This window comes from Pseudomonas sp. NPDC099000, assembly GCF_044759925.1.
GTDB lineage: Bacteria > Pseudomonadota > Gammaproteobacteria > Pseudomonadales > Pseudomonadaceae > Aquipseudomonas.
The window spans coordinates 1-55,436 of sequence record NZ_JBIWAF010000020.1; the positions used below are offsets into that span (position 1 = coordinate 1).

At 59.4% G+C, this 55,436-nt stretch carries 54 protein-coding genes and 1 pseudogene (1 of these 55 running past the window's edge); 28 read left to right on the forward strand and 27 right to left on the reverse strand.

What is annotated here, in order from left to right; all coding sequences use genetic code 11:
- Positions 1–21: 21 nt before the first annotated feature.
- A pseudogene (locus ACIQV9_RS20695) lies at positions 22–90 on the reverse strand (hypothetical protein); the annotation flags it as partial.
- An 81-nt stretch (positions 91–171) separates the two neighbouring features.
- Here ACIQV9_RS20695 and tag point away from each other — a divergent pair.
- The 3 genes from tag to ACIQV9_RS20710 all read left to right on the forward strand — a co-directional run bounded on the left by tag (position 172) and on the right by ACIQV9_RS20710 (position 2,058).
- Complete coding sequence (gene tag / locus ACIQV9_RS20700) at positions 172–729, forward strand: DNA-3-methyladenine glycosylase I (protein ID WP_109626998.1); 558 nt, start codon at positions 172–174, stop codon at positions 727–729.
- 40 nt (positions 730–769) lie between these two features.
- The gene (locus ACIQV9_RS20705) at positions 770–1,657 is read left to right on the forward strand and encodes a lysophospholipid acyltransferase (protein WP_403105117.1); all 888 of its coding nucleotides are present in this window, start codon (positions 770–772) and stop codon (positions 1,655–1,657) included.
- Between the two features lie 161 nt (positions 1,658–1,818).
- Positions 1,819–2,058 carry a PilZ domain-containing protein gene (locus ACIQV9_RS20710; protein WP_094469847.1) on the forward strand — a complete coding sequence of 80 codons (240 nt, stop codon included), beginning with the start codon at positions 1,819–1,821 and terminating at the stop codon, positions 2,056–2,058.
- Here the strand turns inward: ACIQV9_RS20710 and ACIQV9_RS20715 are convergent, their stop codons facing one another.
- The 5 genes from ACIQV9_RS20715 to def all read right to left on the reverse strand — a co-directional run bounded on the left by ACIQV9_RS20715 (position 2,059) and on the right by def (position 6,734).
- Positions 2,059–2,373: a tetratricopeptide repeat protein gene (locus tag ACIQV9_RS20715; RefSeq protein ID WP_109627002.1), complete on the reverse strand. Its 315-nt coding sequence runs from the start codon at positions 2,371–2,373 to the stop codon at positions 2,059–2,061. It lies immediately after the preceding gene.
- A gap of 134 nt (positions 2,374–2,507) precedes the next feature.
- A complete protein-coding gene (gene trkA, locus ACIQV9_RS20720) occupies positions 2,508–3,881 on the reverse strand; it encodes a Trk system potassium transporter TrkA (protein ID WP_403105122.1) in 1,374 nt (457 codons plus the stop codon).
- Positions 3,882–3,903: 22 nt separating this feature from the next.
- On the reverse strand, positions 3,904–5,214 hold the full coding sequence (gene rsmB / locus ACIQV9_RS20725; RefSeq protein ID WP_403105125.1) for a 16S rRNA (cytosine(967)-C(5))-methyltransferase RsmB: 1,311 nt from the start codon (positions 5,212–5,214) through the stop codon (positions 3,904–3,906).
- The gene (fmt, locus tag ACIQV9_RS20730) at positions 5,211–6,170 is read right to left on the reverse strand and encodes a methionyl-tRNA formyltransferase (protein ID WP_403105128.1); all 960 of its coding nucleotides are present in this window, start codon (positions 6,168–6,170) and stop codon (positions 5,211–5,213) included. Before fmt ends, rsmB begins: the two co-directional genes overlap by 4 nt.
- A 57-nt stretch (positions 6,171–6,227) precedes the next feature.
- Complete coding sequence (def, locus tag ACIQV9_RS20735; protein WP_010465519.1) at positions 6,228–6,734, reverse strand: peptide deformylase; 507 nt, start codon at positions 6,732–6,734, stop codon at positions 6,228–6,230.
- Between the two features lie 170 nt (positions 6,735–6,904).
- On the opposite strand from def, the gene ACIQV9_RS20740 reads away from it, so the two are divergent.
- The 3 genes from ACIQV9_RS20740 (at position 6,905) to ACIQV9_RS20750 (ending at position 9,726) form a co-directional block, all read left to right on the forward strand.
- Positions 6,905–7,930 carry a LysM peptidoglycan-binding domain-containing protein gene (locus ACIQV9_RS20740; protein ID WP_403105132.1) on the forward strand — a complete coding sequence of 342 codons (1,026 nt, stop codon included), beginning with the start codon at positions 6,905–6,907 and terminating at the stop codon, positions 7,928–7,930.
- A gap of 80 nt (positions 7,931–8,010) precedes the next feature.
- Entirely contained in the window at positions 8,011–9,114 is a 1,104-nt protein-coding gene (dprA, locus tag ACIQV9_RS20745) for a DNA-processing protein DprA (protein WP_403105135.1), read from the forward strand.
- Between the two features lie 54 nt (positions 9,115–9,168).
- Complete coding sequence (locus ACIQV9_RS20750; RefSeq protein WP_403105138.1) at positions 9,169–9,726, forward strand: L-threonylcarbamoyladenylate synthase; 558 nt, start codon at positions 9,169–9,171, stop codon at positions 9,724–9,726.
- Between the two features lie 114 nt (positions 9,727–9,840).
- Here ACIQV9_RS20750 and ACIQV9_RS20755 read toward each other — a convergent pair whose 3' ends face one another.
- Positions 9,841–10,818: an NADPH:quinone reductase gene (locus ACIQV9_RS20755; RefSeq protein ID WP_403105171.1), complete on the reverse strand. Its 978-nt coding sequence runs from the start codon at positions 10,816–10,818 to the stop codon at positions 9,841–9,843.
- Positions 10,819–10,981: 163 nt separating this feature from the next.
- Between ACIQV9_RS20755 and hemF the strand changes: the two genes are divergently transcribed.
- The gene (hemF, locus tag ACIQV9_RS20760; protein WP_403105174.1) at positions 10,982–11,896 is read left to right on the forward strand and encodes an oxygen-dependent coproporphyrinogen oxidase; all 915 of its coding nucleotides are present in this window, start codon (positions 10,982–10,984) and stop codon (positions 11,894–11,896) included.
- 13 nt (positions 11,897–11,909) lie between these two features.
- Complete coding sequence (gene aroE, locus ACIQV9_RS20765) at positions 11,910–12,731, forward strand: shikimate dehydrogenase (RefSeq protein ID WP_403105177.1); 822 nt, start codon at positions 11,910–11,912, stop codon at positions 12,729–12,731.
- Positions 12,732–12,819: 88 nt separating this feature from the next.
- On the opposite strand, the gene ACIQV9_RS20770 is transcribed toward aroE, so the two are convergent.
- From ACIQV9_RS20770 to betC, 3 genes are all read right to left on the reverse strand, one after another.
- A complete protein-coding gene (locus ACIQV9_RS20770; protein WP_403105180.1) occupies positions 12,820–14,388 on the reverse strand; it encodes a SulP family inorganic anion transporter in 1,569 nt (522 codons plus the stop codon).
- Positions 14,389–14,558: 170 nt separating this feature from the next.
- Positions 14,559–15,479 (reverse strand): choline ABC transporter substrate-binding protein, encoded by a 921-nt coding sequence (gene choX / locus ACIQV9_RS20775; RefSeq protein ID WP_403105183.1) that lies wholly within the window; start codon positions 15,477–15,479, stop codon positions 14,559–14,561.
- Positions 15,480–15,495: 16 nt separating this feature from the next.
- Positions 15,496–17,010 carry a choline-sulfatase gene (gene betC / locus ACIQV9_RS20780; RefSeq protein WP_403105185.1) on the reverse strand — a complete coding sequence of 505 codons (1,515 nt, stop codon included), beginning with the start codon at positions 17,008–17,010 and terminating at the stop codon, positions 15,496–15,498.
- A 114-nt stretch (positions 17,011–17,124) separates the two neighbouring features.
- Here betC and ACIQV9_RS20785 point away from each other — a divergent pair, with 114 nt between their 5' ends.
- A complete protein-coding gene (locus tag ACIQV9_RS20785; RefSeq protein ID WP_403105187.1) occupies positions 17,125–18,075 on the forward strand; it encodes a choline sulfate utilization transcriptional regulator in 951 nt (316 codons plus the stop codon).
- Here ACIQV9_RS20785 and ACIQV9_RS20790 read toward each other — a convergent pair.
- Positions 18,062–18,739 (reverse strand): NAD(P)-dependent oxidoreductase, encoded by a 678-nt coding sequence (locus tag ACIQV9_RS20790; protein WP_403105190.1) that lies wholly within the window; start codon positions 18,737–18,739, stop codon positions 18,062–18,064. The two genes, ACIQV9_RS20785 and ACIQV9_RS20790, sit on opposite strands and share 14 nt — an antisense overlap.
- Before the next feature lie 78 nt (positions 18,740–18,817).
- On the opposite strand from ACIQV9_RS20790, the gene ACIQV9_RS20795 reads away from it, so the two are divergent.
- A complete protein-coding gene (locus ACIQV9_RS20795; protein ID WP_403105193.1) occupies positions 18,818–19,144 on the forward strand; it encodes a DOPA 4,5-dioxygenase family protein in 327 nt (108 codons plus the stop codon).
- On the opposite strand, the gene ACIQV9_RS20800 is transcribed toward ACIQV9_RS20795, so the two are convergent.
- Positions 19,145–19,546, reverse strand: a complete 402-nt coding sequence (locus ACIQV9_RS20800; RefSeq protein ID WP_403105196.1) for a GFA family protein — start codon at positions 19,544–19,546, stop codon at positions 19,145–19,147.
- A 419-nt stretch (positions 19,547–19,965) separates the two neighbouring features.
- On the opposite strand from ACIQV9_RS20800, the gene ACIQV9_RS20805 reads away from it, so the two are divergent.
- Both ACIQV9_RS20805 and ACIQV9_RS20810 read left to right on the forward strand, forming a co-directional pair.
- A complete protein-coding gene (locus ACIQV9_RS20805; RefSeq protein WP_403105199.1) occupies positions 19,966–21,273 on the forward strand; it encodes a CitMHS family transporter in 1,308 nt (435 codons plus the stop codon).
- An 85-nt stretch (positions 21,274–21,358) separates the two neighbouring features.
- Positions 21,359–22,126: a TerC family protein gene (locus tag ACIQV9_RS20810; protein WP_131059072.1), complete on the forward strand. Its 768-nt coding sequence runs from the start codon at positions 21,359–21,361 to the stop codon at positions 22,124–22,126.
- A 149-nt stretch (positions 22,127–22,275) separates the two neighbouring features.
- Here ACIQV9_RS20810 and ACIQV9_RS20815 read toward each other — a convergent pair whose 3' ends face one another.
- Entirely contained in the window at positions 22,276–22,557 is a 282-nt protein-coding gene (locus ACIQV9_RS20815; protein WP_403105202.1) for a DUF6124 family protein, read from the reverse strand.
- 439 nt (positions 22,558–22,996) lie between these two features.
- Here ACIQV9_RS20815 and ACIQV9_RS20820 point away from each other — a divergent pair, with 439 nt between their 5' ends.
- The 11 genes from ACIQV9_RS20820 to ACIQV9_RS20870 all read left to right on the forward strand — a co-directional run bounded on the left by ACIQV9_RS20820 (position 22,997) and on the right by ACIQV9_RS20870 (position 34,327).
- Entirely contained in the window at positions 22,997–23,521 is a 525-nt protein-coding gene (locus ACIQV9_RS20820) for a PAAR domain-containing protein (RefSeq protein WP_403105409.1), read from the forward strand.
- 19 nt (positions 23,522–23,540) lie between these two features.
- Entirely contained in the window at positions 23,541–24,698 is a 1,158-nt protein-coding gene (locus ACIQV9_RS20825) for a DUF2515 family protein (RefSeq protein WP_403105205.1), read from the forward strand.
- A complete protein-coding gene (locus ACIQV9_RS20830) occupies positions 24,698–25,330 on the forward strand; it encodes a hypothetical protein (RefSeq protein WP_403105207.1) in 633 nt (210 codons plus the stop codon). The genes ACIQV9_RS20825 and ACIQV9_RS20830 overlap by 1 nt, the downstream gene beginning before the upstream one ends.
- 29 nt (positions 25,331–25,359) lie before the next feature.
- Positions 25,360–25,986 (forward strand): hypothetical protein, encoded by a 627-nt coding sequence (locus tag ACIQV9_RS20835; RefSeq protein ID WP_403105209.1) that lies wholly within the window; start codon positions 25,360–25,362, stop codon positions 25,984–25,986.
- 284 nt (positions 25,987–26,270) lie between these two features.
- Positions 26,271–27,929 carry a Na/Pi cotransporter family protein gene (locus ACIQV9_RS20840; protein ID WP_403105211.1) on the forward strand — a complete coding sequence of 553 codons (1,659 nt, stop codon included), beginning with the start codon at positions 26,271–26,273 and terminating at the stop codon, positions 27,927–27,929.
- A gap of 194 nt (positions 27,930–28,123) precedes the next feature.
- Entirely contained in the window at positions 28,124–29,512 is a 1,389-nt protein-coding gene (locus tag ACIQV9_RS20845; RefSeq protein WP_403105214.1) for a M16 family metallopeptidase, read from the forward strand.
- A gap of 219 nt (positions 29,513–29,731) precedes the next feature.
- On the forward strand, positions 29,732–30,760 hold the full coding sequence (locus ACIQV9_RS20850) for a DUF5924 family protein (RefSeq protein ID WP_403105217.1): 1,029 nt from the start codon (positions 29,732–29,734) through the stop codon (positions 30,758–30,760).
- A gap of 55 nt (positions 30,761–30,815) precedes the next feature.
- The gene (locus ACIQV9_RS20855; RefSeq protein ID WP_403105220.1) at positions 30,816–31,964 is read left to right on the forward strand and encodes an MlaE family lipid ABC transporter permease subunit; all 1,149 of its coding nucleotides are present in this window, start codon (positions 30,816–30,818) and stop codon (positions 31,962–31,964) included.
- Complete coding sequence (locus ACIQV9_RS20860; RefSeq protein ID WP_219094742.1) at positions 31,961–32,764, forward strand: ABC transporter ATP-binding protein; 804 nt, start codon at positions 31,961–31,963, stop codon at positions 32,762–32,764. Before ACIQV9_RS20855 ends, ACIQV9_RS20860 begins: the two co-directional genes overlap by 4 nt.
- A gap of 1 nt (position 32,765) precedes the next feature.
- Positions 32,766–33,704 (forward strand): MlaD family protein, encoded by a 939-nt coding sequence (locus ACIQV9_RS20865; protein WP_403105223.1) that lies wholly within the window; start codon positions 32,766–32,768, stop codon positions 33,702–33,704.
- Positions 33,701–34,327: an ABC-type transport auxiliary lipoprotein family protein gene (locus ACIQV9_RS20870; protein WP_403105226.1), complete on the forward strand. Its 627-nt coding sequence runs from the start codon at positions 33,701–33,703 to the stop codon at positions 34,325–34,327. Before ACIQV9_RS20865 ends, ACIQV9_RS20870 begins: the two co-directional genes overlap by 4 nt.
- Positions 34,328–34,520: 193 nt before the next feature.
- Here ACIQV9_RS20870 and ACIQV9_RS20875 read toward each other — a convergent pair whose 3' ends face one another.
- The 5 genes from ACIQV9_RS20875 to ACIQV9_RS20895 form a co-directional block, all read right to left on the reverse strand.
- A complete protein-coding gene (locus ACIQV9_RS20875; protein WP_403105228.1) occupies positions 34,521–35,750 on the reverse strand; it encodes a nucleoside recognition domain-containing protein in 1,230 nt (409 codons plus the stop codon).
- 189 nt (positions 35,751–35,939) lie between these two features.
- A complete protein-coding gene (gltP, locus tag ACIQV9_RS20880; protein WP_109627055.1) occupies positions 35,940–37,271 on the reverse strand; it encodes a glutamate/aspartate:proton symporter GltP in 1,332 nt (443 codons plus the stop codon).
- Between the two features lie 698 nt (positions 37,272–37,969).
- Entirely contained in the window at positions 37,970–38,434 is a 465-nt protein-coding gene (locus tag ACIQV9_RS20885) for an inhibitor of vertebrate lysozyme family protein (RefSeq protein ID WP_403105232.1), read from the reverse strand.
- Between the two features lie 2 nt (positions 38,435–38,436).
- The gene (locus ACIQV9_RS20890; protein ID WP_003177151.1) at positions 38,437–38,601 is read right to left on the reverse strand and encodes a DUF1328 domain-containing protein; all 165 of its coding nucleotides are present in this window, start codon (positions 38,599–38,601) and stop codon (positions 38,437–38,439) included.
- An 82-nt stretch (positions 38,602–38,683) separates the two neighbouring features.
- A complete protein-coding gene (locus ACIQV9_RS20895) occupies positions 38,684–38,971 on the reverse strand; it encodes a hypothetical protein (RefSeq protein WP_403105236.1) in 288 nt (95 codons plus the stop codon).
- Between the two features lie 437 nt (positions 38,972–39,408).
- Between ACIQV9_RS20895 and algB the strand changes: the two genes are divergently transcribed.
- Together algB and ACIQV9_RS20905 are read left to right on the forward strand one after the other, a co-directional pair.
- Entirely contained in the window at positions 39,409–40,755 is a 1,347-nt protein-coding gene (gene algB / locus ACIQV9_RS20900) for a sigma-54-dependent response regulator transcription factor AlgB (protein WP_010465602.1), read from the forward strand.
- A gap of 7 nt (positions 40,756–40,762) precedes the next feature.
- Complete coding sequence (locus ACIQV9_RS20905) at positions 40,763–42,550, forward strand: ATP-binding protein (protein ID WP_403105240.1); 1,788 nt, start codon at positions 40,763–40,765, stop codon at positions 42,548–42,550.
- Positions 42,551–42,562: 12 nt separating this feature from the next.
- Here the strand turns inward: ACIQV9_RS20905 and ACIQV9_RS20910 are convergent, their stop codons facing one another.
- From ACIQV9_RS20910 to ACIQV9_RS20940, 7 genes are all read right to left on the reverse strand, one after another.
- Positions 42,563–44,176: an EAL domain-containing protein gene (locus ACIQV9_RS20910; protein ID WP_403105243.1), complete on the reverse strand. Its 1,614-nt coding sequence runs from the start codon at positions 44,174–44,176 to the stop codon at positions 42,563–42,565.
- Positions 44,177–44,251: 75 nt separating this feature from the next.
- Complete coding sequence (locus ACIQV9_RS20915) at positions 44,252–45,031, reverse strand: N-acetylmuramoyl-L-alanine amidase (RefSeq protein ID WP_403105246.1); 780 nt, start codon at positions 45,029–45,031, stop codon at positions 44,252–44,254.
- Positions 45,032–45,134: 103 nt separating this feature from the next.
- The gene (locus ACIQV9_RS20920; protein ID WP_403105249.1) at positions 45,135–47,123 is read right to left on the reverse strand and encodes a diguanylate cyclase; all 1,989 of its coding nucleotides are present in this window, start codon (positions 47,121–47,123) and stop codon (positions 45,135–45,137) included.
- On the reverse strand, positions 47,124–47,999 hold the full coding sequence (locus ACIQV9_RS20925; protein ID WP_010465613.1) for an endonuclease/exonuclease/phosphatase family protein: 876 nt from the start codon (positions 47,997–47,999) through the stop codon (positions 47,124–47,126).
- Between the two features lie 14 nt (positions 48,000–48,013).
- Positions 48,014–48,655 carry a thiol:disulfide interchange protein DsbA/DsbL gene (locus tag ACIQV9_RS20930; RefSeq protein ID WP_403105253.1) on the reverse strand — a complete coding sequence of 214 codons (642 nt, stop codon included), beginning with the start codon at positions 48,653–48,655 and terminating at the stop codon, positions 48,014–48,016.
- 200 nt (positions 48,656–48,855) lie between these two features.
- On the reverse strand, positions 48,856–49,467 hold the full coding sequence (locus tag ACIQV9_RS20935; RefSeq protein ID WP_403105256.1) for a c-type cytochrome: 612 nt from the start codon (positions 49,465–49,467) through the stop codon (positions 48,856–48,858).
- Between the two features lie 46 nt (positions 49,468–49,513).
- Entirely contained in the window at positions 49,514–49,804 is a 291-nt protein-coding gene (locus tag ACIQV9_RS20940) for a cytochrome c5 family protein (protein WP_008156007.1), read from the reverse strand.
- Between the two features lie 191 nt (positions 49,805–49,995).
- Here ACIQV9_RS20940 and yihA point away from each other — a divergent pair, with 191 nt between their 5' ends.
- Complete coding sequence (yihA, locus tag ACIQV9_RS20945; protein WP_109627074.1) at positions 49,996–50,640, forward strand: ribosome biogenesis GTP-binding protein YihA/YsxC; 645 nt, start codon at positions 49,996–49,998, stop codon at positions 50,638–50,640.
- A 284-nt stretch (positions 50,641–50,924) separates the two neighbouring features.
- On the opposite strand, the gene polA is transcribed toward yihA, so the two are convergent.
- The gene (gene polA, locus ACIQV9_RS20950; RefSeq protein WP_403105261.1) at positions 50,925–53,696 is read right to left on the reverse strand and encodes a DNA polymerase I; all 2,772 of its coding nucleotides are present in this window, start codon (positions 53,694–53,696) and stop codon (positions 50,925–50,927) included.
- A gap of 74 nt (positions 53,697–53,770) precedes the next feature.
- Between polA and ACIQV9_RS20955 the strand changes: the two genes are divergently transcribed.
- Together ACIQV9_RS20955 and ACIQV9_RS20960 are read left to right on the forward strand one after the other, a co-directional pair.
- Complete coding sequence (locus ACIQV9_RS20955) at positions 53,771–54,061, forward strand: DUF2782 domain-containing protein (RefSeq protein WP_076029142.1); 291 nt, start codon at positions 53,771–53,773, stop codon at positions 54,059–54,061.
- A gap of 58 nt (positions 54,062–54,119) precedes the next feature.
- A complete protein-coding gene (locus ACIQV9_RS20960) occupies positions 54,120–55,070 on the forward strand; it encodes a homoserine kinase (protein WP_219094754.1) in 951 nt (316 codons plus the stop codon).
- Between the two features lie 118 nt (positions 55,071–55,188).
- Here ACIQV9_RS20960 and ACIQV9_RS20965 read toward each other — a convergent pair whose 3' ends face one another.
- Positions 55,189–55,436, reverse strand: the final stretch of a protein-coding gene (locus ACIQV9_RS20965; protein ID WP_403105265.1) for a zinc ABC transporter substrate-binding protein. Its footprint extends 673 nt past the window's final position; only the last 248 of its 921 coding nucleotides appear in the window; its start codon lies off the right edge, out of view — the gene reads right to left on this strand; its stop codon occupies positions 55,189–55,191.

The following is a 55,436-nucleotide window of genomic DNA, read 5'->3' on the forward strand; positions in this document are numbered from 1 at the left end:
AAGTACCACACAACCTTGCTAGGCCCAGTATTGATGTAGTGCTATGATCAAGTCTTGGAAGGTACGCACGGCTGGCGTAGGCTGGCTCACGAAATTCACCTGTTTCTTGGGCTGCGATTTAAAGAGCGGGAGTATACCCGATTCGGTCCTGCGCACGCCCCCTGGAGCCTTATGCCACGCTGCTTTTGGTGTTCCGAAGATCCGCTGTACATGGCTTATCACGATCAGGAGTGGGGTACGCCGCTACGCGATGCGCAGGGTTTGTTCGAGTTGCTTTTGCTCGAAGGGTTCCAGGCCGGTCTTTCCTGGATCACCGTGCTGCGTAAACGTGAGCGATATCGCGAGGTATTGTTCGGCTTCGACGTACAACGGGTGGCGCAGATGAGCGACGCGGAAATCGATGAATTGATGCTCGATCCGGGCATTATTCGCAATCGTCTCAAACTCAATGCGGCCCGTCGCAACGCCCAGGCCTGGCTGGCGCTGGAGGATCCGGTGGAATTCCTCTGGTCCTTCGTCGGCGGCAAGCCTGTGATCAATCATTTCAAGGATCGCACCGAGGTGCCGGCGGTCACGCCGGTCGCGGTGGAGATGAGCAAAGGCCTGAAAAAGGCTGGCTTCACTTTTGTCGGTCCGACCATTTGCTACGCGCTGATGCAGGCCTCGGGCATGGTCATGGACCACACGCAAGACTGCGACCGCTACGCTCAGCTCGCCAACGGCGGTTAGAATGGCCGCCTCGCGCACAGCACAAGATCAGGAGTGACCTGTGGATAAGTTTAAAGGCGCCTTGCTGGTAGGCGCTCTGCGGCTGTTTGCCCTGCTCCCGTGGCGGGCAGTGCAAGCGGTGGGCTCGGCCATTGGCTGGGTGATGTGGAAAACCCCCAACCGTTCCCGCGATGTGGTGCGGATCAACCTGGCCAAATGCTTTCCGCAGATGGACCCGGCTGAACGCGAGCGTCTGGTGGGTCAGAGCCTGAAAGACATCGGCAAGTCCCTGACCGAAAGCGCCTGCGCCTGGATCTGGCCCGCCCAGCGTTCCATCGACCTGGTGCGTGAAGTCGAAGGCCTTGATGTGTTGAAGGACGCCCTCGCCTCCGGCAAAGGTGTGGTCGGCATCACCAGTCACCTGGGCAACTGGGAAGTGTTGAACCACTTCTATTGCAACCAGTGCAAACCAATCATCTTTTATCGTCCGCCAAAGCTGAAGGCTGTGGATGATTTGCTGCGCAAGCAACGGGTGCAATTGGGCAATCGGGTTGCCGCCTCCACCAAGGAAGGCATCCTCAGTGTTATCAAGGAAGTGCGCAAAGGTGGCGCAGTGGGCATTCCCGCTGACCCGGAACCGGCCGAATCCGCCGGAATTTTCGTGCCTTTCTTCGCCACCCAGGCGCTGACCAGCAAGTTCGTACCGAACATGCTCGCCGGCGGTAAAGCAGTTGGCGTGTTCCTGCATGCCCTGCGGCTGCCGGACGGTTCGGGTTACAAAGTCATCCTGGAAGCCGCGCCAGAGGCCATGTACAGCACCGATACCGAAACGTCCTGCGCGGCGATGAGCCAAGTGGTCGAGCGTTACGTGCGGGCCTATCCGAGCCAGTACATGTGGAGCATGAAGCGCTTCAAGAAGCGCCCACCGGGTGAAGAGCGTTGGTATTGAGTTGATTGGCATGATCTGTGGATAACTTGTAGGAGCGAGGCTTGCCCGCGAAAGCGATATAGCATCCAGCATCAATGTTGAATGTAATGATCTCTTCGCGGGCAAGCCTCGCTCCTACAGGGGTCAGGTTATCCACAACGGTTCATACAAGGGCGCAAAAGATGTCCGAACACCGCAAATCGTTTCGCATCAAGATCACTCACGAAAGCTTCGGCGAATGCCTCGGCCAGACGCGCAACCTCTCGACGACGGGCGTCTACGTCAAGCATCCGGGCTTGTCGTCGTTGCCTAAAGGCGCGGTGGTTTATGGACAGGTGCAGGACTTACCCACAGGTGCGCCGCGAGTGCGCATGGAAGTGGTACTTGTCGATGCCGATGGCATCGGCCTGCGCTACCTCTGATCAGTGCGCCTGACGCTCAAGCTTCTTCAAAAACACCGTCATCTCCTTCTCTGCCTGCTTGTCGCCATGGGCGCGGGCCGCTTCCAGGCCTTGCTCCCACGCCTGACGCGCAGCCGCAAAGTCTGCCAGCGCCAGATGGGCCTTGCCTAACAGCTTCCAGGCCGCCGAATATTTTGGATCAAATTCGACGCAACGCTGGAAATGTTCAGCGGCCTTGGCGTTTTCCCCAAGATCCAGATAGCCCTTGCCCAGGCCGAAGCGCAGCAATGAGTTATCCACACCCTTGGCGAGCATTTTTTCCAGGGATTCGAGCATCGTTCGCACCTCTTTAGACAGCGATCGTTCCCACGCTCCGCGTGGGAATGCCTCAATGGACGCTCAGCGTCCGCTTCGGCAGGGACGCGGAGCGTCCCGGGCTGCATTCCCACGCAGAGCGTGGGAACGATCAGTTAGAAGAAGCTAAGCCCAACATGGAACAGCTTCTCCACATCCCGAATATGCTTTTTGTCCACAAGGAACAGAATCACATGGTCGCCCGCCGCGATCACCGTTTTGTCATGGGCAATGATCACTTCTTCATCACGAATGATCGCGCCAATCGTCGTCCCCGGCGGCAAACCGATGTTCTCGATGGCCTTGCCAATCACCTTGCTCGACTTCGCATCGCCATGGGCAATCGCCTCGATGGCTTCCGCCGCCCCGCGGCGCAATGAGTGCACGCTGACAATATCGCCGCGCCGCACGTGGGCCAGCAGCGTGCCGATGGTCGCCAGTTGCGGACTGATGGCGATGTCGATATCGCCGCCCTGGATCAAATCCACATAAGCCGGGTTGTTGATGATGGTCATCACCTTCTTCGCGCCCAGGCGCTTGGCCAGCAGCGAGGACATGATGTTGGCTTCGTCATCGTTGGTCAGGGCCAGGAAGATATCTGCGTCGGCAATGTTCTCCTCCATCAGCAAGTCGCGGTCGGAAGCACTGCCCTGCAACACCACGGTGCTGTCGAGGGTGTCCGAGAGATGGCGGCAGCGGGCCGGGTTCATCTCGATGATCTTCACCTGATAACGGCTTTCGATCGCTTCGGCCAGACGCTCACCAATCTGCCCACCGCCGGCGATGACGATGCGTTTGTAGGTTTCATCCAGGCGGCGCATTTCACTCATCACCGCACGAATATTCGCCTTGGCGGCGATGAAAAACACTTCGTCATCCGCCTCGATCACCGTATCGCCCTGGGGCAGGATCGGCCGGTCACGGCGGAAAATCGCGGCGACGCGGGTTTCAACGTTGGGCATGTGTTCACGCAACTGGCGCAGTTGCTGGCCCACCAACGGTCCGCCGTAGTACGCCTTCACCGCCACCAGTTGCGCTTTGCCTTCGGCGAAGTCGATTACCTGCAACGCGCCCGGATGCTGGATCAGGCGCTTGATGTAATTGGTCACAACCTGTTCCGGGCTGATCAGCACGTCCACCGGAATCGCTTCGTTATCGAACAACTCGGAGCGCGTCAGGTACGCGGCTTCGCGGACCCGGGCGATCTTGGTCGGGGTGTGGAACAGGGTGTGGGCGACCTGACAGGCCACCATGTTGGTTTCGTCACTGTTGGTCACCGCCACCAGCATGTCGGCATCGTCCGCGCCGGCCTGACGCAGCACCGTCGGCAACGAGCCGCGGCCCTGCACGGTGCGGATGTCCAGCCGATCGCCGAGGTCGCGCAGACGCTCGCCGTCGGTGTCGACCACGGTAATGTCGTTGGCCTCGCTGGCCAGATGTTCTGCCAGCGAACCGCCGACCTGCCCTGCGCCGAGGATGATGATTTTCATCCAGTCACTCCCTTAAAACCGGTTAACCGCGCGCGGCGGCGATCTTGATCAGCTTTGCGTAGTAGAACCCGTCGTGGCCGCCTTCCTGGGCCAGCAACTGGCGACCGTGAGGTTGCTTGATGCCGGCCGCCGTGGCCAGGTCTAGTTCACGGGCGCCCGGCGTGCGAGCGAGGAAGGCTTCGATGACTTCAGTGTTCTCGGTCGGCAGCGTGGAGCAGGTGGCGTAAAGCAGAATCCCGCCGACCTCCAGAGTTATCCACATGGCATCCAGCAATTCGCCCTGAAGCACCGCCAGTGCAGCGATGTCGTCGGGTTGGCGAGTCAGCTTGATGTCGGGGTGACGTCGGATCACGCCGGTGGCCGAGCATGGCGCATCCAGCAAAATACGCTGGAAGGGTTTGCCGTCCCACCAGGTCGCCGTGTCGCGGCCATCGGCGGCGATCAGTTCGGCGCTCAGGCCCAGGCGTGCGAGGTTCTCGCGCACCCGCACCAGACGCTTGGCTTCCAGATCCACCGCCACGACGCCTGCCAATGCAGGCTCGGCTTCGAGGATGTGGCAGGTCTTGCCGCCCGGGGCGCAGCAGGCATCCAGTACCCGTTGGCCCGGCGCCAGGTCGAGCAAGTCGGCGGCCAATTGCGCGGCCTCGTCCTGCACGCTGATCCAGCCTTCGGCGAAACCCGGCAGGCTGCGCACGTCGGCGGCGGTTTCGAGGATGATGCCGTCCTGACTGTAAACGCACGGCGTGGCGGCGATGCCGGCCTCAGTCAGCAGCCCAAGGTAAGCATCGCGAGTGTGGTGGCGGCGGTTGACTCGCAGAATCATCGGCGGGTGCGCGTTGTTCGCCGCGCAAATGGCTTCCCACTGCTCGGGCCAGAACGCCTTGAGGGATTTTTGCAGCCAGCGCGGGTGGGCGGTGCGCACCACAGGGTCGTGTTCCAGCTCGGCCAGCAGCGCTTCGCTTTCACGCTGGGCGCGGCGCAGCACGGCGTTGAGCAAGGCCTTGGCCCAGGGTTTTTTCAGCTTGTCGGCGCAACCGACGGTTTCGCCGATGGCGGCGTGGGCCGGGACGCGGGTGTAGAGCAATTGATAGAGGCCGACCAGCAGCAGCGCCTCGACATCGGCGTCCGCAGCCTTGAACGGCTTCTGCAACAACTTGGCCGCCAGCGCCGACAAACGCGGTTGCCAGCGAGCCGTGCCGAAGGCCAGGTCTTGGGTGAAGCCGCGATCACGGTCTTCAACCTTGTCCATTTGTGTCGGCAGCGAACTGTTGAGTGAAGCTTTTCCGTTAAGAACAGCAGCGAGTGCCTTGGCGGCGGCCAGACGTGGATTCATTGAGTGTCCGCCGCTTGACCGAGCACGGTGCCGACGGCGAATTTCTCGCGACGGCTGTTGAACAAGTCGCTGAAGTTCAGCGCTTTGCCGCCGGGCAATTGCAAACGGGTCAGGCACAGAGCCTGCTCACCGCAAGCGACGATCAAGCCGTCCTTGCTGGCGCTGAGGATTTGCCCCGGTGCGCCCTGCCCTTCGGCGAGGCTCGCGGCCAGCACTTTCAGCGCTTCGCCGTTCAGTGTGCTGTGGGTGATCGGCCACGGGTTGAACGCGCGGACCAGGCGTTCCAGCTCAATCGCCGGACGGCTCCAATCGATGCGCGCTTCGTCTTTGTTCAATTTGTGAGCATAGGTGGCGAGGCTATCGTCCTGCACTTCGCCTTCCAGTGTTCCGGCGGCGAGGCCGGCAATCGCCTGGATCACGGCCGGCGGGCCCATTTCGGCGAGACGGTCGTGGAGGCTGCCGCCAGTGTCCTCAGCGGTGATCGGTGTGGTGACTTTCAGCAGCATCGGCCCGGTGTCGAGGCCCAGTTCCATGCGCATCACGGTCACACCGCTTTCGCTGTCGCCGGCTTCGACGGCACGCTGGATCGGAGCCGCTCCGCGCCAGCGTGGCAGCAACGAGGCGTGGCTGTTGATGCAACCCAGGCGCGGAATATCCAGCACCGCTTGCGGCAGGATCAAGCCATAGGCGACCACCACCAGCAAATCCGGCGTGAGCAAGGCAAGTTCAGCCTGGGCGTCTTCGTTGCGCAGCGTCGGCGGCTGCAACACCGGGATGTTGTTTTCCAATGCGAGTTGCTTGACCGGGCTTGGCATCAGCTTTTGCCCACGGCCCGCCGGACGGTCCGGCTGGGTGTAAACCGCGACGATCTCGTAAGGGCTGTCGAGCAGGGCCTTGAGGTGTTCGGCGGCGAATTCCGGGGTGCCGGCAAAGACGATGCGCAGTGGCTCAGTCATGGGAGCAATCTCTGAAAAGAAAAAGGCTTGCCGCAGCAAGCCTTTGAAAGAAGGGCATCAAGCGTTCTGGCGATGGAGCTTTTCCAGTTTCTTCTTGATTCGGTCGCGTTTGAGGTTCGACAGGTAGTCGACGAACAATTTGCCGTTGAGGTGGTCGCATTCGTGCTGGATGCACACGGCGAGCAGGCCTTCGGCAATCAGTTCGTAAGGCTTGCCGTCGCGGTCCAGGGCCTTGACCTTGACCTTCTGCGGGCGATCGACGTTTTCGTAGAAGCCCGGCACCGAGAGGCAGCCTTCCTGGTATTGCTCCATCTCGTCGGTCAACGGTTCGAACTCGGGGTTGATGAACACCCGTGGTTCGCTGCGGTCTTCGGAGAGGTCCATCACGACGATACGTTTGTGCACGTTGACCTGGGTCGCGGCGAGGCCGATGCCTGGCGCTTCATACATTGTTTCAAACATGTCATCGACCAACTGACGCACTTCGTCGTCCACTACGGCCACAGGTTTGGCGATAGTGCGCAGGCGAGAGTCGGGAAATTCGAGGATGTCTAAAATGGCCATAAGCTTAATTGCTGCACGTGTGAGGTAAAGTCGGGTCGATGGCCTGGCAGGTCCGAAGATGCAGGCTACCGTTGTGAAGCGTAGCTCCTTTTCTTTTGTCAAAGAGTCTGGAGCGAGCCACGAGGGCTCTGGCGTTTCACGCGAACGCACATAATAAAGGGATTCACCGCATGAGGAAATCACTACTCGCCTTGCTCCTTCTGGCCTCGGCCGGTTTGGCGCACGGGCAAGTGCAACTCAAGGAAGGTTTTCCACAGCAATACACCGTGGTGACGGGCGACACACTCTGGGACATTTCCGGAAAATTCCTCCGGGAGCCGTGGAAATGGCCGGAACTGTGGCAGGCCAATCCACAGATCGAAAACCCCAATCTCATCTATCCCGGCGACTCGCTCTCGCTGGTCTATGTCAACGGCCAGCCGCGCCTGACCCTCAATCGCGGGGCTTCGCGCGGCACCATCAAGCTCTCGCCACGGGAGCGCAGCTCGCCGGTGGCCGATGCGATCCCGAGCATTCCGCTGAAATCGATCAACAGCTTTCTGCTGAGCAACCGCATCGTCGACAAGGTCGAGGACTTCGACAAGGCGCCCTACATTGTCGCCGGCGATGCCGAACGCGTGCTCAGCGGCACCGGTGACCGCATCTTCGCCCGGGGCCATTTCGATCCGAACCAGCCGGTGTACGGGATCTTCCGTCAGGGCAAGGTCTACACCGATCCGCAGAGCCAGGAGTTTCTGGGGATCAACGCCGACGACATCGGCGGCGGCGAAATCGTTGCCACCGAAGGCGACGTCGCCACCTTGGCGCTGCAACGCACGACTCAGGAAGTGCGTCTCGGCGACCGTTTGTTCAGCGGTGAAGAGCGCTCAATCAATTCAACCTTCATGCCCAGTGCGCCAAAAAACCAGATCAATGGCCTGATCATCGATGTGCCGCGCGGGGTTACCCAGATTGGCGTGCTGGATGTCGTGACCCTGAACAAGGGTCAGCGCGATGGCCTGGCCGAAGGCAACGTGCTGGTGGTGATGAAAACCGGTGAAACCGTGCGCGACCGGATCACCGGTCAGCCGCTGAAAATCCCCGATGAGCGTGCCGGTTTGCTGATGGTGTTCCGCACTTACGACAAGCTCAGTTACGGGTTGGTCCTCAACGCATCGCGCTCGCTGGCGGTGATGGACAAGGTGCGAAATCCTTAAGCCTGCTCCACAAGTTACCAACAGAGTTATCCACAGCTTATTCCCGTTTGAACGGGGCTCATAACGATCAAGGATGATCCATGTCGCTGTCTGCCGTCACACCGGTTTCCCCTGCGGAACTGGAAGCTCGTTTACGTCTGCACCGTTTGCCGCAACTCGGCCCGGCGCGTTTCAAGAAATTGCTCGAAGCCTTCGGCTCGGCGTCCAAAGCCATCAGCGCGCCCGCCAGCGCCTGGCGTTCGCTGGGCTTGCCACTGGCGTGCGCCGAAGCACGCCGCGCCAACGAAGTGCGCGATGGCGCGGCGCACGCATTAGCCTGGCTAGAGCGTCCGGGCCAGCATTTGCTGATGTGGGACCAACCTGAGTATCCGGCGCTGTTGGCGGAAATCAGTGATGCGCCGCCGCTGTTATTCGTGGCAGGCGACCCCGACATTTTGGAAAAACCGCAATTGGCGATGGTCGGCAGTCGTCGCGCTTCGCGACCGGGCATGGATACCGCAGCGGCATTTTCGCGCAGTCTTGCCGGCGCCGGTTTCGTCATCACCAGCGGTCTGGCGCTGGGCATCGATGCTGCTGCGCATCAAGCCGCGCTGGACGTGGGCGGGCGAACGGTCGGGGTACTTGGCACGGGACTTGAAAAGTTTTATCCACAGCGCAATCGGCGGCTGGCGGATGCCATGATCGCGTCGGGCAGTGCGGTGCTTTCCGAGTTCCCGCTGGACGCCGCCCCCAGCGCCGGCAACTTCCCTCGGCGCAACCGGATCATCAGCGGTTTATCCCTTGGCGTGTTGGTGGTCGAGGCGAGTGTCGCCAGCGGTTCATTGATCACGGCGAGGCTGGCGGCGGAGCAAGGACGCGAGGTGTACGCGATTCCAGGGTCGATCCACCACCCTGGCGCCAAGGGTTGTCATCAATTGATCCGCGACGGGGCGATGCTGGTGGAAACCATCGAGCATATCCTCGAAGCCTTGCGCGGCTGGCAACGGATGCCCTTATCCACAGAAACGCTGCAGATACCCACTCACCCACTGCTCCTGTTACTTCACGCCGCGCCCCACACCAGTGAAGCGTTGTCGGTCAGCAGTGGCTGGGCCTTGTCCAAAGTGCTGGCAGCGCTGACGGAACTGGAAATGGAGGGCCAGGCCGTGTGCGAAAGCGGGCGCTGGTTTGCGCGGGTGAGCTAGGTTTTATAAGGAAGATCGGTAAACTGCGCAGAGCCTTATTCCGGAGAGTTTTTCATGGTCAACAGTTGGCGTGTGCAACAAGCCGCACAAGCCGTTCGCGCAGGGGCAGTGATTGCCTACCCCACCGAAGCGGTCTGGGGTCTGGGTTGCGATCCGTGGGACGAAGAGGCGGTGTACCGTCTGTTGGCGATCAAGGGCCGGTCTGTGGAAAAGGGCCTGATTCTGGTCGCAGACAACATTCGTCAGTTCGACTTCCTGTTCGAAGACTTCCCTGAACTGTGGATGGACCGCATGGCCAGCACCTGGCCGGGGCCGAATACCTGGCTGGTGCCGCATCAGAATCTGTTGCCGCAGTGGATTACCGGCGTGCATGAAACCGTGGCGCTGCGGGTTAGCGATCATCCGTTGGTGCGGGATTTGTGCGCGGCGGTCGGGCCGTTGGTTTCAACGTCAGCCAACCCGCAGGGCCGGCCGGCTGCGCGCACGCGCATTCGCGTCGATCAGTATTTCCGTGGGCAGGTGGATTACGTGTTGGGCGGGAATCTGGGTGGGCGCAAGAATCCGAGCGTGATTCGCGATCTGGCGACCGGGAACGTCATTCGCCCGGATTGAGACCGCGTCATCGTTCTTCGCGGGCGAGCCTCGCTCCTACAGGATTTCAGTCGTTCACATAGTTCGTGTTCGACCGCAGACCTGTAGGAGCGAGGCTTGCCCGCGAAAGCGTCCTCAAGGCAACAAAACAGTCGAGCCAGTGGTACGCCGCGCCGACAACTCGGTCTGCGCCTTCGCCGCTTCAGCCAACGGATATTTCTGGCTGATGTCCACCGTCAGCTTGCCGCTGATGATCATTTCGAACAGCTCATCCGCCATGCGTTGCAGGTTTTGCGCGTTATTGGCGTAGGTCGCGAGCGTAGGCCGGGTCACGTACAACGAACCCTTCGCCGACAATATCCCCAGGTTCACCCCGTCCACTGCGCCAGACGCATTGCCAAAGCTCACCACCAGACCCCGTGGTGCCGCGCTGTCGAGCGAGGTCAGCCAGGTGTCCTTGCCGACGCCGTCGTACACCACTGGGACTTTTTTCCCGTCAGTCAATTCCAGCACCCGTTGTGCGACGTTTTCGTGGCTGTAGTCGATGGTCGCCCACGCGCCGTTGGCCTTGGCCAGCGCGGCTTTCTCCGGTGAGCTGACTGTGCCGATCAACTTCACGCCCAAGGCCTTGGCCCATTGGCAGGCCAGGGAGCCGACACCGCCCGCAGCGGCATGGAACAGGATGGTTTCGCCACCCTTGAGTTCATAGGTCTGACGCAACAGGTACTGCACGGTCAGGCCCTTGAGCATCACCCCGGCGGCCTGTTCGAAACTGATCGCGTCCGGCAAGTGCACCAGATTGGCTTCCGGCAACACGTGAACGTCGCTGTAGGCGCCCAACGGGCCGCTGCCGTAAGCCACGCGATCGCCGACCTTGAACCGCGTCACTTCGCTGCCCACTGCCTCGACCACGCCCGCACCTTCCGAGCCCACGCCCGATGGCAGGGCGGGCGGCGGATAGAGGCCGCTGCGGTAATAAGTGTCGATGAAATTCAGGCCGATGGCCTTGTTCGTCACGCGAACCTGCTGCGGGCCGGGCTCGGCGGGTTGATAGTCAACGTACTCGAGCACTTCGGGGCCGCCATGGGCGCGGAACTGGATACGCTTTGCCATCAGAACTCTCCTAAGGTCATTTGCGAAGCTCCCTATCGGACTCCTACTCTTGATCCTCGTCAACTGCGGCGGGCCCATCTGCGATGTTATGCTACGCGCCCATTTGCGCCGGCCCCTGCTCCGATGGAGCGCCGCGTAGCTTTGCCCGATTCAAGGTGATGACATGACCACCCGCACCGAGGCCGTAAAAGCCTACCTGCTCGACCTGCAAGATCGCATTTGCGCTGCCCTGGAAGTTGAAGACGGTGGCACGCAATTCGTCGAAGACGCCTGGACCCGGCCTGCCGGCGGTGGCGGTCGCACGCGAGTGATCGAAAACGGCTCCGTGATCGAAAAGGGCGGCGTCAACTTTTCCCACGTCTTTGGCAGCGGTCTCCCGCCGTCCGCCAGCGCCCATCGCCCGGAGCTGGCCGGCCGTGGCTTCGAAGCCCTGGGCGTGTCACTGGTGATTCACCCACACAACCCGCAGGTGCCGACTTCCCACGCCAATGTGCGCTTTTTCATCGCTGAAAAAGAAGGCGAAGAACCGGTCTGGTGGTTCGGCGGCGGTTTCGACCTGACCCCTTATTACGGCAATGAAGAAGACTGCGTGCACTGGCACCGCGTCGCCGAGCAGGCCTGTGCGCCGTTCGGTCCGGATGTTTACCCGCGTTACAAGGCCTGGTGCGACAGCTACTTCCACATCAAGCATCGCCACGAGCCACGGGGCATCGGCGGTCTGTTCTTCGATGACTTGAACGAGTGGGACTTCGACACCAGCTTCGCCTTCATGCGCGCCATCGGTGACGCCTACATCGACGCGTACTTACCGATCGTGCAGCGCCGCAAGAATGATGCGTTCACCGCCAAGCAGCGCGAATTCCAGGAATTCCGCCGTGGCCGCTATGTCGAGTTCAACCTGGTTTACGACCGTGGCACGTTGTTCGGCCTGCAATCGGGCGGGCGTACCGAGTCGATCCTCATGTCCCTGCCACCGCAGGTGCGGTGGAGCTATGACTGGAAAGCCGAGCCGGGCAGCGAAGAAGCTCGCCTGACCGAATACTTCCTGCAAGACCGCGATTGGTTGGCCAAGGCCTGAACGAGGAGTTCTGATGGACCGTTACGTCGTATTCGGTAACCCGATTGGCCACAGTAAATCGCCGCTGATCCACCGCTTGTTCGCCGAGCAGACCGCTCAGCAACTGGACTACAGCACCTCGCTGGCGCCACTCGACGACTTTTCCGACTTCGCCCGGGCGTTTTTCCTCGAAGGTCGCGGGGCGAATGTAACGGTGCCGTTCAAGGAACAGGCTTATCGCTTGGCCGACAGCCTGACGGAACGTGCGCAGCGGGCCGGCGCGGTAAACACCTTGAGCAAACTCGCCGATGGCACGTTGCTGGGTGACAACACCGACGGCGCCGGGCTGGTGCGGGACCTGACGGTCAACGCCGGTTTTAGCCTCAAAGGCAAACGCATCCTGCTGCTCGGTGCCGGCGGCGCGGTGCGCGGTGCGCTGGAGCCGTTGCTGGCCGAGCAACCCGCCTCGGTAGTCATCGCCAATCGCACGGTGGAAAAAGCCGAACTGCTGGCGGAATTGTTCGCGGACCTGGGGCCGGTGTCGGCCAGCAGTTTCGATTGGTTGAAGGAGTCGGTGGACCTGATCATCAACGCGACGTCCGCCAGTCTGTCTGGGGACATCCCGCCAATTGCCAGCAGTTTGATCGAGCCGGGCAAGACAGTGTGCTACGACATGATGTACGGCAAGGAACCGACCTCGTTCTGCCGCTGGGCCAGTGAGCATGGCGCGGCGGTGTCGATGGATGGGTTGGGGATGCTCGCTGAACAAGCGGCGGAAGCGTTCTTTCTGTGGCGCGGCGTGCGACCTGACACGGCGCCGGTACTGGCCGAACTCCGCCGCCAGCTCGCCCTGTAACGTTGTAGGAGCGAGGCTTGCCCGCGAAGGCGTCCTCAAGTACGCCAAAAGCTTCGCGGGCAAGCCTCGCTCCTACAGGGTGTGATGTTCAATCTTCAAACCGGATCGGGCATTTCTCCGCGCCTTCCAGCTTGCGCAACTCCTCCACCACCTGCGGCCGTGCGCGGCGCAAGGTCAGGCTGCGATCCTGCTTGAGCAGCCGTCGCGCTTCCTGATGCAGCATCTCCACCCCTGAATAGTCGATAAAGTTGATCTGCTGCGCCTCGATCACCACCCGCGCGCCGTGCATCCGTTGCAGGCGTACTTGCAGGTAATGGCTGGCGCCGAAAAAGATCGAACCGCCTACCCGCAGAATGTCTTCATCGCCTTCGCGCCAATGCTGCACGCGGGGTTGCGAAGTACGTTTGAGGTAGAAGAACAGCGAAGCCAGCACCCCGGCATAGATCGCTGTCTGCAACTCCAGCAATAACGTGGCGACACAGGTCAGCGCCATGACCAGGAATTCGGCGCGGCTGACCCGCAACAGCGCGCGAATGCCGCGATGGTCCACCAATCCCCAGGCGATCAACAAAATGCTGCCGGCCATGGCCGGGATCGGAATGTGAGCGATTAACGCTGCACCAAAGATGGCGAACAGCGCCACCCACAGCGCTGAAAATACGCCGGCTAACGGTGAGCAGGCACCCGCTTCGTAACTCAGGCCCGAGCGGGTAAAGGAACCGGCTGACAGCGATCCGGAAAAAAACGCCCCGACCATGTTCGAGAAACCCTGGGCGCGTACTTCCTGGTTGGCATCGAGCAATTGCTGGGAGCGAGCCGACAAGGAACGGGCAATCGACAGGCTCGTCACCAACCCGAGCATCCCCACCGCCACGGCGCTGGGCAGCAGGCGCAGGATCAGATCCAGGTCGAGCGGCAGCGGACTGAAGGGCGGCAACCGCCCGACAAACGCGCTGACCAACTTCACATGGCCGAACATCGACGGCCACAACCAAACCAGCAATCCGCTCAGCGCCAAGGTGATCAGGAGCGTCGGCCAGCGTGGCAGCAGTAATTTCAGGATCACGCCCACCCCGACGGTGGCCAGCCCCAGCATCAACGAAGGTTTATCCACAAAACCGAGGTGTTTGACCACCATCAAAAAGCTGTCCAGCGCGGTGGATTGATTGGGCAGGTCCAGCCCCAGCAGGTTCGGCAACTGGCCGATGGCAATCACCACCGCCGCGCCGAGGGTGAAGCCCAGCACCACCGAGTGAGAAACGAAATTCACCAGGGCGCCGAAGCGCAGCAACCCGAGCAGCCACTGGAAAATGCCGGCGAGCAGTGTAAGAAGCAAGATCAGGGTGACGTAGTCCTCTGACGCGGGAACGGCCAGAGGACTGACACTCGCGTAGAGGACGATGGAGATCGCCGCTGTAGGACCACAGATCAGATGCCACGACGAACCCCAGAGGCAAGCGATCAGCACCGGGATGATAGCGGCGTACAAGCCGTATTCCGGTGGGAGACCGGCGATCAGGGCGTAGGCAATGGATTGCGGTAACGCAAGAATGGCGCCGCTGAGGCCAACGATCAGGTCACGCCCGACGCTGGCGCGGGTTTGCCGGGGCAACCAGGAAAGGAAGGGGAAGAGTGAATGGCGGCTGGGGAAGGCCATGGGTCCTCTCGGGTGGGGTTTTGCGCAAGGGTATCAGGACCCTGCGCTGATCGTTCCCACGCTCTGCGTGGGAATGCATCCCGTGACGCTCCGCGTCACATCTTGAAGCGGACGCGGAGCGTCCATGGCGGCGTTCCCACGCAGAGCATGGGGGCGATCGGCGGAGGGAGTTAGAGTTTGGCTTTTACTGCCGCCAACGCATCCTTCCCATCCACTGTCTTCACACCATCCAGCCATTTATCCAGCACGGCGGGATTGGCCTTGATCCACGCCTTGGCCGCATCGGCATTGCTGACTTTCTTGTTCACCACCTCGGCCATGATGCTGTTCTCCATTTCCTGGGTGAAACTCAGGTTGGTGAGCAGCTTGCCCACGTTCGGACAGGCCTGTGCATAACCTTTGCGGGTCAGTGTATAAACGCTGCCGGTGTCGCCGAAGTACTTCTCGCCGCCTTTCAGGTAATGCATTTTCAGCTGCACGTTCATCGGGTGGGGCGTCCAGCCGAGGAAGGTCACGAACTTCTGTTTCTTCACCGCGCGGGACACTTCGGCCAGCATGGCCTGCTCGCTGGACTCGACCAGTTTCCACTGACCCATGTCGAAGTCGTTCTTCTTGATGATCTCTTGCAGCGAGATGTTCGCCGGGGCGCCCGAACCGATGCCATAGATCTTCTTGTCGAACTTGTCGGCAAATTTATTCAGGTCGGCAAAGTTATGCACACCCGCGTCCCACACGTAATCCGGGACCGCCAGGGTGAATTCGGTGCCGTCGAGGTTCTTCGCCAGTTGCGTGACATCGCCCGTGGCGACGAATTTGTCGTAGAAGCCCTGCTGCGCTGGCATCCAGTTACCCAGAAACACGTCGACCTGGCCATCCTTCAGCCCGCCAAAGGTAATCGGCACCGCGAGGGTGTCGACCTTGGCCTTGTAGCCCATGCCGTCCAGCAGAAATCCGGTAATGGCGTTGGTCGCAGCGATGTCGCTCCAGCCCGGATCGGCCATTTTCACCGTGTCGCAGCTCTGATCGGCAAAGGCCGATGCACTGCCCAGAGCCAGTAGCCCGACCGTCAGTACTGTGGATAACTTTTGCATGGACTTCCCCTTAACATTATTGGTTTTGGCAGGGTTGTGGATAACGTGCTTTACGTTCCAGATCGTCGAGGTCGATGTGGTTGCGCATGTACTGCTGACTGGCGTCCACCAGCGGCTGGTGATCCCAGCTCTTCAGCTTGCCGATGGTCAGCGCCTCGGCGACGAAACGCCGGCGACGCTGGCTCGCGAGCACCTGTTGGTGGATCGCCGGAATGTCCCATTTAGCCCGTGCTTCAGCCAGAAATTCCTCGAACAGCGGCCGATGTTGCGGCGATTGACTGAGTTCTTCCTGTTCGCGCGGGTCGTTGTGTACGTCGAAGAGTAGGCAAGGGTCGTCTTCGCTGTAGATGAATTTGTAAGCGCCACGGCGGATCATCATCAAAGGACTGATAGTGCCTTCGGCCATGTATTCGCCGAAGACTTCGTCGTGACCGCCCTGCCCTTGCAGGTGCGAGACCAGCGAGCGACCGTCCAGCGGCAAGCCCGGTTCCAGCGAGCCGCCGGCCAGTTCGACGAAGGTGGGCAACAGGTCAGCGGTGGAAACGGCAGCACTCACTCGCCCGGCGCCGAATTGTCCCGGCGCACTGATCAACAGCGGTACCCGGGCGGCCATCTCGAACCAGTGCATTTTGTACCAGAGGCCACGCTCGCCGAGCATGTCGCCGTGGTCACCAGAGAAGACGATGATGGTGTCATCGATCAGCCCGGTATCTTCGAGTGTTTGCAGGAGTTTGCCGACGTTGCTGTCGATATAGCTGCACGCACCGAAATACGCGCGACGCGCATCGCGAATCTTATCCACAGGCAGCGGCTTGTCCCACAGGTCATAGACCTTGAGCAGACGCTGGGAATGCGGATCGAGTTCGGTTTGCGGTGGGGTTTGCGGCAGCGGGATGTCGGCATCGTCGTACATGTCCCAGAAAGCCTTGGGAATGGTGTACGGATCGTGTGGGTGCGTCATCGACACGGTCAGGCAGAACGGCTGATCGCCATCCTCGCGGATGTGATCGAACAGGTATTGCTGGGCCTTGAACACCACCTCTTCGTCGAAATCCAGCTGATTGGTGCGCACACACGGCCCGGCCTGCAGCACCGAAGACATATTGTGGAACCAGGTCGGACGCACGTCCGGCTCATCCCAGTTCACCGACCAGCCGTAATCGGCCGGGTAGATGTCGCTGGTCAGGCGTTCTTCATAGCCGTGGAGCTGATCCGGACCACAGAAATGCATCTTGCCCGACAGCGCGGTGCGGTAGCCGAGGCGACGCAGGTAGTGGGCATAGGTCGGTACATCGGCGGGGAAATCGGCCGCGTTGTCGTAGGCGCCGATCTTGCTCGGCAACTGACCGCTGACCAGGGTGAAACGCGACGGCGCGCACAGTGGGCTGTTGCAATAAGCGGCGTCGAACACCACGCCTTCGGCGGCGAGGCGGCTGAGATTAGGTAATTTGATGGGCGAGGGACCGTAGAACGGCAACATTGGCGCGGCCATCTGATCGGCCATGATGAAAAGAATATTCTTGCGCTTCATGTGATCGCGGCATTCCATAGTGAATATTTATGCGAGAGTGCTGCGATCGAGCATGGAGTCCATGCACTTCGTGGTAAAGCCCATGCACGGCAATGACTAGGATAAGTATCGCTTATGTATGACGCCCTTGGAAATTTGTCGCTGGACCTGCTGCGAGCGTTTGAGGCGGCGGCCCGTCATCGCAGTTTTACCGCCGCAGCGGTAGAGCTGGGCACCACGCAGCCCGCCGTCAGCCAACAGATCAAACGGCTGGAAGAACAACTTACGGTGCGGCTGTTTGACCGGATCTACCGTGGCATCGAGTTGACTGAGGCGGGGACCATTCTTTTCGAGCAGGTTCAGCTCGGTTTGCAGAATATCGATGCCGGATTAAGCGCGATCAGCGCACAGCATCAACATGAGGTCTTGCAGGTGGCCACGGATTTCGCCTTTGCCGCGTATTGGCTGATGCCCCGATTGCACCGCTTTCATAAAGCCAATCCCCAAGTCGACGTCAGCCTGGTAACCAGCGAGCGCAATCACAACATGCTGCGCACTGATATTGATGTGGCGGTGTTGTTTGGGGATGGCCGCTTTAAACAGGGCGAAAGCCATTGGCTGTTCAGCGAAGAAGTGTTTCCGGTGTGCAGCCCGCTGCTGTTGAAGGATCGTCCCCTGCCCTTGCCGGCCCAGTCATTGCTGGAATTTCCGCTGCTGCACCTGCGCGGCGAAAACAGCAGCAACTGGTTCGACTGGAGTGGCGTCTTTCGCGAGTTGGGGATCACGTCGGCACCGGCCCCCGGGCAATTGCGCTTCGACAATTACACGTTGCTGATTCAGGCGGCGATTGGCGGCCAGGGCGTGGCGATCGGCTGGCGGCACCTTGTGGATAACTTGCTGGCGCAGGGTTTGTTGTGTCGACCGATAGCCGACACGGTGATTTCCAGACTCGGCTATTACGTGGTTCTGCCCCAGCGAAAACGGCGTGGGGCATTGATCCAGCAGTTTGTGGATTGGTTGATGGCTGAACAGGCCAGCAGTGCCCAATCGCTGAATGGTTTACCGCTTCCGTCTATCGCGGTGTAGGGTCGGTTGAAACGAAGTTCACGTGTTCGCGAACGTGAAGATTGAGCTGCAGCTCATCGGCAATCCCCACCGCCACGCGGTTCAACCGTTCAAGCGGTTCGGCCAGACCCGGTTCAAGGCTGCTGCTCACATGGCTGAAATGTTCGATCGTCAACCCCGGTACGCCGCGAGGTGCATTCACCAGGGTCCAGTGCAAGGCACTGCTTTGCAGCGCATCAAGGATTTCCTCGGCGGCATGCCGCTGGAGGAGATCCAGCGCTTGCGCCTCGGTTTCGTCGAGTTCGGCGAAATCCCCGACTAGAAACAGCCGGGCAATGCCGGCCGCCTGCATGCCCGCGATCAGCGCATCCACGGCCAACACCTGTTCGACCGGGCCTGGCACGATGGTTTTTTCCACCGTCTCGCTGTTGAACGGCAGCCCCGGTGCGTCCAGCAGGCAAATAACCGCCGAACTGCCCGCCACGCTTTGCTTGACGCGTTCAGGCTCGAACAGATCGCCGGTCTTGGTGCGCAATCCCGGGCGCGGTGGGAGCGCCGTCAGGTCATCCAGAATTGCGATCACTTCATGTTGGCGCCTTAGCATTTCAGCCATCAGCGCACTGCCGAGGCTACTCATGGCACCATAAAGCACCACTTTCACCACCGGGGTTTCGGCATTTTTCATCGCTGGGACTCCTTGTTCTATATGGCGTGTGACCTGTAGGAGTCGGTGAGGGTTCGACTGGGTTTTTGAGGGTTTCAGATGCAACAGATCAAGGGTTACCACGCCCATGTCTATTTCGGCGCCGGCAGCATTGATCAGGCGCGAACGCTGTGTGAGCACGCCGCGCAGGTGTTCCCGCTGAAAATGGGCCGTATGCACGAACGCCCAGTGGGTCCGCACCCGGACTGGAGTTGCCAACTGGCGTTCGGGCCGGAGCTGATCGGCGACGTGTTGCCGTGGCTGGCGCTCAACCGCAAGGGTTTGGTGGTGTTCTTGCACCCGGACACCGGCGACGATTTGCTGGACCACACCGAACACGCCATCTGGATGGGCGCGATCCGGCCGCTGGATCTGTCTATTTTTTGATCAGAGGCTTTCTTCGGCTTCACCCGGCAGGTGCTCGTCCAGGTGCAGCCAGGGTAAACGGCTGTCGGTCCAGATGTGCCGCTCGGCCGGCGCCTGCCCCGGGTGATCGAGGGTGGCGATGGTCAGGTCGATGCTCTCGGGGCTGAGATGCGTGGTGAGCGCCAGTTGCGCCCCGCAGTTCGGGCAGAAATAGCGCACGCAGGTGGTTGAAGATTTGTACTGCGCCGGCGTTCCTTTCAACCATTTAAAGGCTGATGCGGGCACGGTTATCCAGGTCGTCACGATTCCGCCGCTGACTCGCCGGCAGATTGAGCAGTGGCAGTGGGCGATGTCGTGTAACGGCCCGCTGAATTGATAGCGCAGGTGTCCGCAGTGGCAGCCGCCGGTGTGAATGTCGGTCATGACCTTTCCTCCTGATGCGTTTGTGCCTACGCCATCGCGAGCAGGCTCGCTCCTACATTGGTTTTGTGTACGACACAGATCCAGTGTGGGAGTGAGCCTGCTCGCGATGGCCGCAACTCGGTTTAACTCCCTGCCCCGGTCCGACGACCGGTAGCCCATCCGGTCAATGCTTTCCTCAGCGAAAGCTGGCTGAAAGCTTCCCCGATTAGGATCGCCCCCACTGCCGGCAAAAGACCGGTCGGCCAATGCCAGTGTTTTATCGCTCGCACAGCCCATTTAACAACAACAATGGTGATTCTGATGTCCTTTGCTACCCGCCGCTTCGTTGCAACTCCGCCCGTACGCCTCGTGCTTCCCGTTCTGCGCTGACCTCACCCGGTTCGCCCATTCCCTAGCCGCGCTACGCCTGGAGTATTCCCATGCTGACTTTCCTTGGCTTCGCCATGGTCATCACGTTCATGTTCCTGATCATGACCAAGCGCCTGTCCGCGCTGATCGCCCTGATCATCATTCCTATCGTCTTCGCCCTGTTCGGTGGTTTCGCGCCGAAGATCGGCCCGATGATGCTCGAAGGCATCACCAAGCTTGCGCCAACCGGCGTGATGCTGATGTTTGCCATTCTGTATTTCGCCCTGATGATCGACTCCGGCCTGTTCGACCCGGCCGTGCGCAAGATCCTCAAACTGGTCAAGGGCGACCCGCTGAAAGTGTCGGTCGGCACCGCGGTACTGGCGCTCGTCGTTTCCCTCGATGGTGACGGCGCGACCACTTACATGATCTGCGTGGCCGCGATGCTGCCGCTCTACAGCCGCATCGGCATGAGCCCGCGGATCATGGCCGGCCTGATCATCCTCGCCGGTGGCGTGATGAACATGACCCCATGGGGCGGCCCGACTGCCCGAGCGGCGAGTGCGCTGCACGTGGACCCGTCCGACATTTTCGTACCGATGATTCCGGCGATGGCGTTCGGCGTGGTGGCAATCCTCTTGATTGCTTACTTCTACGGCAAGCGTGAGCGTGCGCGTCTGGGTGAGCTGCACCTGGTGGGCGATGAGATCGACCACAGTGAAATCAGCGTTTCGCAATTCCCGGATGCCCGTCGTCCAAAACTGATCTGGTTCAACGGCGCCCTGACCCTGGGCCTGATGTGCACCCTGATCGCGGGCCTGTTGCCGCTGCCCGTGTTGTTCATGGTGGCATTCAGTATTGCCATGATCGTCAACTATCCTTGCCTGCAACAGCAGAAGGATCGCGTCGCGGCTCACGCCGGTAGCGTACTGGCGGTGGTCGGTTTGATCTTCGCAGCGGGCATCTTCACCGGTATCCTGACGGGCACCGGCATGGTCGATGCCATGTCGAAAAGCCTGCTGGCGGTGATCCCTGATTTCCTCGGCCCGTACCTGGCCGTGATTACCGCGCTGGTGAGCATGCCGTTCACGTTCTTCATGTCGAACGACGCATTTTATTACGGCGTGTTACCAGTACTTGCCGAAGCAGCCAGTCATTACGGTATAACCGCGGTTGAAATGGCACGTGCCTCGATCGTCGGTCAGCCCGTCCACCTGTTGAGCCCGCTGGTACCATCGACTTACTTGTTGGTGGCCCTGGCTGGTATTGATTTTGGTGATCACCAGCGCTTTACCCTGAAGTGGGCAGTGCTGGTGTGCATGTGCATACTGGTTGCAGCATTGCTGATGGGGATTTTTCCGCTGTTCAGCACTCTATAAGCCCAAGACTCACCACAACGGGTCCAGGCTTCGCTGTTTGAAGCCCGGGCCCGTTCTGGTTTAACACTCGCTCAAAGGAATACACATGGAATGGCTGACCAACCCTGAAATCTGGGTTGCCTTCTTTACCCTGACCGCCCTGGAAATCGTCCTGGGTATCGATAACATCATCATGATTTCGATCCTGGTCAGCCGCATGCCCAAACACATGCAGCAGCGAACCCGGATCTTCGGCCTGGCGCTGGCAATGGTCACGCGGATCCTGTTGTTGCTGTCGATCACCTGGGTCATGCGCCTCACCGCCGACCTGTTCGAAATGTTCGGCCAGGGTATTTCCGGGCGAGACCTGATCCTGTTCTTCGGTGGTCTGTTCCTGCTGTGGAAGAGCTCGCAAGAGATGTACCACGCGCTGGAAGGCGAGGATGAGACCCACGAGGAACCGACCGCCAAGGGTGGCAGCTTCCTGTACACCATCATCCAGATTGCGATTATCGACATCGTGTTCTCCCTGGATTCGGTGATCACCGCCGTGGGTATGGTTTCCCATGTGCCGGTCATGGTCGCTGCGATCATCGTCGCCGTACTGGTGATGATGCTGGCGGCTGGCACCATCAGCGAATTCATCGACAAGCACCCGTCGCTGAAAATGCTGGCGCTGTCGTTCCTGTTGCTGGTCGGTACTGTGTTGATTGCCGAGTCCTTCGAAGTGCATTTGCCAAAAGGCTACGTGTACTTCGCCATGGCGTTCTCGCTGGCGGTGGAAGCGATCAACATCAAGATGCGCACCGCGATTGCGAAAAAACGCAAACAGCAAGATCCGGTGAAACTGCGCAAGGACATTCCGGGGCAGTAACCCGAACCTGTGCACTGGCTGGTGTCAGTCAGTGCACAAAACCTGTGGGAGCGAGCTTGCTCGCGATGGGGCCATTACATTCAACATCGATGTTGACTGAGAGGCCGCTATCGCGAGCAGGCTCACTCCCACATTTTTTTGCTCAGTGATTACCCAGGCGGATCGAGGTTATCCAGCACTCGATTCACCGCCAACTCCCCCAACATGATGTTTTGCTGAATCCCCAGCAGGGTATTGCGATGCGTGCCTTCCATTCGTGCGGCGAAATCACTGGCCATGACACTGGCCGACGCCAACGACTCGCAGGCGTGAGCGAGCAGGGTTTCGTTATCGACCTTTGGGTCTATGAAGAAGATCGTGCTGGGTTTGCGTGGTGGGAAGTCGTGGGGGACCGGGTCGGTGTCCGGTGGGTTGGGCGTTGCCTTGAACATAGATAGAACTCCAGTACTGGTTACATGGAGCCTTCACTCTCGCTACCAAACGAAGGTGGCGGCCATACACAGGTTGGTAGACCGGAGTACTGGAACCGGCGCCCCCGAAGGGACCCTGCGCATGGCCACCATAAGCTACGACCTGAAAAAGCGTCCGCAAAAAGTGGCTATGCGCCAGACTCCGGGCTACCAAACCCGATCGCTGTTTTTAGCGATGGATAAACGATAAAGAGCAGGGTCAAGGCGCACAAGCCGGCGGATTCTGGCGTAGCCGTAGGCAACGACGCAAGACGTTGTAGCCTCCGAGAAGTAACGCCGGATGTCTTTAAACACGCACTGCAAAAACGCGTGAATCACACCAAAACAACCGACTGCTTACCGACGGATTTTTTCCAAAGGTTGACGCACAGAGCTCTGGTGGTTAGCGTCCCTCGCTCGCATCAAACGACAAAGCCAAGGAATGCATATGTCTGGAAAACCGGCTGCACGCCTCACAGACCCGACCACCTGTCCCCTTCCCGGCCACGGCACCAACCCGATTGCCAGCGGCTCACCCGATGTCTTTTTCAACGGTCTCGCCGCCGCTCGGGTCAGCGACAAATGCACCTGCGGCCAGGTCCTGAACGGCGGATTTTCTTCAACCGTGTTCATCAACGGCCTGAACGCCATGACGCTCGATAGCACCACCAGCCATGGCGGTGTGGTAATTGGCGGCTCCGGCAACGTCATCATCGGCAGCTCTCATACCCCCACGCCATTCATTCCGCCCCTGCCGATCATTGGTCAGCCCTTGGTCGAGTTCAAAGCCATCAGCGCCGGCAATGGCGAGCCGATTGCCCAACAGGACTACGAAATCGAAACCGCCGAAGGCCGCATCGTCAAAGGCCAGACCAACGCTGAGGGCATGACCCAAAGCGTCGCTACCCTGCAGCCTGACCTCGCCGTAGTCCGCTGGACTGTCTGACGCCTCAAGGAAGAATGAAATGACTGGACAATGCATGGCCCCAGACGACCTGGACATGAAGAAACTCTGGAACAGCACCTGCGAACTCCCCGCTTGCAAGCGCGAAACCACCAAGGCCGGCCCCAACCCGAAAACCCGCGTCGAAGTGCCATTGCTGACCTGTAACTGCCTGTGGCGCAGATTTCAGAAAGAAGCCGAAGAATGGGTGGCACCGGGCGGTGTGTTGATTGCCGACCCGCAAGCCCGCAACCGCAAGATCAACGCGGCTTATGCACAGTTGTGGCTGGCGGATAACCGGTTTCAGTGGGCGGGGTTGGCGGCGTTTGCTTCGAAGCAGGTGGGGTGTGGGTTGATCCATGCCACCAAGTTGCAAACGGCTATTGCGGCGCAGAAGGCTGCGCAGGAGAAATTGCGGACGGGGAAATCGGAAACCCTTTTCGAAGGGTTTGGGTTCAAGCTCAGCAAGACTGATCCGGAAATCGAGAAAGAGTTAGCGAGCGCCAAAGCGGCCAATCCTCTTCCCACTGAGGATATTACCTTCGGCGACAACTCCCGCTCCGCTGTTCAGCAGCAGTTGGACTATGTTTACGAGATGTTAGCGCTCGGGAATACCTCTCTGTTTCTCGACGTTTACCCATTGCATCGATTTTTTATGATGCGTGGTTTCAAGGAAATGCAAACTTGTCTTCCTCAACGCAACAAACTCAAGAACGAAGTTCTCTGGCCTATCGCCGACAAAGTGGAATTCGGTGTACTGCGCTCAGAAATAAGCGACACATTTAGAGCCATTGATGAAGGAAATATTGCTAAAAGTGTCGAATTCATGGCTCGTCACGAACAGCTGAACATTCTGCAGCCCGCGATGTACGACAACACACAATTTGCCCTTCTGATGCGTGGTACTCATGCCGGTGATGTCGTGTCTGTGGTCACGGGATTGCTGTCTGGAGCTGCAGAGGAAATACAGTTGACCTTGGCAAGCCAATGCAAAGCACCAGACGGTCGAAAAGTGGCCTTTGGTAGCAATCCATTGGCAAATTTGGCGGATAAAGATCAACGCATGGAGTTTGTGCTACGAGCGGCAACCCAATTCAATGCGCTGCTGAAGGATCCTGCCTCAGGAGCGAAGCTCAAGCAATCCATAACAGAGATATCACAAGGCGGGGGAATTCGATAATGCGGTTCTTAAATAGAGTTGTGCTGATAAGTCTCAGTGCAATTTTTGTAGGCGCCACTATCATCTATTTCAACTGGGGCACGGACATTCTGAGTGCCCATATTGGAAAGACCTTCGACGACACCGTTGCTGACTCAACATTTCCGGTGAGTGCCAATACAGCTATTTACCCCAGCGACCCACCGCACCCTAGCTCTACATGGATCTCCAATCCGGTCATTATCCATTTTGATGATCCTGAGCATGGCTTTACGCTGCCCGCTACCAAGTTTGGCGCGATTGGATTTGATGAGGGCAAAGTCTCGACTATGACGACTTCTCCGATGCTTGAAACGGTGCCGTTCGACCAATTGATTGTGGTACTCGATCAGTTACAGAACCAACTCAAAAATGCTGGTTGGGTACTGTGGAATGCCGAAAGAAACCCTTGGGTTGAAACCGCTACCGAGGATGATAAAAGAACGCTTCAGGCTGAACTGTTTGACCACGTGGTGGTGGCCGTGCTGTTGATACCCCACAAATACAGTCTTGCGCTTAACGTCAAATGCTACGCCCGCTGTGATGAGCGCGAGCCGAAAACGGCGAAGTATCTGATTGATGTCAGTGTCGGTTCGGATTACTACAGCGAATGAGGAGCCGCTCCAGAAGGCGGCGTTGGTGTTTGCAAAGAGCAGCGTTTTTTACCCTGTTCATTTGTCTGACTTCCTTTCACCACCCAGTTGATTTTTTGAACGTTCATATCGGGAAGTCATACACAGAAGTCGCACAAGACTCGACATTCCCTGTTTATGGCAATACGGCAATTTATCCTGGGGATCCTAACGACGCTAAAGATCCACCTCATCCGAGCTCTACCTGGATCAGCCATCCAGTCGTCATCAGATTTGATGACCCCGACTATGGTTTTACGCTGCCCGCTACCACGTTCGGTGCGATCAGTTGGTCCAAATTCAAAGCGATCACCCTGACTACGTCGCCGATGCTGGAAACCTTGCCGTTCGGGCAAACGGTAGCACTCCTTGAGAAGTTACAACAAAAGTTCAATCAACTCGGGTGGACTCCAGAGCCTGCGGAGGGTAACGACTGGCTAAAAATAGAAACCAAGGAGGATAAGGCGCGGCTTCAGGCGAAACTCTTTGATCAAGTTGACGGCGTCATCTTGTTGATTCCGCACAAATACAGTTTGATCCTTCACATCAAATGTTATGCCCGCTGCGCTGAACGAAACCCCGAGACAGCCAAATATTTGATCGACGTAGGGCTAGGCGACGATATCTTTAGCGATTGAACTCCCGCCGATTTTAGGACTGCTACGCAGCCCAGCGGGAGCAAGCTCCCTCGCCACAGGAGTTGTGTTCGCGCACCGTTTCAACTGTACGGCCGAGACCCTCGGGTCCCTTCTTCATTTCTGCATCGAACTGTTTTCATGACAGTTTTGTTTCAATCACTTCTTTAGCTATGCGATGCTGGCGCCCAGACCGTTAGCCAACTACAGCTTAAGTACAGAACGTAGAACGTCGCGCGGCACCGTCAATTTGCCCCTTTGGGGCGCTACCACCACAGGGGGCCTGCATGCTCACCCTGCTCAATTTGTTATCTGCCGTGGCCTTGTTGATCTGGGGCACGCATATCGTCCGAACCGGCATCCTGCGGGTCTACGGTTCCAATCTGCGCCATGTGATCGGCCAGAATATGTCCAAACGCTGGCTCGCGTTCATCTCGGGGATCGTCGTCACCGCGATGGTTCAGAGCAGCAACGCCACGGCCATGCTCGTCACTTCTTTTGTCGGTCAGGGCCTGATGGCGTTGACGCCCGCCCTCGCGACGATGCTCGGCGCGGATGTTGGTACCGCGCTGATGGCGCGGGTGCTGACGCTCGATTTGTCGTGGCTGTCGCCGCTGCTGATCTTCCTCGGGGTGATTTTCTTTCTGTCCCGCAAGCAGACCCGGCTGGGTCAGATGGGTCGCGTCAGCATCGGCCTCGGGCTGATCATCCTGGCGTTGCAACTGATCGTCGAATCCGCCGCGCCGATTACCCAGGCGCAGGGGGTGAAGGTGATTTTCGCCTCACTGACCGGCGACATCCTGCTGGATGCCCTGGTGGGCGCGTTGTTCGCAATGATTTCCTACTCCAGCCTGGCCGCCGTCCTGCTGACCGCGACCCTGGCTGGTGCTGGTGTGATCAGCCTGCCGGTGGCCATCGGTCTGGTGATCGGTGCCAACATCGGTAGCGGCATCCTCGCGTTCCTCAGCACCAGCATGCAAAACGCCGCCGGGCGTCAGGTGGCGCTCGGCAGCCTGCTGTACAAGCTGATTGGGCTGCTGCTGATCATTCCGGTGCTGGACCCGTTGGTGCGCTGGATCGACAGCCTCGACTTCAGTCCTCAGGAAATGGTCATCGGCTTCCATCTGCTCTACAACACCGCGCGCTGCCTGGTCCTGTTGCCCAGTGTCGGCCCGATGGCCAGGCTCTGCGCGTGGCTGCTGCCGGAGCGGCCGGAGCTCAACGGCACGGCGAAACCCCGACACCTCGATCCGACGGCGCTGGTCACACCCAGCCTGGCGCTGGCCAACGCCGCGCGCGAAACCCTGCGCATGGGCGATCTGATCGACAACATGCTCGAAGCGATGCTCGACGTGCTGCGCGGCAAACAATCCGCCATCACCCAGGAAATGCGCAAACTGACGGATGATGTCGAAGCGCTCTACAGCGCGATCAAGCTCTACCTGGCGCAAATGCCCCGCGAAGACTTGAGCGATCAAGACAGTCGACGCTGGGCGGAAATCATCGAACTGGCGATCAACCTCAAACTGGCCAGCGATTTGATCGAACGCATGCTGCGCAAGGTACAGCAGCAGAAAACCTCGCAGCGCCGGACTTTTTCCGAGGTTGGGCTGGAAGAATTGGCCGGGTTGCACAGCCAGTTGATCTCCAACCTGCGTCTGGGGTTGTCGGTGTTTCTCAGTGCCGACAAGGAAAGTGCCCGCCAATTACTGCGTGAGAAACGTCGCTTTCGCGCACAGGAACGCCGCCTGGCCCATGCTCACGTCAGCCGCTTGCAACGTAAGATCGTGCAGAGTATCGAGACCAGTTCGCTGCACCTGGAGCTGATCGCCGACATGAAGCGCTTGAATTCGCTGTTCTGCAGCAGCGCTTATGTGGTGCTGGAAACGTCGGACACCGGTGCACTGGCGGTCGACGATATGGCTGACATCACGCATTCGCCTTGAACGTCTGGCGGTGTGGTCAGTCAGTTACATTGGTTCAGCCTCAAGACCGCCTTCGCGAGCAAGCCCGCTCCCACAGGTGATTTGGTCGGACACAGTTTCCGAGTCCACCAAAGATCCACTGTGGGAGCGGGCTTGCTCGCGAAGGCGGCCTGAAGGACGACATGGATCTCCGATTGGTTGCCTGGAAGCTTGCTATGCGTTGTCTGCTGTTTGCCTGTCTGTTGCTTGGCTCTTTACCTTCATTTGCCCTGGATCGTTTCCAGGTCGAGGGCTATACGCTGCCCAACGGTCTGCAATTGCTGCTCAAGCCCGGCACCGAGCGCGGGCATGTGGCGATTCGTCTGGTGGTCGGCGTAGGCCTGGATGATTTCAGCTGTGCCGACAAGGAGCTGCCGCACTTGCTTGAGCACTTGTTGTTCAGCGGCATCGATGCCACCGGCGAAGGTGGTCTGGAAGAGCGCATGCAGGCCTTGGGCGGTGAGTGGAACGCGTTCACCAGCAATGCGGACACCACGTTCGTCATCGAAGCCCCGGCGAAAAACCAGCGCAAGGTGCTCGACCTGCTCCTGGCGCTCCTGACCCAGACCCGAATCGACGACAACGCCATCAAGGCTGCCAAACAAGTGGTCGAGCGCGAAGACGGCGGCCATTACTCACACTTGCAACGCTGGCTGGATCGTCAGGACCTGGGCCATACCGCGAGTAATCAGCTGGCGGTGGAACTGGGTCTCAAATGCCCCGAGCGGGCCGAGGTCGATGACCTGACCCGCGAGCAACTGGAGACGGTGCGCAAGGCCTGGTACGCGCCCAACAACATGACGCTGATCGTGGTCGGCGAGCTCGACAAGTTGTTGCCGGCGTATCTGGAACGCTCCTATGGCGCACTTGAAGCCGTCGACCCTACCGATCACCTGCCCTTGCCGGAAATCCAGGCCAGTGCCGCCCATGAACGAACGCTGAGCGATGGTTTCGTCGGCGGCGGAGCCAAGTTGCATTGGCTGGTGCCGGAACCGGTGCTGCAGGATCAGCACGACGAAACCTTCGACTTGCTCAAGGACTATCTGGACTGGGCGCTCTATCGCCAACTGCGCCTGGCCCACGGTTTGTCCTACGGTCCCTCGGCCAAGCGCGAGGTGTTTGGCGGGGTCGGATTCATGAGCCTGAACGCCGACCTTGAGCGTGACGACGTGCCTGAAGCCCAACAGGTGCTAGAGGATTTGAAGGCCGATTTGCTCAAGGATGGTCTCGACGCAGATACCTTCAACCGCCTCAAACAGGCCGCCATCACCCGCCAGGCCTGGGCCGTGCAAGGCAACAGCGCGCTGGCCGATTACTACTGGAGCGCGCTGGGGGACTACCAGGACGGGCGTTTCGCCGACCCGGCCAGGGAACTGCAAGGCGTGACGCTGGCGGAAGCGAACAAGGCCATGCGCGAGTTGCTCGTGTCGCCGGGGTATCTGCGGATCGAGAAGCCGCTGATGAGTGATGACCAGTTGATGTGGGCGATGGCCGGGGTGTTTGGTCTTGTGGTGTTGATGCTGCTGAGCTGGCGCTTTCACCGAAGAGCGCGACCAACCGTGTAGCAGCTGGCGTAGCCTGCGTTCGGCTGCGAAGCAGTCGCCAATCCGATTTGCCACATGTACCTGATACACCGCGGTGAATGGTTTGACGACTGCTGCGCAGCCGAACGCAGGCTACGCCAGCTGCTACAGGGTTTTATGATCGGATTGCGGACCTCGCCACACCGCTCCACGGGCGGTACTCTGTTGAGGATTTTTCCCACGACTATGGCGAACCGCCGAATGCCTACTCTGACCCTGTACGTCCAGCGCATCCTGGAATTGATGAAGCGCTATCCAGGGGTCATTGCGCTCGGTGGTTTTATCTCCGGGGTCGGCAGCTTCATCCTGGTGGATCGGCAACAGGGCCTGGCGACCTGGATCACCATCATCATGGTGCTCAGCTGGATCTGGCTGATGCTGGAAAACAGCCTGACCAAGTTGTTCACCAAGCTCTTCAAGCGCGAAATTCCCCAACCTTTGCTGCGTTACGCCACGCAGATGATCCACCAGGAAAGTCTGTTCTTCGTCTTGCCGTTTTTTTTCATCACCACGACCTGGAACAGTGGCCAGTTGTTCTTTACCGGGCTGCTGAGCATGGCGGCGCTGATTTCCATCATCGACCCGCTCTACTATAAATGGCTGGCGCCCCGGCGCTGGGCGTTCCTGGCGTTGCACACGCTGACGCTGTTCGCCGCCCTGTTGACCGCCCTGCCCGTCATTTTGCACCTGACCACTTCACAGAGTTTCAAGCTGGCGCTGGGCACCGCTGTTTTGCTGTCGTTCCCGAGCCTGGCCTCGATCTTCCCGATCCGCACGGTGCGCAACGCGTTGGCGATCCTGAGTATCACGCTGGGCATCGGCGCCCTCGGCTGGGTACTGCGTTCGTGGGTGCCACCGGCGACCCTGTGGATGACCGATGTGGCGATCAGCACCCAGATGCAGGATCGCACCCCCGGCGCCAGTCTAGATGAAGTCAGCGCCGAGCAGATTCGTGGCGGCGGCCTGTATGCCTTCACCGCGATCAATGCCCCGCGCGGCCTGGAAGAGCGGATCTATCACGTCTGGCAATTCAACGGCAAAGAGGTCGACCGCATCCCGCTGGACATCCACGGCGGGCGCAAGGAAGGCTACCGCGCCTGGACCCACAAGCAGAATTTCCCGGGCAATCCTGCCGGCAAATGGCAGGTCCGGGTGCTGACCGAAGACGGGCAATTGATCGGTGTGCTGCGCTTCAAAATCTCGGACAGCACACCGATCAAAGAAAAGTAATCCGGTTCGTGCTATTACGTAGCTCTGCGTAAATAGCCGAACAAGCACGGAGCTTATGACCAGCAGCACAATGGCCGGCAATGCCCAGCTAGACGCCTCTCACTCCCCGGCACAACTGCGGGTCACGGGTGACTGGACGCTTGCCCATTACGCCGATCTCAAGCACCTGAGCGAAAAGCTCCGCGGCCAATACGACGACAGCACGCACATCGATCTCAATGGCCTCGGTGCGCTCGACACCGCCGGGGCGTCGCTGTTGGTGGAATTGCTCGGGTCCGAGCGTCTGGGCCGATCGGCAGAGCATCCCGATTGCACGTTGTCCCCTGCCGACCGCGCCTTGTTGCAGACGGTTTATTGCTCGCTCAGCGACTTCTGCGTGCCGATCAAGGAACCGGAGATCAGCGTCGGCATTCAACTGCTGACCCGCATTGGCCGTGCAGTCGACACGGTTTGGCAGGACACCCTGCAACTGCTGGGCTTCGTCGGCCTGATCCTCGAAACCATCGCCCGCGGTCTGTTTCGTCCCAAACGCTGGCGCATTACGCCGATGGTGGCGCACATCGAACAGACTGGCCTCGACGCCGCGCCCATCGTGGCCCTGCTGACTTTTCTGGTCGGCGCCGTGGTGGCGTTTCTCGGGGCGACGGTGCTGGCGAGTTTCGGCGCGAGTATTTTCACCGTGGACCTGGTGGCGTTCTCCTTCCTGCGTGAATTCGGCGTGTTGCTGACCGCGATCCTGATGGCGGGTCGAACCGCCAGTGCGTTCACCGCGCAAATCGGTTCGATGAAGGCCAACGAAGAAATCGACGCCATCCGCACATTGGGCCTCGACCCGATGGAGTTGCTGGTGGTGCCGCGGGTATTGGCGTTGCTGGTGGCGCTGCCGATGCTGACCTTCCTGGCGATGATCTCGGGGATCATCGGCGGTGGAGTGGTCTGCGCCGTGTCGCTGGATATTTCACCGGCGATGTTCCTGTCGCTGCTGCAAACCGATATCGGCGTTCAGCACTTTTTGGTGGGGATCGTCAAAGCGCCGATCTTCGCCTTCCTGATCGCCGCGATCGGTTGCCTCGAAGGCTTCAAGGTCAGTGGCAGCGCCGAGTCCGTGGGCGCCCACACCACGTCGAGCGTGGTGCAGTCGATTTTCGTGGTGATTGTGCTCGACGCGGTGGCCGCGCTGTTTTTCATGGAGATGGGCTGGTGAGTCGTTTACCCCGAGCGCCTTCCGAGGCGGTGATCGAAGTCCGTGGGCTGTGCAATCGCTTCGGCAGTCAGAGCGTGCACGAGAACCTCGACTTGGATTTGTATAAGGGCGAAATCCTTGCCGTGGTCGGCGGTTCTGGCAGCGGGAAATCGGTGTTGCTGCGCAGCATCGTCGGCTTGCGCCAGCCCAGCGAAGGCGTGGTGAAAGTCTTCGGCAAGAACCTGCCGACGCTGTCCGAACACGAGCGTTCGATGGTCGAACGGCGCTTCGGCGTGCTGTTCCAGAAAGGCGCGCTGTTCTCTTCGCTGACCGTGACCGAGAACGTCGCCCTGCCCTTGATCGAACACGCCGGCCTGAGCCGTGAAGACGCCGAGCATCTGGCGGCGGTGAAACTGGCGCTGGCCGGGCTGCCGCTGTCGGCGGCGGACAAATATCCTGCCTCGCTGTCCGGCGGCATGATCAAGCGTGCGGCGCTGGCCCGAGCGTTGGCGCTGGACCCGGACATCCTGTTTCTCGACGAACCCACCGCCGGCCTCGACCCGATTGGCGCGGCGGCATTCGATCAATTGATCCTGACCCTGCGCGATGCCTTGGGCCTGAGTGTGTTTCTGGTTACCCATGACCTCGACACGCTCTACACCATCACCGACCGGGTGGCGGTGCTGGCGCAGAAAAAGGTGCTGGTGGCGGACGCTATCGACAAGGTCTCGGAAACCGACGACCCGTGGATTCACGAATACTTCCATGGCCCTCGCGGCCGCGCGGCGTTGACTGCCGCTCAACAGTTGAATGAGGTCTGACATGGAAACCCGAGCCCATCATGTATTGATCGGCCTGTTCACCGTGATTGTGGTGGCGGGCGCCCTGCTCTTCGGTCTGTGGCTGGCCAAGTCCAGCGTCGACACCGAGTTCAAGGATTATGAAGTCGTCTTCAACGAGGCGGTCAGCGGCTTGTCCAAGGGCAGCGCGGTGCAATACAGCGGGATCATGGTCGGCGACGTGGTGACCTTGCGCCTTGACCCGAAAGACCCGCGCCGGGTGTTGGCGCGGATTCGCCTGGGCGGCGATACGCCGATCAAGGAAGACACCCGGGCCATCCTGGCGCTGACCGGGATCACCGGCACGTCGATCATTCAGCTCAGTGGCGGTACACCACAGAGTCCGACGCTCAAGGGCAAGGACGGCAATCTGCCGGTGATTATCGCGTCGCCCTCGCCTATCGCTCGCTTGCTGAATGACAGCGGCGACTTGATGGCCGGTGTGAACACGCTGATGCATAACGCGAACCTGATGTTTTCCACGGAGAACGTCGAGCGCATCAGCAAGACGCTGGACCATCTGGAACAAACCACCGGGACCATCGCCGACCAGCGCGGTGATATTCGTCAGGCGATGCAGCAACTGGCGTCCGTCGGCAAGCAGGCTGGCGCCATGCTGGAACAGACGTCGGCGCTGATGCGTAATGCCAATGGCCTGCTCAACGATCAGGGCAAGCAGATGTTCGGCAGCGCCGAGCAGGCGATGAAATCGCTGGAGCAAAGCAGTGCGACCATCAACAAATTGCTCACGACCAACCAAGACTCGCTGAATAGCGGCATGCAAGGCCTCAATGGCCTGGCGCCCGCAGTGCGTGAATTGCGTGACACCCTGACGTCGTTGCGGGCCATTTCCCAACGCCTGGAAGCCAACCCCAGCGGTTACTTGCTGGGTAATGACAAGAACAAGGAGTTCACGCCATGAAGCTTGCGACCCTCGCCCTCCTCGCCGGCTTCACGTTGGTCAGCGCCTGCTCGATCCTGCCCAAGTCCGAGCCGTCCGATGTCTATCGCTTGCCGTCGGCCCAGAGCAGCGTTTCGGCCAGCCACGGCACGCCGCAACGCTGGTCCCTGCGCCTGACCAAGCCGCAGGCCAGCGAAGCGTTGAACAGCGCGAAAATCGCTGTGATCCCGCAGGGTGATCTGATCAGCAGCTATACCGCCTCGCGCTGGAGCGATCCGGCACCGGTGTTGCTGCGCAATCGACTGCTGGATGGTTTCCAGCGGGACGGCCGGGTGCCGTTGCTGAGCACCGATGACAGCAACTTCCAGGCGGATCTGGAATTGGGCGGGAGTCTGCAAGCATTCCAGACCGAGTACCAAGGCACCGCTGCCAGCGTGGTCGTGCGGCTGGATGCGTTGCTGGTGCGCGGGTATGACCAGCGCATCCTCGCCAGCCGCCGCTTTGAAGTGCGTCAGCCGTTGAGCGATGTAAAGGTGCCGGCGGTGGTGGCCGGGTTTGGCCAGGCCAGTGACCAGTTGACGGCGCAGGTGGTGACTTGGGCGGTGGAGCAAGGACAGAAAGTTGCGCCGCCGTTGAGGCCCTGAATACCTACACACATCAATGTGGGAGCGAGCCTTTGTGGCGAGGGGACTTGTCCCCGTTGGACTGCGCAGCAGTCCCAAAATCTGAGTTCTCGGTGTATCAGATACAACTTGAATTCAGAAATTGGGGCCGCTTCGCGACCCAACGGGGACAAGTCCCCTCGCCACAAAGGCTCGCTCCCACAAGGGTTCTCGTTTAGCCGAAGAACCAGTAGCAAACGCCAATCGCGCCGAGAACACCGGCAAGCTCAGCCAGCAACGCACACCCCACCGCATGCCGCGCCCGTTGGATGCCCACCGCACCGAAGTACACCGCCAGCACATAGAACGTCGTTTCCGTACTGCCCTGGATCGTCGCCGCCACCAGTGCCGGGAAACTGTCCACACCAGACGTCTTCATGGTCTCGATCAGCATCGCTCGCGCGGCGCTGCCGGAGAACGGTTTGACCATCGCCGTCGGCAGTGCGTCGACAAAGCGCGTGTCCCAACCGGCCCACTCCACCAGATGCCGGATCCCGTCCAGACCAAAGTCCAGCGCCCCGGACGCCCGCAGTACGCCGACGGCACACAGCATAGCCACCAGATACGGCAGCAGGTTCTTGGCCACGTCGAAGCCTTCCTTGGCGCCTTCGACAAACGCTTCGTAGACCTTCACTTTGCGTAACGCGCCAATCACCAGAAACAGCATGATCAGCCCGAACAGCGTCAGGTTGCCGAGGATCGATGACAGGCCGGCCAGAGCGGTCGCCGAGAGCGTCGCCAGCAGCGCCATGAAGCCACCGAGGGCCAGGGCACCGGGAATCAGGTAGGCGAGCACCACCGGGTCCCACAGCCGCAGACGTTGCATGAACGCCACCGACAGCAGGCCCACCAGTGTCGAGCAGCTGGTTGCCAGCAGGATCGGCAGGAACACCAGCGTCGGATCGGGCGCACCTTGCTGGGCGCGGTACATGAAGATCGTCACCGGCAACAGGGTCAGGGAGGACGCATTGAGCACCAGGAACAGGATCTGCGCGTTGCTGGCGATGGTGTCGCTGGGGTTGAGCTCTTGCAGCGACTTCATGGCTTTAAGGCCAATCGGCGTGGCGGCGTTGTCCAGGCCCAGACCGTTGGCGGCAAAGTTGAGCGTGATCAGGCCGATGGCCGGGTGACCGGCCGGCACTTCGGGCATCAGTCGCAGAAACAGCGGGCCCAGTGCTTTGGCCAGCCATTCGACAATCCCGGCTTTCTCGGCAATTCGCAGGAAACCCAGCCAGAGGGTCAGGGTGCCGAACAGCAGGACCATGACTTCGACCGATAACTTGGCCATGGCGAAAATGCTTTCCACCATCGCCGCGAAGATCCCGGCGTTACCGCCGATCAGCCATTGCGCCAGCGCTGAAACGGCAGCCACGATGAAGAAGCTAAGCCACAGGCCATTGAGCATCAGTTAAATCCCCCGAAGAATGCCGCGAATGATAGCGGGGTAGCCAGAAACGACAAACCCCGGATTTCTCCGGGGTTTGTTTTGGCTCTTGTAGGAGCAAAGCTTGCTCGCGATCCAGGCGATGCGGTCTATCAGTTACACCGCGTTATCGTTCTTCGCTGGCAAGCCATGCTCCTACAGGGATCTGCGTTAGTTGCTGGAGACTTCGCCCGCCGGCAGCTTTTCCTTGCTGCGCCAGTGCGGCAGCGAGTTCCAGTAGCGCTGGCCCTTGGCATCGTCGTACATGCCTTCCCAACGGGAGATGACCAGTACGGCCAGCGCGTTGCCGATCACGTTCAAGGCGGTACGCGCCATGTCCATGATGCGGTCGACACCGGCGATGAATGCCAGGCCTTCGAGCGGAATACCTACGCTGCCCAAGGTGGCCAGCAGCACCACGAAGGACACGCCCGGCACGCCGGCGATGCCTTTGGACGTAACCATCAGGGTCAGCACCAGCAGCAATTGCTGGCTGATCGACAGGTCGATGCCGTACAGCTGGGCAATGAAGATCGCCGCGATGCTCTGGTACAGGGTCGAGCCGTCGAGGTTGAACGAGTAACCGGTCGGCACCACGAAACTGCAAATGGCTTTCGGTGCGCCGTAGGCTTCCATCTTCTCGATCACGCGCGGCAGCACGGTTTCGGAACTGGCGGTGGAGTAGGCCAGGACCAACTCATCCTTGAAGATGCGCATCAGCTTGATCACCGAGAAGCCGAACATCTTGGCAATCAGGCCGAGGATGACAAAGGCGAAGAAGGCGATGGCGACATAAACCAGGATCACCAGTTTGGCCAGCGGTATCAGAGAAGCGAAACCGAAGTTGGCCACGGTCACTGCGATCAGAGCGAACACGCCGATCGGGGCATAGTTCATGATCATGTGGGTGACTTTGAACATGCTCTCGGACACGCCCTGGAACATCTTCACCAGCGGCTCGCGCAGGTCCGATTGCAGACTCGACAAGCCGAGTCCGAACAATACGGAGAAGAAGATGATCGGCAGCATTTCGCCGCGGGCCATGGCCGCAAAGATGTTCGACGGGATCAGGTTGAGGATGGTTTCGATGAACGCGTGTTCATGCTGAACCTCGGCAGCCGTCGCCTGGTACTTGGAAATATCCACGGTACCCAGGGTGCTCATGTCGATGCCGGTGCCCGGATGGAACACGTTGGCCAGCACCAGACCGACCACGATGGCGATGGTGGTGACGATCTCGAAGTAAATGATGGTCTTGAGGCCGATACGCCCGAGTTTCTTCGCATCGCCTACGCCAGCGATGCCGACGATCAACGAGGAGATGACGATCGGGATCACGATCATCTTGATCAGACGGATAAAGATATCGCCTGCCGGTTGCAGGACGTTGCTGATCCACCAGGCTTTTTCGGCACTGAAATGGTTGAGCAGCGCACCGATTGCTATCCCCAGAACCAGACCGATGAGGATCTGCCAGGCGAGGCTGAGCTTTGCCTTCTTCATATCTTTACCCTTACTTGCGTTTGACTCAGGCGAATGCAAGAACTGGAACGCTCGTGGCGAAAAAGTCTGTGCATCTGCCCCCGTATAAGGTGCCCCGGAGCGCTTTATTACGGCTCTCTGGCAGGCGAAAAAAGGCGCAACTATTCCGATGCAAGGAAGCGACGTCTAATGCCGTAAACGCCTACCCTATGCCGAATCGGCATGAGCTTTTTTAATTGAAACTCGCGTCCCAACCGGTTCGAATACGACATTTCGGCAGGCATAAGTGCCGTGAACCGGCCATTTCAGAGGAGGTTGGTTGTTTTTTAAACAGTTGAATTCACGGCGAAATTTAGGAAAAAGCCTACGTTTGGCAGCGAAAACTCTTCTGCCGAAAGTCGGAGGTTTCTCGATATACGGTCGTGAAGAAACACCGCGAAACGGTTTTGTGGGGAATATGCAGCAGGGGGAATAGGGCGCAGTGCTCTAGATCAACGCTTTGCACGTTGAAGCTCTTCGCAAGTCCGTCGAGCCACTCGGGTCCGGCGAACTTGCGTCGCAGCTTTATACCTGACCAGGCCCTTGCGCAGACACTCCATGTGCCCGTAGGTCACTCCGCCCCTGAAGCAGGCAGAACGTCCCGACCCCTTGGTCATGCGCCTGCCTTCCTCGGGTGGCGCACTGGAAAGAAGCGATGCTGCTCCTTTCGTGTTTCAAACTCAGTACCAGTTCGGATCCTTCTTGAGCTGTTCCATCAACAGATCCTGCATACCCTGATCGGGTTTGCCGAGGAAGCGGTAGTCGGCATGTCGCGTTGGCGACTTGTCGGCCGGCAGCCCTGCGGGCACTTCGACCAGCATTGCGTACGCGTCCTTTTTGTCGAAGCTGAAGGCCACGATCAAGCGTTTGTTAAGGCACGTCGGTTGCGTTTCGCAAAGCGGCCCGACCAGGTACTTGTCGCCATCCTCTTCAACAGCATTCATTTGCTCGGAAGCGCCAGACAGGTTCATTACCCATTCCGGCAGTCGTTCTTCCGTTTTAACGACTTTAGTCCACGTTTCACGGTACTGCGGGTCCGAATTCAGTAATTCGGTGGCCCGCGTCTGGCCATCATTGGCCGCCATCGCCATGGCACTACCGCCCAGAAGCAGGGCGGCTGCCAGTGTCTTTAACAAAACGCTCATATTCAGCCTCGACCGCGACGGCCAAAGAAGAACGAAGCAATGAACATCACCAGGAACACGACAAAGAGAATCTTGGCGATACCCGTGGCGGTGCCCGCGATACCACCGAAGCCCAGTACTGCAGCAATGATGGCAATGATCAAGAATGTGATTGCCCAGCTCAACATGGTGATTCTCCTTACGCTTCTATATTAGAGATGTTGCTAGTGGTGCTTTTCCCGGCGCATCGAGCGCGCCAAGTTCGTTTACTCAGAACACCCAACGTTCCTGACGAGGCATCTCATCCACAGGCTGAGCCTGGTCGACGTCCATCATTCGCATCGGGGCGAGGTCAGCCTGGCTGCTGCTGACGGCGCTGAAATGGGTCTGGGTTGCATGTTGAATCGACACGTGCGGAACCTCTGGTTGCTGGCTCTGTTCCCAAAGAAGGAACTGCTGGCCTGCGATCAGCGTGATCAACAGCGCCAGAACGCCAAACAGGCCTTGTTGAAGATGCAAAGGCGAGATGCGCAATGGGGCGACACGTTGGCGATTCATCCTGAAACTCCTCCCACTCTGGTGGTGATCTTGTCAGTGGGCGTCGATACAAATGGCCCTGATTACCCAGACCATTGCAGCCTGCATGCCAGCTTCTCTGTATAAAAATATCGTTTTAAATCAATAAGTTAGTTTGACCCTGAAAACCAGGGTGGACGCATCCTGCACGATGGGCCGTGCAGGGTCGTGCGTATTGCACGATAGATTCCCGGCAACTTGGATTTTTTGAATTGAGAGGAGGGCGCGGATGTCAGAAAGGGACGTGGGTCATTGCCTAAAAAGTGGTTTTTTATTAAAAAACCAGAGAAATCAGTCCATTAGCTATTGAATGAGTAGAGAGCTACCCTGCCATGGCCGGAATGGATCAGAATCAACCATGCAACTTGCCCGATTTTTCCGGGACTAACCAAGATCATTCATCAAAGGAGCGCAGGAATATGGAATCAGCCACTGAGCATCAAGGCCGCATTCTGCTGGTGGATGACGAATCCGCCATTCTGCGAACCTTTCGTTATTGCCTCGAAGATGAAGGCTATAGCGTCGCCACCGCGAACAGTGCAGCGCAGGCCGATGCGTTGCTGCAACGTCAGGTATTCGATCTGTGCTTCCTCGATCTGCGCCTGGGTGAAGACAATGGCCTGGATGTGCTGGCCCAGATGCGCATTCAGGCGCCCTGGATGCGGGTGGTGATCGTCACCGCTCACTCGGCTGTCGACACCGCCGTAGATGCGATCCAGGCCGGTGCCGCCGACTACCTCGTCAAACCTTGCAGCCCCGATCAGTTGCGTCTGGCCACCGCCAAGCAGCTGGAAGTCCGGCAGCTTTCGGCGCGTCTGGAAGCCCTTGAAGGCGAAGTGCGTAAACCCAAGGACGGCCTGGATTCCCATAGCCCGGCCATGAAAGTGGTACTCGAAACCGCACGCCAAGTCGCCAGCACCGACGCCAACATTCTGATTCTCGGTGAATCCGGTACCGGGAAAGGTGAACTGTCCCAAGCCATTCACGGTTGGAGCAAACGCCAGAAGAAATCCTGCGTCACCATCAACTGCCCGTCCCTGACCGCTGAATTAATGGAAAGTGAACTCTTCGGCCACAGCCGCGGCGCGTTCACCGGTGCCAGCGAAAGCACCTTGGGGCGCGTCAATCAGGCGGATGGCGGGACGTTGTTTCTCGATGAGATCGGCGATTTTCCTTTGACGTTGCAACCCAAATTGCTGCGTTTCATCCAGGACAAGGAATACGAGCGCGTGGGTGATCCGGTGACCCGCCGCGCCGATGTGCGCATCCTCGCAGCGACCAACCTGAACCTCGAAGACATGGTGCGCGACGGCCGTTTCCGTGAAGACCTGCTCTATCGCCTGAACGTCATCACCTTGCACTTGCCGCCACTGCGCGAGCGCCGGGAGGACATTCTGAACCTGGCCGACCGTTTCCTGGCTCGCTTCGTCAAGGAGTACGCGCGTCCGGCGCGGGGCTTCAGCGACGAAGCCCGCGAAGCGTTGCTGGGTTACCGCTGGCCCGGAAACATCCGCGAACTGCGTAACGTGGTGGAGCGGGCGAGCATCATCTGTCCACAGGAGCGGGTCGAGATCAGCCACCTCGGGATGGCAGAGACCCCGACCAACAACGCGCCGCGTATTGGCGCGGCGTTGAGCCTGGACGAGTTGGAGAAAGCCCACATCGGTGCCGTGCTCGCCACCGCCGATACCCTGGATCAGGCGGCCAAGACCCTCGGCATCGATGCCTCGACCCTGTACCGCAAACGCAAGCAGTACAACCTGTGAGCCTGCAATGAAACTGGCGATGAAGCTGCGTACTCGGTTGTTTCTGAGTATTTCGGCGCTGATCACCGTAGCGCTGCTCGGGCTCTTGCTCGGGCTGGTCAGCGTGATGCAGATGGCCGGCACCCAGGAAGTGCTGGTACGCACCAACTTTGTCACGCTGGACCTGGGGTTGAAATTGCGTCAGACCTTGGGCGATCAGCTCATGATCATGATCGACGAAAAACCCGATGCCGCAGCGTTCGAGACTGCCAGGCAGCACTACCTCGAGTTGCTGGAAGAAGGCATCACGCTTCAGCAATCCGGCAATGGCGGCTACGGTTTCAAACAGGCCAAGGCTGATTACCTCGACTTTCTTCAAGTCTACGATCAGACACAAGTGCCGAAGCCTGTATTGAGCGGTAACGAGGCGTTGACGGAAAAATTCAACACCCTTCGCAGCGGTCTGCTTACTGAACAAAAGCGCGCACTGGATAACATCAACAACACCGAGCGCCAGGCCCGGGAACGCGCGTTGCTGATTGCCGGGCTGCTCGGGTTGGTGGGGCTGGCGGTGCTGATCATCGGGTTCGTGACCGCCCATGGAATCGCCCGCCGGTTTGGCGCTCCGATCGAAGCGTTGGTCCAGGCCGCTGACAACATCGGCCAAGGTAATTTCGAAGTGACCCTGCCGGTTTCCTCCGCCGAGGAAATGAACCAGCTGACCAAGCGCTTCGGCATCATGGCCGAGGCGTTGCGCGAGCACCAGGCGATGAATATCGACGAACTGCTCGCCGGCCAGCAGCGTCTGCAAGCGGTGCTCGACAGCATCGACGATGGGTTGTTGATGATCGACCGCGAAGGCCATCTGGAACACCTCAACCCCGTGGCCCAGCGTCAGTTGGGTTGGGACACCGATCGACTCGGTCAAGGGTTGGGCACAGCGCTCGATCGTCCCGAACTGGATGAGCAGCTGCAACTGGTGCTGCGCGGCGGGACCCTGGAGCGGGCGCCGGAAGACCTGAGCATCGAGGTCGACGGTGAATCGAGGTTGCTGACCTACAGCCTGACTCCGGTCAGCCATACGCAGGGCCACATTCTCGGCGCCGTGATGGTGCTGCATGACGTCACTGAACAGCGTGCATTCGAACGGGTACGTAGCGAGTTCGTCTTGCGCGCCTCCCATGAGTTGCGCACCCCGGTGACCGGGATGCACATGGCTTTCGGTCTGTTCCGCGAGCGGGCGAAATTTCCTGAAGACTCCCGCGAAGCCGACTTGCTGGACACCGTGAATGAAGAAATGCAGCGCTTGATGCAGCTGATCAACGACCTGCTGAATTTCTCACGCTACCAAAACGGGTTGCAGAAACTCACGCTGGCGCCTTGTTCCATTGAAGAGTTACTGGAGCAGGCTCAGGCACGTTTTGCCGGTTCTGCGGCGCAGAAGGGCGTCGAACTGTTGGTGGAAGTGCAGGGGCCGTTACCCAGATTGCAGGCCGACCAGGCGCAATTGGACCGGGTGCTCGATAACCTGATCGATAACGCTTTGCGTCATACCGCCCAGGACGGACTGATACGTTTGCAGGCGCGACGCCATGGTGAGCGGGTGATTATCAGCGTGGAAGACAACGGTGAAGGCATTGCCTACGGTCAGCAGGGGCGAATCTTCGAGCCCTTCGTCCAGGTCGGCCGCAAGAAAGGCGGTGCCGGGCTTGGTTTGGCGCTGTGCAAGGAAATCGTGCAGTTGCATGGCGGGCGAATGGGCGTTTATTCGCGGCCGGGGCAGGGCACACAGTTCTACATGGCGCTGGCGGTTTAGACCGCCGTCTGCTCAGGCTTCATCATCCAGGCGTCGATTGCTCAGTCGGCGACCACGGGTAATCAGTTCGATGAACTGCACGGCGCTCAGTGCATGGGCGAACAGCCAGCCCTGACCATACTTGACCCCTTCGCTGCTCAGAAACGCCGCTTGGGCTTCATGTTCTATGCCCTCGGCAATCACCCTGAGTTGCAGGGCCTGGGCCATGTGAATGATGTGCGGTGCCACGCCGCTGCTGGCGGCATCATGGCCTAGCGCATCAATGAACGCCTTGTCGATTTTCAGGCAATCCACCGGCAAGGTTTGCAGGTAGGCAAGGCTGCAATAGCCTGTGCCGAAATCATCGATCAGCACCTGATGCCCGACATCGCGCAAGGCTTGCAGGTTTTCCCTGGCCACCACCACATCGATCAAGCCCCGCTCAGTCACCTCGAAGGCAATCTGCTTCGCCGCGACCCGGTGCAAGGTCAGCAGACGTGCCATCACCTGGCCGATGCGCGGCACCATGACGTCGCAAGCTGCAAGGTTGACGGAGACGTACAACTGCGGATTGGCGCGTAGCAGATGCCCCAGTTGTTCGAGAAGTCGCTGCAATACGAAGTCGGTCATCTGACGGATCTGGCCGGTGTTTTCCGCCATCGGGATAAACAGGTCGGGGCTGGTCAGCGTGCCGTCCGGCCTTCGCCAGCGCAGCAAGGCTTCGGCCCCGACACAGTTGCGGCTGTCGAGATCAAAGATCGGCTGATACAACACCTGCAATTCGCCCCGTCGAATGGCGCCGTTCAGTTCAGCGTCCAGTGACTGACGCTGGCGCACCAGCAGAAACACCATGAAACCGACCAGGACACCCAGCGCCAGACTGGCCGGCAGCAGCCACCACCACACGGCCGGCACATGCATGTTCGTGCGTGGGTTGATCAGCACCAATTGGTATTCGGGATTGTTGGTGGGCATACGGTAAATCAAGCGGGTTTGTGTCACCTGCAGCGCATCGCGGCTTTCCAGGGGCCAGAATTCCGTGGGCGGCCAGACCTGTGCGGCACCGAGGACAGGAATCGCACGAGTGCCATGGGAAAGCACCACCAACAGGCTACTGCCGGGGGACAGATCGACCATGTCGGTCAAATGGCCGCGAGAGGTTGCGACCCGAAAGTTGCCGCGTCCCAGCATCAACGCAGCGCGGTTTTCATCGGGTTCGGTGGTGGTGTTCAGCCAGTAGCTGTAGGTGGGGCCCTTGATGTCCGGTGATCGACTCAGCGACAACCCCTCCTGGCGAGGGCGATTCGAGCAAATCCTTGAGGCATCCATGTAGGCGGCTTCGTAAACGAAGCGGTAATTGAAGCTGACCTGTTGCAAGGTCGCGATCATTTCATCATCGCAGCCACGCAGGGGTTGGGCTTCCAGATCGTCGAGGCTTTCGCGCAGCTGCCCGAACAGCTGTTCCAGCCGGGCGAGGAAACGCTCGCCCTGGGCGTTCATTTCCTGGCTTTCCCTCTGCTCGACCTGATGCATCGCAAAAAAAAGGCTGGCGGCCATCAATAACGTTGCGCTCAAGGCAGCAGCCAGCATCGCCAAAAACCAGGGGCGATAGAACCAGCTACGAAGCGTCTCTCGAGCTACAGTCATTATGGATATCCGAAGAATTACCAATGAGTTATAGCTGCTGATTGAGAAAAAGCCCTTACCGTCGGGCGGGCGTCATTATTTTGTCTGATTCAAAACTTGCAGGAGCGCCGCCGTCTGGGCGTCGGGGGTACCATCGAATCGGGTGGGGCGGAAATGCATTTGAAAGGCCGCCAGTACATGGCGCGTGGCGACATCAAGCTCGCCCGTTTGTGGCGTGGCATAACCCATTCGGGCCAGTTGTCCCTGATACCAGCTGATGCTCGGCAGTTCTGCTGCGAACCGGGTTTGTTGGCGTGCGACGGCCTGCTCGTTTGGCCAGATGCCTATGCCTTCGGCAGCCAGGCGCTTCCATGGGAACAGTGGGCCGGGATCGAGCTTGCGCAGTGGCGCAATGTCGCTATGGCCAATGATGGAACGAGGGTTGATGTTGTAACGCTTGCTGATGTCCTTGAGCAGGAAGATCAGCGACTGAACCTGATCTTCACTGTAGGGATACCAAAGGCGGCCCGTCGGCGTGTCTTTGAAACCTGGATTGACGATCTCGATGCCGATGGAGCTGGAATTGAGCCAGGTCCGGCCTTGCCATTCGCTTTCGCCTGCGTGCCAGGACCGGAGATTTTCATCCATCAGCTTATAGATGGTGGCGCCTTTGTCGTCACCGATCAGGTAGTGACTGCTGACCTCGCCGTGGGTCAGCAATTGCAACGAGTGCTCGAGCGAGGCGGAGGTGTAATGCACCACCACGAACTGAATACGGCTGTCGTGATTGGCTGAAGGGTGGCTGGTGTCGATCCGTGGACCGCTGGCACAACCGGCCAACAGAAGCAGCAACACAATGAGAGCAAGACATTTCATGGCAGGAGGCAATACACGCAAGACAGTAATGCAACAGTGTAACGTACTGACTTGCGCGCAGAGGGCAAAAGCGCTGTTTTAAATAAAATGGAACAATTGGCTGTCAGCCAGCCGCTACTCGATTGCGACCGGCATTTTTCGCACGGTATAGCGCCTGATCGGCTCTTTTAAGCACCAAGTCGCTGTGTTCACCGGATTTGAATGCGCTAAAGCCCATGGAAATGGTGATGGTCACTCGCTCGCCCTTGAAGTGAAAAGGGCAGGCTTCGATGGAGGCACGCAAGGATTCCAGCAATTTGGCGCCGCTTGCCAATGGGGTGGCGGGCATCAACAGGACAAATTCCTCACCGCCGAACCGCGCAATGAAATCCGTCCCGCGCAGGCGTTTGCGCAGCACGCTGGCGATGATTTTCAGCACTTTGTCACCTGCCAGGTGACCGTAGTTATCGTTGATGCGTTTGAAGTGGTCGAGATCGAGCATCGCCAGCAACAAAGTGTTGCCGTGTTGCTGCCATTGGCGGACTTCGTGCTCCAGCCGCTCGCTCCAGGCCGCTCGATTGGGCAGGCTGGTGAGGGGATCGATCAGGGCTTTCTGCCGTTGTTCTTCAAGGTGTTCGCGGTAGCCCAGCGCTTCCTGTTCCATGTGCGCCACGCGTTCGGCCAGGCTTTGCAACCGAGCCGCGACTTCCTGCTCACGTTCGTCGCGCTGCTTCTGGTGTTGATCCATGGTGCCGAGCAGGCCTTCGAGATGGTTCTCCAAGACGTGCTTGAGATCGTCCAGGTCCGCCGCTTCCTGCATGCTGCTCTGGAGGCCATCGACTTGCTCGCGAATCTGCGTATCCATTTCACGCGCAGCCGAGCGGTTGTCGGCATGGCCGTCGCTGGCTGCTTGCAAGTTGCTTTGGAACGATTCGAGACGTTCGTTGAGTTGCTGCAGGTACGCTTCGAATTCATGTTGACCGCTGTCAGTGATCGCCAGCATCAACGTTGCCAGATCGTCGAGGATCGGGATCAGTTCGTACCAGTTCAACCCGTTTTGCAGGCGATCACGCATCGCTTCGGCTTGCGGTCGATGGCGTTCGGGCAGCGTCAGGTCGTCGAGCAGGCCCAGGAGCGTGTCTTCTATGTGCTTGGCGACAGAGCTGTAGGACGGCTCGGGTGAGTCGGGCAGGGCGTAGAGAATATCCTCGGGCGCGAGGTGCTCCGCCTCAACGGTCACCGGGGTCAGTTCATCCGGGTTGACGGCCTGCTGCACCTGCTCGGCTGGCGTAGGATCTACCAATTGTTCGATGTTCGGCTGTGTCTGTGGCTCTACTGCTTGTGCAGATGCGGTCTCTGGCTGAAGCACAGGTGGGACAAACGCCACCACTTCAGGAGCAGGTTCCGTTGCGTGTATTTCCAGTGATTCAGGGGTTGCAGCGGCGGGTTTGACGTCGATTACGGTTGGCTGTTCGACCGTGGTTGCGAGATCAACCGTTACCGGCGGGGTCTCGGCAAGCGGTTCGACAGTTTGCTGGGGTGCCGCTTGTACCGCAGGAGCGGCGAGCTGAGGGGCGGCCTCATCCGCTTCCCGGTTACCAAACAGTCGCTGCAAAAAACCGGGGCGATCAGGTTCTGCCGGGGTATCCAGTTGACGCAAGGCTTTGCCTTGCAGGCCACTCAGTTCGCTGAGCAGCAACGGAATCTCACGGGCCTGACTGACTCGGCTGTCCAGTTGTTTGGCAAAGTTCTTCAGCGGACGGCTGACTTCGCGAGGCAATGGCAGTGTTTGCAGCTGAGTCACCAGAGCAGTCAGTGCAACGCTGGTCTGATTGACCCGTGTTTCCCGGCGTTGCTCGGAATCGAGTACGGCTTTTTCCAGGCGCGGAAGCAGGGCGGCCAGGCCGGCGTCCATGTCATCGGTGCGCACGACTTCGCGCATCTCCTTCATGCACTGGTCAACGGCGCGATCGGTACCTTCTGCGGCCAGGGTGCTGCGCACCAGCCCACGGCGCAGCAAGTCGAGCCGGGCATCCCATCGGCGTTCGAGCTTTTCCTGTTGTTCGATGCTTTTGAGGTATTTCTCTTTCCAGCGCTGTGTTTCGTCGCTCATTCAAGGGATCCGCGAAGGGGCAGGACTCAACGCGGGGAACGCATCGGCCGTGAGCGAACCCGGCAGACGAATCTCTACCGCGACGGGCAGGTGATCTGAAATCGGTTGTGCCAGCACCTCGACCTTTTCAAGGGTCAGCGTGGGGCTGAGCAGAATATGGTCCAGGCAACGCTGCGGGCGCCAGCTGGGGAACGTCGCTTCCAGTTGCGGCGCGAGCAAGCCGAGGTCGCGCAACGGGGAGTTTTGCAGCAAATCACTGGCGTGGGTATTCATGTCGCCCATCAGCACCTGGTGTTTGTAACCGCCGATCAACTCGCGGATGTAAGCCAGTTGCATGCTGCGGGCCCGAGCGCCCAGCGCCAAGTGCATCATCACCACCACCAGCGCCTCCGGACCTTCGCCGAAACGCACGAGGATGGCCCCGCGACCCTTGGGACCCGGCAGCGGATGATCTTCAATCGCCCACGGGCGCAGGCGGCTGAGCACGCCATTGCTGTGCTGGCCGAGACGACCGAGATTGCGATTGAGTTGTTGATACCAGTAGGGGAAGGCGCCGAGTTGCGCCAGGTGTTCCACCTGATTGACGTAGCCTGATCGCAGGCTGCCGCCATCGGCTTCCTGCAAGGCGACCAGATCGAAGTCGCCCAGCAGATTGCCGATTTTTTGCAGATTGTCGGCGCGCCCGGTGTGCGGCAACAGGTGTTGCCAGCCCCGGGTCAGATAGTGCCGATACCGCTCGGTACTGATGCCCACCTGGATATTGAAACTGAGCAAACGCAGACGGCTGTCCGCGGGCAAGCCCGTCGATTCCAGGTGATGCTCGTTGACCCGCGGATCATGCAGGCCGACGACGCGTTCAGTTCCCCAGCGGCGCATGGCGGGCCCCGCGCTTAGTTGGCAGCAGCCTTGTTAGCCGCTCGCTCTTGGTCGACCAGTTTGTCGGCCAGTTGCAGTGCTTGTTGGGCGCCGCCGGCGGAACCTACGTCAAAGCGATACTTGCCGTTGACGACCATGGTTGGAACGCCGGAGATTTCATATTTCTTGGCAAGTTCTTTGGCTTTGTTGATCTGGCCTTTGATGGCGAAGGAGTCGAAAGTCGCCAGGAACTTGTCCTTGTCTACGCCTTGAGTCGCGAGGAAGTCGGCCATTTCATTCTTGTCGACCAGCTTCTTGTGTTCTTTCTGGATAGCTTCGAAAACCGCCGTGTGAACCTTATGCTCAACGCCCATGGCTTCAAGGGTCAGGAACATTTGGCCGTGTGCGTCCCATGGGCCGCCGAACATGGCAGGAATGCGCACGAAGTTCACATCGGAAGGTAATTTTTCAACCCAGGGATTGATCACCGGCTCGAACGAGTAGCAATGCGGGCAGCCATACCAGAACAGCTCCACGACTTCGATCTTGCCAGGCACGGCGACAGGAACCGGATTGGTCAGTTCGACATAAGGGGCGGCGGGTGCTTCGGCGGCTTGGGCAGTCATGCCGAACAGGCTGGCAGCGACGAGTGCGGCGCTGATGATCAGATTACGCATGCTTTACTCCTGGACAATTTTGGTCGCCTCGCGCGACCTGTTTTCAGACAGGTCCTGGCGGGCTTGAGTTCTGTAGTGTAACGGCAGCGGCCACAAAAAAGGGCGGCCTGAGCCACCCTTTTTATACTTGCTGCGACGGATTAATAGAGCGTTAACGTTGCAGGAGATGTACACCCCGCGCGACGCCCGATTCGCCGGTCTTAGTGCAGGCCCTGAATGTAGCTGGACACCGCGGCGATATCTTCGTCGCTCAGCTTTTTGGCAATGCTCTGCATCGGTTTGGTGTCGCCGTCGTTGGCACGACCGCCTTCTTCCTTGCGGAAGTCGGTCAATTGCTTGGCAACGTATTGAGCGTGCTGCCCACCCAGATGCGGGAAGCCGGCAGCTGCGTTGCCCTTGCCATCCGGAGAGTGGCAGCCGGTGCAGGCTGGCAGGCCCTTGGCCAGGTCGCCGCCGCGGAACAAGGCTTCACCGCGAGACACGACTTTCGGGTCGGCGGCGCCAACGCTGCCTTTCTGGCTGGCGAAGTAGGCGGACATATCAGCCAGGTCCTGATCGCTCAGGTTGGTCAGCAGACCGGTCATTTCCAGAACGGTGCGTTTGCCGGACTTGATGTCGTGCAGCTGCTTGTTCAGATAACGCTCGCCCTGGCCTGCCAGTTTCGGAAAGTTAGGCGCCATGCTGTTGCCATCCGGGCCATGACAGGCGCCACATACTGCGGCTTTCGCCTGACCAGCAGTTGCATCACCTGCAGCATGGGCTACGCCGGAGATCCCCACGGTCAACAGCAGACTCACGATCAATTTGTTCATCAGCTAATCCAACTACGGCTAAGGGTTAAAGAGTTATGGACCGGGATCACTCGCTCATCCACTGGATGATGGCCTGGTAATCCTCGGCACTGCAGTCCATGCACAAACCACGCGGCGGCATCGCCTTGAAACCCTGGGTCACGTGTTGCACCAGCGTCTCCATACCTTTCGCCAACCTCGGCGTCCAAGCTTCCTGATCGCCCTTTTTGGGCGCCATGGGTAGTTGGCCGGAATGACAGGCGCCACAAACACGGTTGTACACAGCTTCCGGATCCTGTGTAGCCTGAGCGCTGTAAAGCGGCATCAAGACACCGGCAGCTAGCAGCCATTTCGTCATAAAACGACCTTTTCAGGGTTGAGAGCGTTCTGCGTTCTAGTGCGCAATCAAGGTCAATCGCTCTCGTGAACTTCATCCTACGCTGGGACAAAGCGCACACAAAATCTGCGGCATTATATACTGGCGTCACTGAAACGGAAACGACACCGCTTGCCGCGTCCATTCCCGGCGCCGCCCACATCGGAAATCCCATGCAACTCAAGAACCCCATCCTCGGCCTGTGCCAACAGTCCACCTTCATGCTCAGCGCTGCCAAAGTCGACCAATGTCCCGACGACGAAGGCTTTGAAGTGGCCTTCGCCGGGCGTTCCAACGCCGGCAAGTCCAGTGCGCTGAACACCCTGACGCACGCCAGCCTGGCGCGGACCTCGAAAACTCCGGGTCGCACGCAGCTCTTGAACTTCTTCAAGCTAGACGATGATCGTCGTCTGGTCGACCTCCCGGGTTACGGTTACGCGAAAGTGCCTATCCCGTTGAAGCTGCACTGGCAGCGTCACCTGGAAGCCTATCTGGGTGGTCGCGAGAGTTTGAAAGGCCTGATTCTGATGATGGACATCCGTCATCCAATGACCGACTTCGACCTGTTGATGCTCGACTGGGCGGTCGCCAGCGGCATGCCGATGCACATTTTGCTGACCAAAGCCGACAAGCTGACCTACGGCGCGGCGAAAAACGTCCTGCTCAAGGTTCAGACAGACATCCGCAAAGGGTGGGGCGATGCGATCAGCATCCAGTTGTTCTCGGCGCCAAAACGCATGGGCCTGGAAGACGCCTACACTGTATTGGCAGGCTGGATGGAACTGGCGGACAAAGGCTCCGAGGTTGCCCAGCAATAAATCGCAGGCAAAAAAAACCCCGGACTTCTTATGGGGAGGGGGAAGTTCCGGGGTTCAAGTTCCGGACCGCTAGGGCGGGGTCCAGATATCTGCCAACACTTAACACAACATAGGAGCTTCGAAGGGCTTCACCAGCCATTCAGTAACTCTGAGTGGCAGTTCACAGGTTTAGTTCCGGAGCTTCAGAAACCATTTGTAATAAGTGTGATTTCTTTCCGAAATAAGGGCCCTTCACCCTTCTGCCGCGGCGCTATGCCGCAGCAGAAATCGCCTTTTCAGACGGCTCAGTGAGCCTCATCCCAATTATTACCTACGCCAACCTCGACCAGAAGCGGCACATCCAGCTTCACGGCGTCGCTCATGTGCGCGCGAATTTCATCGCGGACCTGGTCGACCAGATCTTCACGAACCTCAAGCACCAATTCATCGTGCACCTGCAGGATGACTTTGGCGTCGAGGCCCGAGGAGGTCAGCCAGTTATCCACCGCCACCATGGCTTTCTTGATGATGTCCGCCGCCGTGCCCTGCATCGGGGCGTTGATCGCCGTGCGTTCGGCCCCTTTGCGCAGCGCCGGGTTTTTCGCGTTGATTTCCGGCAAGTACAGGCGACGGCCGAAGATGGTCTCGACAAAACCTTGCTCGGCCGCCTGAGTGCGGGTGCGTTCCATGTACTCCAGAACACCCGGGTAGCGGGCGAAATAACGGTCGATATACGCTTGGGATTGCTTGCGATCAACGCCGATCTGCTTGGCCAGGCCAAACGCGCTCATGCCGTAGATCAAGCCGAAGTTGATCGCCTTGGCGCTGCGACGCTGATCGGTGGTGACGTCGGCCAGTTCCACGCCGAACACTTCGGCGGCGGTGGCCTTGTGTACGTCCAGGTCATTGCGGAACGCGTGCAGCAAACCTTCGTCCTTGGCCAGGTGAGCCATGATCCGCAGTTCGATTTGCGAATAGTCCGCCGCCAGCAGCTTGTAGCCTTTTGGCGCGACGAACGCCTGACGAATCCGCCGCCCTTCGGCAGTGCGGATTGGAATGTTCTGCAAGTTCGGATCGCTGGACGACAAACGCCCGGTCGCCGCGACAGCCTGATGATAGGACGTGTGAATCCGCCCGGTGCGCGGGTTGATCTGCTCCGGCAAGCGATCGGTGTAAGTGCTTTTCAGCTTGCTCATCGAGCGGTACTGCATCAGCACCTTGGGCAACGGGTAATCCTGCTCGGCCAGTTCCGCCAGCACGGCTTCGGCGGTGGACGCCTGGCCCTTGGCGGTTTTGCTGAGGATCGGCAAGCCGAGCTTTTCGTACAGGATCACGCCCAATTGCTTCGGCGAGCCGAGGTTGAATTCTTCGCCAGCGATGGCGAATGCCTCACGCTCCAGCGCGACCATTTTGTCGCCCAGTTCAACGCTTTGAATGCCCAGCAGATTGGCATCGACTAGCGCGCCTTGGCGTTCGATTCGCGCAAGCACCGGCACCAACGGCATTTCGATTTCGCTCAGGACTTTGCTCAGGCTCGGGATGGCATTGAGCTTTTCCTGCAAGGTTTGGTGCAGGCGCAGCGTCACGTCGGCGTCTTCGGCGGCGTAGGGCCCGGCCAGTTCCAGTGAGATCTGGTCAAACGTCAGCTGCTTGGCGCCCTTGCCGGCGATGTCCTGGAAACTCGTAGTGGTGTGGTTCAGGTACTTGAGCGCCAGGCTGTCCATGTCGTGGCGAGTCGCGGTGGAATCCAGCACGTAGGATTCGAGCATCGTGTCGAAGGCGATGCCTTGTACGGTGATGCCGCAGCTCTGGTCGCCACCGATGGCACAGTTGGCCAGGATGTTCATGTCGAACTTGGCATGCTGGCCGACCTTGAGTTTGTTCGGGTCTTCCAGAATCGGTTTCAACGCGCGCAGCACGGTGTCGCGATCGAGCTGATCCGGCACACCCATGTAGGAATGGGTCAGCGGGATGTAGGCCGCTTCGTTGGCCTGTACAGCAAACGACAGACCGACCAGTTGCGCCTGCTGGGCATCGATGCCGGTGGTTTCGGTATCAAAGGCAATCAGCCTGGCGTCGTTGAGTTTCTTCAGCCACAGGTCGAAATCGGCCTGGGTGAGGATCGTGGTGTACTTGAGCTCGGTCTCGACAGCGGCTTCTTCAACCACCGGGGCGCTGACTTCCTGGCCGGAACGCTTGGCATCGCGCTGGTTCTCTTCGAACCAGCTCTTGAATTCGAGCAGGGTGTAGAGCTCAGCGAGTTTGTCGTGATCCGGCCGGCCCATTTGCAGGTCGTCGAGCCCGATGTCCAGCGGCACGTCGATCTTGATGGTTGCCAGTTGATAGGAGAGGAACGCCATCTCCCTGTGCTCTTCGAGCTTGGCCGGCAGGGTCTTGGCGCCGCGAATCGGCAGGGTCGGGACGATGTCGAGCTGTGCGTACAACTCGGTCAGGCCGCCGTTCACGCCCACCAATAGGCCGGAAGCGGTTTTCGGACCAATGCCCGGAACGCCCGGAATGTTGTCGGAAGAATCGCCCATCAGCGCCAGATAATCGATGATCTGCTCGGGAGCGACGCCGAATTTCTCCTTCACGCCCTCAACGTCCAGCGCGCTACCGGTCATGGTGTTGACCAAGGTAATGTGGCCGTCGACCAGTTGTGCCATGTCCTTGTCGCCGGTGGAGATCACCACCGGGCGATCCGCCGCGGCGCTGCTGCGGGCCAGGGTGCCGATCACGTCATCGGCCTCGACGCCTTCGACGCACAGCAGCGGGAAGCCCAGCGCGATCACGCTCTGGTGCAGGGGTTCGATCTGTACGCGCATGTCATCCGGCATGCTCGGACGGTTGGCCTTGTATTCGGCGTACATGTCATCGCGAAAAGTCCCACCCTTGGCGTCGAACACCACGGCGAACGGACTGTCCGGGTACTGCTTGCGCAGACTCTTGAGCATGTTCAGCACGCCTTTGACCGCACCGGTCGGCAGACCTTTGGAAGTGGTCAGCGGCGGCAGGGCGTGAAAGGCGCGGTACAGGTAAGAAGAACCGTCCACCAGGACGAGGGGGGCTTGGCTCATGAGCAGGATCAACCTTTTCGGCGGGTCCGGCGCTAGAATAGCGGGACCGTTGACGACAAAGGGACAAGGTTATCATGCGCACACTAAATCGCCTGTTGCTGGCTGGCTTGTTTGCAACCGTTCCCCTGGCCGTCATGGCGGCGGACGATGCGCCGACACCGGAGCCGGAAGTCACGATTCGCACGGAAGGGGACAAAACGATCCAGGAGTACCGCCAAAACGGTTTCCTGTACGCGATCAAGGTCACACCGAAGGGCGCACCGCCGTATTTCCTGGTGCGTGCGGACGGTACAGATGCAAACTTCATCCGCTCGGACCAGCCGGATATGCTGATTCCGTCGTGGAAAATTTTTGAGTGGAAGTAGTTTCTTAATTTCAATCGGCGCTGGCTCAAGCAGCGGCGCCCGTACTGGCAGTTTAAACATGTCTGTGTTCACCCCGCTGGCTCGGCCCGAGCTGGAAACCTTTCTCGCCCCATACGGGCTCGGCCGCCTGCTTGATTTCCAGGGAATTGCCGCCGGCAGTGAAAACACCAATTTCTTCATCAGCCTGGAGCAGGGCGAATTTGTCCTGACCCTGGTCGAGCGCGGTCCGGTTCAGGAAATGCCGTTCTTCATCGAACTGCTCGATGTGCTGCACGAGGCTGATCTGCCGGTGCCTTACGCGCTGCGCACCACCGACGGCGTCGCCTTGCGCGAACTGGCCGGCAAACCTGCTCTGTTGCAGCCACGCCTGGCCGGTAAGCACATCAAGGAAGCCAACGCGCAGCATTGTGCTCAAGTCGGCGAGTTGCTGGGCCATTTGCACCTGGCGACCCAGGCCAACATGATCAAGCGCAAAACCGATCGTGGCCTGGACTGGATGCTGGAGGAGGGCACGCAGTTGCTGTCCCACCTTAATGCCGAGCAGAGTGATTTGCTGCAACGGGCGCTGGACGAAATCACTCAGCAGAAGACGAAAATTCTGGCGTTGCCACGGGCCAACATCCACGCGGATCTGTTCCGCGATAACGCGATGTTCGAAGGCACGCACCTGACCGGGTTGATTGATTTCTACAACGCGTGCTCAGGGCCGATGCTCTACGACGTGGCCATTGCCTTGAATGACTGGTGCTCGGATGACAATGGGCTGATTGACGGGCCGCGCGCACGAGCATTGCTTGGGGCTTATGCGGCGTTGCGGCCATTTACGGCAGCCGAAGCCGAGTTGTGGCCGACCATGTTGCGCGTGGCGTGTGTGCGGTTCTGGTTGTCACGGTTGATCGCTGCGGAGTCGTTTGCCGGGCAGGACGTGTTGATTCACGATCCGATGGAGTTTCAGCAGCGGTTGGCGCAACGGCAGAAGGTCAGTACGCCGTTGCCTTTCGCCCTTTGAAAGCTTCGCGGGCAAGCCTCGCTCCTACAGGGTTTGTGTCGTTCACATTATCTGCGAACGGCACAAATTTCGTAGGAGCGAGGCTTGGCCGCGATTGGGGGCGACACAAATATCCGGGTTACAACGACTCCAGACACCCCGCCAAATCATTCCCTAATTTCTCCAGCACCTGCTCATACCCCTGCGCAGTCGCCGGTGTGTACCCACCCAGCGCATCCAGCTCCGCCAATTTAACCGGCAGGCCAGCCACCAGCGTTTCCGCCAGGCGTGGACGCAACGGCGGCTCACTGAACACACACGTCTTGCCGACTTCCTGCAAGCGCGTGCGCATTGCTGCGACATGTTGAGCACCCGGCTGGACTTCGG

What these genes read in the sequence shown, in the direction of transcription:
- yihA (WP_109627074.1), top strand. Translation starts at nt 49,996, where the DNA reads ATGCAACTCAAGAACCCCATCCTCGGCCTGTGCCAACAGTCCACCTTC.
- ACIQV9_RS20825 (WP_403105205.1), top strand. Translation starts at nt 23,541, where the DNA reads ATGACTGGACAATGCATGGCCCCAGACGACCTGGACATGAAGAAACTC.
- ACIQV9_RS20895 (WP_403105236.1), bottom strand. Translation starts at nt 38,971, where the DNA reads ATGAATCGCCAACGTGTCGCCCCATTGCGCATCTCGCCTTTGCATCTT.
- ACIQV9_RS20830 (WP_403105207.1), top strand. Translation starts at nt 24,698, where the DNA reads ATGCGGTTCTTAAATAGAGTTGTGCTGATAAGTCTCAGTGCAATTTTT.
- ACIQV9_RS20840 (WP_403105211.1), top strand. Translation starts at nt 26,271, where the DNA reads ATGCTCACCCTGCTCAATTTGTTATCTGCCGTGGCCTTGTTGATCTGG.
- algB (WP_010465602.1), top strand. Translation starts at nt 39,409, where the DNA reads ATGGAATCAGCCACTGAGCATCAAGGCCGCATTCTGCTGGTGGATGAC.
- ACIQV9_RS20845 (WP_403105214.1), top strand. Translation starts at nt 28,124, where the DNA reads ATGCGTTGTCTGCTGTTTGCCTGTCTGTTGCTTGGCTCTTTACCTTCA.
- ACIQV9_RS20865 (WP_403105223.1), top strand. Translation starts at nt 32,766, where the DNA reads ATGGAAACCCGAGCCCATCATGTATTGATCGGCCTGTTCACCGTGATT.
- ACIQV9_RS20740 (WP_403105132.1), top strand. Translation starts at nt 6,905, where the DNA reads ATGAGGAAATCACTACTCGCCTTGCTCCTTCTGGCCTCGGCCGGTTTG.
- ACIQV9_RS20910 (WP_403105243.1), bottom strand. Translation starts at nt 44,176, where the DNA reads ATGACTGTAGCTCGAGAGACGCTTCGTAGCTGGTTCTATCGCCCCTGG.
- ACIQV9_RS20885 (WP_403105232.1), bottom strand. Translation starts at nt 38,434, where the DNA reads ATGAGCGTTTTGTTAAAGACACTGGCAGCCGCCCTGCTTCTGGGCGGT.
- ACIQV9_RS20940 (WP_008156007.1), bottom strand. Translation starts at nt 49,804, where the DNA reads ATGACGAAATGGCTGCTAGCTGCCGGTGTCTTGATGCCGCTTTACAGC.
- ACIQV9_RS20960 (WP_219094754.1), top strand. Translation starts at nt 54,120, where the DNA reads ATGTCTGTGTTCACCCCGCTGGCTCGGCCCGAGCTGGAAACCTTTCTC.
- choX (WP_403105183.1), bottom strand. Translation starts at nt 15,479, where the DNA reads ATGCAAAAGTTATCCACAGTACTGACGGTCGGGCTACTGGCTCTGGGC.
- ACIQV9_RS20815 (WP_403105202.1), bottom strand. Translation starts at nt 22,557, where the DNA reads ATGTTCAAGGCAACGCCCAACCCACCGGACACCGACCCGGTCCCCCAC.
- ACIQV9_RS20750 (WP_403105138.1), top strand. Translation starts at nt 9,169, where the DNA reads ATGGTCAACAGTTGGCGTGTGCAACAAGCCGCACAAGCCGTTCGCGCA.
- ACIQV9_RS20850 (WP_403105217.1), top strand. Translation starts at nt 29,732, where the DNA reads ATGCCTACTCTGACCCTGTACGTCCAGCGCATCCTGGAATTGATGAAG.
- gltP (WP_109627055.1), bottom strand. Translation starts at nt 37,271, where the DNA reads ATGAAGAAGGCAAAGCTCAGCCTCGCCTGGCAGATCCTCATCGGTCTG.
- ACIQV9_RS20715 (WP_109627002.1), bottom strand. Translation starts at nt 2,373, where the DNA reads ATGCTCGAATCCCTGGAAAAAATGCTCGCCAAGGGTGTGGATAACTCA.
- ACIQV9_RS20925 (WP_010465613.1), bottom strand. Translation starts at nt 47,999, where the DNA reads ATGCGCCGCTGGGGAACTGAACGCGTCGTCGGCCTGCATGATCCGCGG.
- ACIQV9_RS20810 (WP_131059072.1), top strand. Translation starts at nt 21,359, where the DNA reads ATGGAATGGCTGACCAACCCTGAAATCTGGGTTGCCTTCTTTACCCTG.
- ACIQV9_RS20800 (WP_403105196.1), bottom strand. Translation starts at nt 19,546, where the DNA reads ATGACCGACATTCACACCGGCGGCTGCCACTGCGGACACCTGCGCTAT.
- ACIQV9_RS20790 (WP_403105190.1), bottom strand. Translation starts at nt 18,739, where the DNA reads ATGAAAAATGCCGAAACCCCGGTGGTGAAAGTGGTGCTTTATGGTGCC.
- ACIQV9_RS20890 (WP_003177151.1), bottom strand. Translation starts at nt 38,601, where the DNA reads ATGTTGAGCTGGGCAATCACATTCTTGATCATTGCCATCATTGCTGCA.
- ACIQV9_RS20755 (WP_403105171.1), bottom strand. Translation starts at nt 10,818, where the DNA reads ATGGCAAAGCGTATCCAGTTCCGCGCCCATGGCGGCCCCGAAGTGCTC.
- ACIQV9_RS20905 (WP_403105240.1), top strand. Translation starts at nt 40,763, where the DNA reads ATGAAACTGGCGATGAAGCTGCGTACTCGGTTGTTTCTGAGTATTTCG.
- fmt (WP_403105128.1), bottom strand. Translation starts at nt 6,170, where the DNA reads ATGACTGAGCCACTGCGCATCGTCTTTGCCGGCACCCCGGAATTCGCC.
- def (WP_010465519.1), bottom strand. Translation starts at nt 6,734, where the DNA reads ATGGCCATTTTAGACATCCTCGAATTTCCCGACTCTCGCCTGCGCACT.
- aroE (WP_403105177.1), top strand. Translation starts at nt 11,910, where the DNA reads ATGGACCGTTACGTCGTATTCGGTAACCCGATTGGCCACAGTAAATCG.
- ACIQV9_RS20770 (WP_403105180.1), bottom strand. Translation starts at nt 14,388, where the DNA reads ATGGCCTTCCCCAGCCGCCATTCACTCTTCCCCTTCCTTTCCTGGTTG.
- rsmB (WP_403105125.1), bottom strand. Translation starts at nt 5,214, where the DNA reads ATGAATCCACGTCTGGCCGCCGCCAAGGCACTCGCTGCTGTTCTTAAC.
- tag (WP_109626998.1), top strand. Translation starts at nt 172, where the DNA reads ATGCCACGCTGCTTTTGGTGTTCCGAAGATCCGCTGTACATGGCTTAT.
- ACIQV9_RS20875 (WP_403105228.1), bottom strand. Translation starts at nt 35,750, where the DNA reads ATGCTCAATGGCCTGTGGCTTAGCTTCTTCATCGTGGCTGCCGTTTCA.
- ACIQV9_RS20855 (WP_403105220.1), top strand. Translation starts at nt 30,816, where the DNA reads ATGACCAGCAGCACAATGGCCGGCAATGCCCAGCTAGACGCCTCTCAC.
- ACIQV9_RS20935 (WP_403105256.1), bottom strand. Translation starts at nt 49,467, where the DNA reads ATGAACAAATTGATCGTGAGTCTGCTGTTGACCGTGGGGATCTCCGGC.
- ACIQV9_RS20920 (WP_403105249.1), bottom strand. Translation starts at nt 47,123, where the DNA reads ATGAGCGACGAAACACAGCGCTGGAAAGAGAAATACCTCAAAAGCATC.
- hemF (WP_403105174.1), top strand. Translation starts at nt 10,982, where the DNA reads ATGACCACCCGCACCGAGGCCGTAAAAGCCTACCTGCTCGACCTGCAA.
- ACIQV9_RS20915 (WP_403105246.1), bottom strand. Translation starts at nt 45,031, where the DNA reads ATGAAATGTCTTGCTCTCATTGTGTTGCTGCTTCTGTTGGCCGGTTGT.
- ACIQV9_RS20710 (WP_094469847.1), top strand. Translation starts at nt 1,819, where the DNA reads ATGTCCGAACACCGCAAATCGTTTCGCATCAAGATCACTCACGAAAGC.
- ACIQV9_RS20785 (WP_403105187.1), top strand. Translation starts at nt 17,125, where the DNA reads ATGTATGACGCCCTTGGAAATTTGTCGCTGGACCTGCTGCGAGCGTTT.
- dprA (WP_403105135.1), top strand. Translation starts at nt 8,011, where the DNA reads ATGTCGCTGTCTGCCGTCACACCGGTTTCCCCTGCGGAACTGGAAGCT.
- trkA (WP_403105122.1), bottom strand. Translation starts at nt 3,881, where the DNA reads ATGAAAATCATCATCCTCGGCGCAGGGCAGGTCGGCGGTTCGCTGGCA.
- polA (WP_403105261.1), bottom strand. Translation starts at nt 53,696, where the DNA reads ATGAGCCAAGCCCCCCTCGTCCTGGTGGACGGTTCTTCTTACCTGTAC.
- betC (WP_403105185.1), bottom strand. Translation starts at nt 17,010, where the DNA reads ATGAAGCGCAAGAATATTCTTTTCATCATGGCCGATCAGATGGCCGCG.
- ACIQV9_RS20955 (WP_076029142.1), top strand. Translation starts at nt 53,771, where the DNA reads ATGCGCACACTAAATCGCCTGTTGCTGGCTGGCTTGTTTGCAACCGTT.
- ACIQV9_RS20805 (WP_403105199.1), top strand. Translation starts at nt 19,966, where the DNA reads ATGCTGACTTTCCTTGGCTTCGCCATGGTCATCACGTTCATGTTCCTG.
- ACIQV9_RS20930 (WP_403105253.1), bottom strand. Translation starts at nt 48,655, where the DNA reads ATGCGTAATCTGATCATCAGCGCCGCACTCGTCGCTGCCAGCCTGTTC.
- ACIQV9_RS20870 (WP_403105226.1), top strand. Translation starts at nt 33,701, where the DNA reads ATGAAGCTTGCGACCCTCGCCCTCCTCGCCGGCTTCACGTTGGTCAGC.
- ACIQV9_RS20795 (WP_403105193.1), top strand. Translation starts at nt 18,818, where the DNA reads ATGCAACAGATCAAGGGTTACCACGCCCATGTCTATTTCGGCGCCGGC.